The 43,677-nt window shown below is 38.8% G+C and carries 46 protein-coding genes and 1 pseudogene; 6 read left to right on the top strand and 41 right to left on the bottom strand.

Annotation, left to right across the window (positions count from 1 at the left end):
- Positions 1-210: 210 nt before the first annotated feature.
- From AC1UFB_RS14030 to AC1UFB_RS14070, 9 genes are all read right to left on the bottom strand, one after another.
- Positions 211-372, bottom strand: coding sequence for a hypothetical protein (locus AC1UFB_RS14030; protein WP_326046593.1), 162 nt, complete (start codon positions 370-372; stop codon positions 211-213).
- Between the two features lie 119 nt (positions 373-491).
- A complete protein-coding gene (locus AC1UFB_RS14035) occupies positions 492-1,760 on the bottom strand; it encodes a dihydrolipoamide acetyltransferase family protein (protein WP_100346843.1) in 1,269 nt (422 codons plus the stop codon).
- Between the two features lie 14 nt (positions 1,761-1,774).
- Entirely contained in the window at positions 1,775-2,758 is a 984-nt protein-coding gene (locus tag AC1UFB_RS14040; protein ID WP_025909225.1) for an alpha-ketoacid dehydrogenase subunit beta, read from the bottom strand.
- A gap of 13 nt (positions 2,759-2,771) precedes the next feature.
- Positions 2,772-3,764, bottom strand: coding sequence for a thiamine pyrophosphate-dependent dehydrogenase E1 component subunit alpha (locus AC1UFB_RS14045; RefSeq protein WP_482589407.1), 993 nt, complete (start codon positions 3,762-3,764; stop codon positions 2,772-2,774).
- A gap of 21 nt (positions 3,765-3,785) precedes the next feature.
- A complete protein-coding gene (gene lpdA / locus AC1UFB_RS14050) occupies positions 3,786-5,207 on the bottom strand; it encodes a dihydrolipoyl dehydrogenase (protein ID WP_025909227.1) in 1,422 nt (473 codons plus the stop codon).
- 20 nt (positions 5,208-5,227) lie between these two features.
- Positions 5,228-6,328 (bottom strand): butyrate kinase, encoded by a 1,101-nt coding sequence (buk, locus tag AC1UFB_RS14055; RefSeq protein ID WP_035320423.1) that lies wholly within the window; start codon positions 6,326-6,328, stop codon positions 5,228-5,230.
- Positions 6,329-6,569: 241 nt separating this feature from the next.
- The gene (gene bcd / locus AC1UFB_RS14060; protein ID WP_061784657.1) at positions 6,570-7,670 is read right to left on the bottom strand and encodes a branched-chain amino acid dehydrogenase; all 1,101 of its coding nucleotides are present in this window, start codon (positions 7,668-7,670) and stop codon (positions 6,570-6,572) included.
- A gap of 15 nt (positions 7,671-7,685) precedes the next feature.
- Positions 7,686-8,594, bottom strand: coding sequence for a phosphate butyryltransferase (yqiS, locus tag AC1UFB_RS14065; protein WP_061784658.1), 909 nt, complete (start codon positions 8,592-8,594; stop codon positions 7,686-7,688).
- 229 nt (positions 8,595-8,823) lie between these two features.
- A complete protein-coding gene (locus tag AC1UFB_RS14070) occupies positions 8,824-10,893 on the bottom strand; it encodes a sigma 54-interacting transcriptional regulator (protein ID WP_482589408.1) in 2,070 nt (689 codons plus the stop codon).
- Between the two features lie 145 nt (positions 10,894-11,038).
- Between AC1UFB_RS14070 and AC1UFB_RS14075 the strand changes: the two genes are divergently transcribed.
- The gene (locus AC1UFB_RS14075; RefSeq protein WP_061784659.1) at positions 11,039-11,299 is read left to right on the top strand and encodes a DUF2627 domain-containing protein; all 261 of its coding nucleotides are present in this window, start codon (positions 11,039-11,041) and stop codon (positions 11,297-11,299) included.
- Between the two features lie 14 nt (positions 11,300-11,313).
- On the opposite strand, the gene AC1UFB_RS14080 is transcribed toward AC1UFB_RS14075, so the two are convergent.
- Complete coding sequence (locus tag AC1UFB_RS14080; RefSeq protein ID WP_100346840.1) at positions 11,314-12,042, bottom strand: glycerophosphodiester phosphodiesterase; 729 nt, start codon at positions 12,040-12,042, stop codon at positions 11,314-11,316.
- A 101-nt stretch (positions 12,043-12,143) separates the two neighbouring features.
- On the opposite strand from AC1UFB_RS14080, the gene AC1UFB_RS14085 reads away from it, so the two are divergent.
- The 3 genes from AC1UFB_RS14085 (at position 12,144) to AC1UFB_RS14095 (ending at position 15,107) form a co-directional block, all read left to right on the top strand.
- Positions 12,144-12,287 (top strand): YycC family protein, encoded by a 144-nt coding sequence (locus tag AC1UFB_RS14085; RefSeq protein WP_064484024.1) that lies wholly within the window; start codon positions 12,144-12,146, stop codon positions 12,285-12,287.
- A gap of 257 nt (positions 12,288-12,544) precedes the next feature.
- On the top strand, positions 12,545-13,486 hold the full coding sequence (locus tag AC1UFB_RS14090) for an L-lactate dehydrogenase (RefSeq protein WP_025909234.1): 942 nt from the start codon (positions 12,545-12,547) through the stop codon (positions 13,484-13,486).
- 49 nt (positions 13,487-13,535) lie between these two features.
- A complete protein-coding gene (locus AC1UFB_RS14095) occupies positions 13,536-15,107 on the top strand; it encodes an L-lactate permease (RefSeq protein WP_100346839.1) in 1,572 nt (523 codons plus the stop codon).
- Positions 15,108-15,140: 33 nt separating this feature from the next.
- Here the strand turns inward: AC1UFB_RS14095 and AC1UFB_RS14100 are convergent, their stop codons facing one another.
- The 27 genes from AC1UFB_RS14100 to AC1UFB_RS14230 form a co-directional block, all read right to left on the bottom strand.
- Positions 15,141-15,389 (bottom strand): DUF2798 domain-containing protein, encoded by a 249-nt coding sequence (locus AC1UFB_RS14100; protein WP_224839988.1) that lies wholly within the window; start codon positions 15,387-15,389, stop codon positions 15,141-15,143.
- 398 nt (positions 15,390-15,787) lie between these two features.
- A complete protein-coding gene (spo0A, locus tag AC1UFB_RS14105; protein ID WP_025911485.1) occupies positions 15,788-16,579 on the bottom strand; it encodes a sporulation transcription factor Spo0A in 792 nt (263 codons plus the stop codon).
- A 225-nt stretch (positions 16,580-16,804) separates the two neighbouring features.
- Positions 16,805-18,082: a SpoIVB peptidase gene (gene spoIVB / locus AC1UFB_RS14110; protein ID WP_100346838.1), complete on the bottom strand. Its 1,278-nt coding sequence runs from the start codon at positions 18,080-18,082 to the stop codon at positions 16,805-16,807.
- Between the two features lie 186 nt (positions 18,083-18,268).
- Positions 18,269-19,987, bottom strand: coding sequence for a DNA repair protein RecN (recN, locus tag AC1UFB_RS14115; protein ID WP_025911489.1), 1,719 nt, complete (start codon positions 19,985-19,987; stop codon positions 18,269-18,271).
- Between the two features lie 16 nt (positions 19,988-20,003).
- Entirely contained in the window at positions 20,004-20,453 is a 450-nt protein-coding gene (gene ahrC, locus AC1UFB_RS14120; RefSeq protein WP_025911491.1) for a transcriptional regulator AhrC/ArgR, read from the bottom strand.
- Between the two features lie 186 nt (positions 20,454-20,639).
- Positions 20,640-21,470, bottom strand: coding sequence for a TlyA family RNA methyltransferase (locus tag AC1UFB_RS14125; RefSeq protein ID WP_025911493.1), 831 nt, complete (start codon positions 21,468-21,470; stop codon positions 20,640-20,642).
- Positions 21,467-23,365: a 1-deoxy-D-xylulose-5-phosphate synthase gene (gene dxs, locus AC1UFB_RS14130; protein ID WP_025911495.1), complete on the bottom strand. Its 1,899-nt coding sequence runs from the start codon at positions 23,363-23,365 to the stop codon at positions 21,467-21,469. Before dxs ends, AC1UFB_RS14125 begins: the two co-directional genes overlap by 4 nt.
- A gap of 316 nt (positions 23,366-23,681) precedes the next feature.
- Entirely contained in the window at positions 23,682-24,575 is an 894-nt protein-coding gene (locus AC1UFB_RS14135) for a polyprenyl synthetase family protein (RefSeq protein WP_100346836.1), read from the bottom strand.
- Between the two features lie 2 nt (positions 24,576-24,577).
- Positions 24,578-24,811: an exodeoxyribonuclease VII small subunit gene (locus AC1UFB_RS14140; protein WP_482589409.1), complete on the bottom strand. Its 234-nt coding sequence runs from the start codon at positions 24,809-24,811 to the stop codon at positions 24,578-24,580.
- Positions 24,812-24,813: 2 nt separating this feature from the next.
- Positions 24,814-26,157 (bottom strand): exodeoxyribonuclease VII large subunit, encoded by a 1,344-nt coding sequence (xseA, locus tag AC1UFB_RS14145; RefSeq protein ID WP_025911501.1) that lies wholly within the window; start codon positions 26,155-26,157, stop codon positions 24,814-24,816.
- A gap of 83 nt (positions 26,158-26,240) precedes the next feature.
- A complete protein-coding gene (gene nusB / locus AC1UFB_RS14150) occupies positions 26,241-26,633 on the bottom strand; it encodes a transcription antitermination factor NusB (protein ID WP_482589410.1) in 393 nt (130 codons plus the stop codon).
- A 289-nt stretch (positions 26,634-26,922) separates the two neighbouring features.
- Positions 26,923-27,324, bottom strand: coding sequence for an Asp23/Gls24 family envelope stress response protein (locus tag AC1UFB_RS14155; RefSeq protein WP_025911505.1), 402 nt, complete (start codon positions 27,322-27,324; stop codon positions 26,923-26,925).
- 29 nt (positions 27,325-27,353) lie between these two features.
- Positions 27,354-28,706 (bottom strand): acetyl-CoA carboxylase biotin carboxylase subunit, encoded by a 1,353-nt coding sequence (accC, locus tag AC1UFB_RS14160; RefSeq protein ID WP_025911507.1) that lies wholly within the window; start codon positions 28,704-28,706, stop codon positions 27,354-27,356.
- A gap of 13 nt (positions 28,707-28,719) precedes the next feature.
- Entirely contained in the window at positions 28,720-29,223 is a 504-nt protein-coding gene (gene accB, locus AC1UFB_RS14165; protein ID WP_100346833.1) for an acetyl-CoA carboxylase biotin carboxyl carrier protein, read from the bottom strand.
- 330 nt (positions 29,224-29,553) lie between these two features.
- On the bottom strand, positions 29,554-30,147 hold the full coding sequence (locus tag AC1UFB_RS14170; RefSeq protein ID WP_328100647.1) for a SpoIIIAH-like family protein: 594 nt from the start codon (positions 30,145-30,147) through the stop codon (positions 29,554-29,556).
- A gap of 13 nt (positions 30,148-30,160) precedes the next feature.
- A complete protein-coding gene (gene spoIIIAG, locus AC1UFB_RS14175) occupies positions 30,161-30,808 on the bottom strand; it encodes a stage III sporulation protein AG (protein WP_025911511.1) in 648 nt (215 codons plus the stop codon).
- 7 nt (positions 30,809-30,815) lie between these two features.
- Positions 30,816-31,427 carry a stage III sporulation protein AF gene (gene spoIIIAF / locus AC1UFB_RS14180; protein ID WP_025911513.1) on the bottom strand — a complete coding sequence of 204 codons (612 nt, stop codon included), beginning with the start codon at positions 31,425-31,427 and terminating at the stop codon, positions 30,816-30,818.
- An 11-nt stretch (positions 31,428-31,438) separates the two neighbouring features.
- Entirely contained in the window at positions 31,439-32,611 is a 1,173-nt protein-coding gene (gene spoIIIAE / locus AC1UFB_RS14185; RefSeq protein ID WP_090752760.1) for a stage III sporulation protein AE, read from the bottom strand.
- Between the two features lie 37 nt (positions 32,612-32,648).
- Positions 32,649-33,032, bottom strand: a complete 384-nt coding sequence (gene spoIIIAD, locus AC1UFB_RS14190; RefSeq protein ID WP_061784668.1) for a stage III sporulation protein AD — start codon at positions 33,030-33,032, stop codon at positions 32,649-32,651.
- 20 nt (positions 33,033-33,052) lie between these two features.
- Positions 33,053-33,259 (bottom strand): stage III sporulation protein AC, encoded by a 207-nt coding sequence (gene spoIIIAC, locus AC1UFB_RS14195; RefSeq protein ID WP_025911519.1) that lies wholly within the window; start codon positions 33,257-33,259, stop codon positions 33,053-33,055.
- 18 nt (positions 33,260-33,277) lie between these two features.
- Positions 33,278-33,790 carry a stage III sporulation protein SpoIIIAB gene (gene spoIIIAB / locus AC1UFB_RS14200; protein WP_076512148.1) on the bottom strand — a complete coding sequence of 171 codons (513 nt, stop codon included), beginning with the start codon at positions 33,788-33,790 and terminating at the stop codon, positions 33,278-33,280.
- Between the two features lie 16 nt (positions 33,791-33,806).
- Complete coding sequence (spoIIIAA, locus tag AC1UFB_RS14205) at positions 33,807-34,739, bottom strand: stage III sporulation protein AA (protein WP_025911522.1); 933 nt, start codon at positions 34,737-34,739, stop codon at positions 33,807-33,809.
- 66 nt (positions 34,740-34,805) lie between these two features.
- Entirely contained in the window at positions 34,806-35,087 is a 282-nt protein-coding gene (locus AC1UFB_RS14210) for a YqhV family protein (protein ID WP_025911524.1), read from the bottom strand.
- A gap of 123 nt (positions 35,088-35,210) precedes the next feature.
- Positions 35,211-35,768, bottom strand: a complete 558-nt coding sequence (efp, locus tag AC1UFB_RS14215) for an elongation factor P (protein ID WP_076512146.1) — start codon at positions 35,766-35,768, stop codon at positions 35,211-35,213.
- Between the two features lie 19 nt (positions 35,769-35,787).
- Positions 35,788-36,846: a M24 family metallopeptidase gene (locus AC1UFB_RS14220; RefSeq protein ID WP_100346831.1), complete on the bottom strand. Its 1,059-nt coding sequence runs from the start codon at positions 36,844-36,846 to the stop codon at positions 35,788-35,790.
- Between the two features lie 3 nt (positions 36,847-36,849).
- Entirely contained in the window at positions 36,850-37,287 is a 438-nt protein-coding gene (gene aroQ, locus AC1UFB_RS14225; RefSeq protein ID WP_076512145.1) for a type II 3-dehydroquinate dehydratase, read from the bottom strand.
- Between the two features lie 92 nt (positions 37,288-37,379).
- Entirely contained in the window at positions 37,380-37,904 is a 525-nt protein-coding gene (locus tag AC1UFB_RS14230) for a YqhR family membrane protein (RefSeq protein WP_076512144.1), read from the bottom strand.
- A gap of 222 nt (positions 37,905-38,126) precedes the next feature.
- Between AC1UFB_RS14230 and AC1UFB_RS14235 the strand changes: the two genes are divergently transcribed.
- Together AC1UFB_RS14235 and AC1UFB_RS14240 are read left to right on the top strand one after the other, a co-directional pair.
- The gene (locus AC1UFB_RS14235) at positions 38,127-39,074 is read left to right on the top strand and encodes a DUF1385 domain-containing protein (RefSeq protein ID WP_061784674.1); all 948 of its coding nucleotides are present in this window, start codon (positions 38,127-38,129) and stop codon (positions 39,072-39,074) included.
- A gap of 41 nt (positions 39,075-39,115) precedes the next feature.
- Positions 39,116-39,514 (top strand): SA1362 family protein, encoded by a 399-nt coding sequence (locus AC1UFB_RS14240; RefSeq protein ID WP_025911533.1) that lies wholly within the window; start codon positions 39,116-39,118, stop codon positions 39,512-39,514.
- Positions 39,515-39,552: 38 nt separating this feature from the next.
- On the opposite strand, the gene AC1UFB_RS14245 is transcribed toward AC1UFB_RS14240, so the two are convergent.
- The 4 genes and pseudogenes from AC1UFB_RS14245 to AC1UFB_RS14260 form a co-directional block, all read right to left on the bottom strand.
- Positions 39,553-40,434, bottom strand: coding sequence for a patatin-like phospholipase family protein (locus AC1UFB_RS14245; RefSeq protein ID WP_061784675.1), 882 nt, complete (start codon positions 40,432-40,434; stop codon positions 39,553-39,555).
- 117 nt (positions 40,435-40,551) lie between these two features.
- The gene (gene mntR / locus AC1UFB_RS14250) at positions 40,552-40,983 is read right to left on the bottom strand and encodes a transcriptional regulator MntR (RefSeq protein ID WP_025911536.1); all 432 of its coding nucleotides are present in this window, start codon (positions 40,981-40,983) and stop codon (positions 40,552-40,554) included.
- A gap of 255 nt (positions 40,984-41,238) precedes the next feature.
- Positions 41,239-41,367: a hypothetical protein gene (locus tag AC1UFB_RS14255; RefSeq protein ID WP_258954131.1), complete on the bottom strand. Its 129-nt coding sequence runs from the start codon at positions 41,365-41,367 to the stop codon at positions 41,239-41,241.
- Positions 41,368-41,493: 126 nt separating this feature from the next.
- Positions 41,494-43,233: pseudogene (locus AC1UFB_RS14260) on the bottom strand (vitamin B12-dependent ribonucleotide reductase); the annotation flags it as partial.
- Positions 43,234-43,677: the final 444 nt, after the last annotated feature.

Genomic DNA, 43,677 nt, shown 5'->3' on the forward strand with positions numbered 1-43,677 from the left:
CTTTTTTGGCTCTAAACAGGAAAAAACATTAAACTGAAAATTGCGTCAACATTTATGCAACACTAGTGACATTCTATAAACGAAATATATATACCTTCTCAAAATACCGTATGCCAAATCGGCATGACGAGCAAAACCTTTTCGAATTAAATATTAAACAAATAAAAGAGTTTGGGACATAACAAAATGATTGGTTCTAAAAGACGAACACTAGCTGTTCTCATCTCTTTGATTTGTCTCAACACGTTCGTTCCATTGCGCTACGGTCACTCGCTTTCCGCGGGGAGGAACCTGAGCTTCCTCGCTGCGCTGCGGGATCTCGGTTTTCCCTCTCTTTCCCGCAGGAGTCGAGTGTCCTACGCTCCATTCCACCCTGTTTCCAACATTGTTTTCACAATCAATAAAAAAACCTGAACGATTAAAAGTTATGAATTCTCAATCGTTCAGGTATAGTAGAGGCTGACCTACTTATGTCTCAGTCTCTTTCACTTTTAGTAAATAGATGTATGTTCCTTGGACATCGATTCTAAAATTTCTTTAATGCGTTTTAAGAATCGACCACATACGAGTCCATCAAGCACACGGTGGTCAAGAGATAAGCATAGATTGACCATATCTCGAATGGCAATCATATTATTAATAACAACCGGACGCTTAACAATAGATTCCACCTGTAAAATTGCTGCTTGTGGATAATTAATGATTCCCATCGATTGAACGGAACCAAATGATCCCGTGTTATTAACAGTAAACGTTCCACCCTGCATGTCTGCCGCTTTCAATGAACCTGCTCGTACTTTTTGCGCTAATTCATTAATTTCGCGTGCAATTCCTTTAATTGTTTTTTCATCGGCATTTTTTATGACAGGTACAAACAATGCATCGTCTGTTGCAACAGCAATAGAAATATTAATGTCTTTCTTTTGAATAATTTCATCGCCTGCCCACATTGAATTGATTTCTGGGAATTCTGTTAAGGCTTGTGCAATCGCTTTGACAAAGAAAGCAAAGTACGTTAAGTTAAATCCTTCTTTTTGTTTAAATTCCGTTTTAATAGAATCACGATATGCTACGAGGCTTGTTACATCCACTTCAACCATTGTCCATGCATGAGGAATTTCGTGCTTGCTTCGTAACATGTTGCTGGCAATCGCTTTACGTACACCAGATACAGGAATGGCTTTATCACCAGAAGCCGTTGGAATAGGTTCCGGCTTTTTCATCTCTGCTTTTGGTAAAGGCGCTGCTGATGAAGCCGGTGCTGTTTTTGGCGCCTCCTGATGAACAGCTGAATCCCTTTGCGGACCTTTTTCAATTGCAGCCAGTACGTCTTTTCTTGTAATTCGACCACCTCCACCTGACCCTGTAAGTGTTTCAAGGTTAATTCCATGTTCTTGGGATAAACGCAGAACGGCTGGTGAATAGCGCTTTTTATTAGAGTGGTCAGCTGTATCTGGTAAAGAAACTTTTTCATTCGTTTCTTTTGGTGCATTTTGAGCTGTATCTGCTGAAGAAGCTCCTTCTACTTCAATCAAACACAGCGTTTCTCCAACTGGCAGCGTCTCGTCTTCAGCTGCAATAATTTCTTTAATCACACCCGTAAATGAAGATGGCACTTCTGCATTCACTTTATCGGTCATCACTTCTGCTAATGGATCATATTTATTAACCTGGTCTCCCACAGCTACTAGCCATTTGCTAATCGTGCCTTCCGTTACGCTTTCTCCAAGCTGAGGCATTTTGATTTTTTCAATTGCCACTGGAAACAACTCCTTTAAAATTCAGCTAATTCTCTCATTGCTTTTTCTACTTTATCTGGATTTACCATAAAATACTTCTCCATCGTTGGAGCATATGGCATAGCTGGAATATCTGGCCCAGCCAAACGTTGAATCGGTGCATCCAAATCAAATAAACAATGTTCTGCAATAATAGCCGCTACTTCACTCATGATGCTTCCTTCTTTGTTATCTTCTGTTACAAGAAGCACCTTACCTGTTTTAGATGCAGCTTCAATAATCGCTTCTTTATCTAATGGATAAACTGTTCGTAAATCTAATACATGAGCTGAAATTCCATCAGCCGCAAGTTTTTCAGCTGCTTGGAGTGCAAAATGGACGCAAAGACCATATGTAATAACAGTAATATCATCACCTTCGCGCTTCACATCTGCTTTTCCGATTGGAAGTACATAATCATCTTCTGGCACTTCACCTTTAATTAAGCGATACGCGCGCTTATGTTCAAAGAATAGCACTGGGTCATCATCGCGGATGGCTGCTTTTAATAACCCCTTCACATCATAAGGCGTAGATGGCATCACGATTTTTAAACCTGGCTGATTGGCAAACAACGCTTCAACTGATTGCGAATGATAAAGAGCACCGTGCACGCCTCCACCGTAAGGCGCACGAATTGTAATTGGACAGTTCCAATCATTGTTCGAGCGATAGCGAATTTTTGCAGCCTCTGAAACGATTTGGTTCACAGCAGGCATGATAAAATCAGCAAACTGCATTTCAGCAATTGGGCGCATTCCGTACATTGCTGCTCCAATTCCAACTCCAGCAATCGCTGATTCTGCCAGCGGTGTATCAATTACGCGCTCTTCGCCAAACTGCTCATATAAGCCGTTCGTTGCCTTGAATACGCCGCCTTTTCTTCCCACATCTTCTCCTAACACAAATACACGTGGGTCTCTCTCCATTTCTTCACGCATAGCCATTGTTACGGCATCGATATATGACATTACTGGCATTTTAGTTTCCTCCTCACTCACCGTATACGTATTTTAAAGCTAATTCTGGGTCTGCATATGCAGCATTTTCTGCATAGTCTGTTGCTTCATTCACAATTTTCATGATTTCTTCAAGCATTTCAGCTTCTTTCGCATCTGTTAGAGTCCCAGTTTCTTTTAAATACGCACCAAAGCGAATAATTGGATCATTTTTCTTCGCTTCTGAAATTTCGTCTGCTTCGCGATAAGCGCAATCATCATCATCACTTGAGTGAGCAGTCAAGCGGCTAGAAACCGTTTCAATAAGCGTTGGTCCTTCACCTTTTACTGCTCTTTCTCTTGCTTCTTTTACAACTTTATACACTTCTAAAGGATCATTTCCGTCTACTGTGTATCCAGGCATACCATAGCCAATTGCACGGTCTGATACCTTTTCACAACCAAGTTGCTTTTCTACCGGCACCGAAATGGCATACTTATTGTTTTCACACATGAAAATAACCGGTAATTTGTGAACGCCTGCAAAATTAGCACCTTCGTGAAAATCACCTTGGTTTGATGAACCTTCACCGAACGTTACAAATGTCACCAACTCTTTTTTCTCCATTTTCCCGGCCAAAGCAATTCCAACGGCATGAGGAACCTGCGTTGTCACCGGAGAAGACCCCGTTACAATGCGCTTCTCTTTATAGCCGAAGTGACCAGGCATTTGACGACCACCTGAGTTTGGATCTTCCGCTTTTGCAAATCCTGATAGCATTAAATCACGAGCCGTCATCCCAAATGTAAGGACTACTCCCATGTCTCGGTAATACGGCAACGCGTAGTCTTTCTCACGGTTTAACGCAAATGCTGCACCGACCTGCGCTGCCTCTTGTCCTTGACACGAAATAACAAAAGGTACCTTCCCAGCACGATTTAATAACCACATACGCTCGTCAATTTTACGAGCCAGAAGCATTGTACGATACATTTCAACTACTTGTTCATCTGTTAAACCTAGTGCTTCATGACGATTTTCTGTCATCAGTTAAAACCTCCTTAATAATTAAAAATGAATGGCTTTTCCATCAACAGCAAGGGCTGCTTCACCGATTGCTTCGGATAAGCTTGGGTGTGGATGAATAGTATGAGCAACTTCCCATGGCGTCGCATCTAACACTTTTGCAAGACCTGCTTCTGAAATCATGTCTGTTACGTGAGGACCAATCATGTGAACTCCTAGTAGGTCATTTGTTTCATCGTCTTTAATAATTTTTACAAATCCTTCTGCTTCACCATATACAAGTGCTTTACCGATTGCTTTAAACGGCATTTTGCCAACTTTCACAGCACGACCTTTTTCTTTTGCTTCTTGTTCTGTTAAACCCACGCTTGCCACTTCTGGGCTACTATATACGCACTTTGAAATATTTTCATATTGAATTGGGAGCGGCTTTTTATCTCCTATATGTTCGACTGCTACAATTCCTTCACGAGAAGCCACGTGAGCCAGCTGAAGACCACCAATGACGTCACCAATTGCATAGATATGCGACTCTTTTGTTTGATAAAATTCATTTGTTTTAATAAAACCGCTCTCAACAACAATGTCTGTATTTTCTAATCCAATGCCTTCAACGTTGGCTTGTCTTCCAACAGATACAAGCATCTTTTCAGCTTCGTATGTACTTGTTTCACCATTCACTTCAGCTTTCACTTTGACACTTTTATCTACTTCAACGGTATCCGCTAACACTTTAGCAGAAGTAACTACCTTAATTCCTTTTCGCTGTAGCTGTTTTTTCATTTCAGTTGATATATCGTGATCTTCGGTTGGTAGAATACGATCACTGTATTCAATAATCGTTACCTCAACTCCAAAGTCAGCAAGCATTGAAGCCCATTCAACACCGATTACACCGCCACCAACAATCATAATAGATTGAGGAAGATTTTTCATTTGTAATGCTTCATCCGATGTAATGATAAACTCACCGTCAATCGTTAGCCCTGGTAATGTTCTTGGGCGCGAGCCTGTTGAAATGATTACGTTATTTGGTATAAGCATTTCATTTTCTTCACCGCTCTTTAGCTCAACTGAAATGGTTCCTGGCATCGGTGAAAAGATGGATGGCCCTAATATACGGCCAAAGCCTTCATACACATCAATTTTGCCTTTTTTCATCAGTCCTTTGACGCCGTTATACAGCTGTGTAACAACCAAATCTTTTCGCTCTTGTACACGCTCATAATCGAGTTTTACATCAGATGCTAAAACGCCAAAAGAGTCTGCTTTTTTTGCTGTTTGATACACTTCTGCACTTCGTAATAAAGCTTTGCTTGGGATACAACCTGCATGAAGGCATGTACCACCCAGCTTTTCTTTTTCTACAATTGCAACACTTAGGCCAAGCTGGGAAGCACGAATTGCCGCTACGTATCCGCCGGTGCCTCCCCCTAGAACTACTACATCATATTCCCTTGCCATATATTGTCACACCTTTCCTTTTAAAGTGTAGAAGAGTGAATATGCTCACCAGGATATTGCTTCGCTTTCTCTTCTTGTTTTAAGACGCGCAGTGCTCCTTCAGCCAGTGCTTGAAGTTCGTTTTCTCCTGGAAACACCGTAACATCTGCAATCCACTTTACGCGTTCAATAATTAAACTCACGAACATTTTTGAATAAGCAATTCCACCTGTTAAAATAATTGCATCGACTTTCCCCGCTAACACAGCACTTGCTGCACCAATCTCCTTTGCAATCTGGTAAGCCATCGCTTCATACACTAATTTTGCTTTTTTATTTCCATGTTCAATAAGCTTTTCAACTTTTTGAACATCAGACGTCCCTAAATACCCAACTAATCCACCTTTACCAACAAGCATCTTCATAATATCTTCGCGATAATACTCACCCGAAAAGCATAAGCGGACAAGTTCTCCTACCGGAACGCTTCCCGCTCTCTCTGGACTAAAAGGACCGTCACCGTGTAAACCGTTATTCACGTCAATAACTCTTCCATAGTTATGAACACCAACAGTAATACCGCCACCCATATGCGTCACAATTAAATTCAACTCTTCGTACTTTTTATCGAGCTGAGCTGCAACTTTACGGGCTACAGCTTTTTGATTTAATGCATGAAAAATACTTTTACGCGCCATATGCGGGCTGCCTGACACCCTTGCCACATCTAATAGTTCATCAACAACCACAGGGTCGACAATAAATGATGAAATATTCAAGCCAGAACCAATTTCATACGCTAAGATTCCACCAAGGTTTGATGCATGATGACCTGCATATCCTTCTTTTAAATCTTTAAGCATTAACTCATTCACTTCATACGTACCACCTTCAATCGGACGCAATAATCCCCCACGTCCGCAGACGGCATTAAGCTTTGATAAATTAATCCCTTCTTCATCAAGCGCTTCTAAAATGGATTTTTTTCGAAATTCATATTGATTATAAATGGTTTCAAATACACTCAGTTCTTTTGCTTCATAGCGAATCGTGCGATCAAAAATCATTTGGTCATTGTGGAATACACCGATTTTCGTTGATGTCGATCCTGGATTAATGGTGAGTATTCGATAATCTTGCATAGTTAACACAGAGCCTCCTAGCTGTATAAAATTTAACTTCCATCAGTGAAAATTTTCTTCATCTCCACTGGTGATTAGTTAAACTTATCGGACCTTTACAGACAGCTGACTTCCCACTTCTTTTCTTTCTGGCCTCATCATCTTAAAAGGAAGGATTACTGTCCGTTAAGAGTGGGATAAAATATTGTTTGCTTAAATGAAGCTAGGGAGCATATTCCTACAAGTCCCTAGCTGTTGACTGTTAGCGAGAGCGTCTACTTAAAAGGTGATGTCCGTTTTGTAAAAATTGACTACGAGAGCGTCTTAGCTTCTCAATACGCTCTTCTGCTAGGCGATCTGCTGCTACATATGTTGGAATTCCGTCTCGCTTTGAAATTTCAATTACTTTTTCAATATTATCATAAATCGTTTCAACCTTTTTCAATGCGCGTTCGCGGTTATAACCAATTAATTCGTCCGCTACGTTAATTACTCCTCCAGCATTGATTACATAATCCGGAGCATAAATGATTCCCATCTCATGAATCATATCGCCATGACGCGCTTCTTTTAGCTGATTGTTTGCTGCTCCAGCAATTACCTTTGCTTTTAATTGTGGAATTGTTTCATCGTTAATTGTTGCGCCTAGCGCACAAGGTGCATAGATATCACATTCTACTCCATAAATATCCTGTGGGTCTACTGCTTTTGCACCGAATTCTTCAACTGCACGCTGTACAGATTCTTTGTTGATGTCTGTCACAATGAGCTGTGCGCCTTCTTCATGAAGATGACGGCACAGGTTATATGCAACGTTTCCGATTCCCTGAACTGCGATTATTTTCCCTTCTAAAATATCCGTACCAAAAGCTTCTTTTGCTGCTGCTTTAATCCCGCGATAAACTCCATAAGCCGTAACTGGTGAAGGATTTCCTGATGAACCAAATGCAGGTGAAACTCCTGTTACGTAATCAGTTTCTTGGTATACAAGGTCCATATCTTCAACTGTTGTCCCTACATCTTCAGCCGTAATATAGCGTCCGTTTAGCCCTTGAATATAGCGTCCAAATGCACGGAACATTTCTTCGTTTTTATCCTTCTTAGGATCACCGATAATAACTGTTTTACCGCCTCCCAAGTTAAGCCCTGCTGCTGCGTTCTTGTACGTCATGCCTTTTGCAAGACGCAGCGCATCTTCAATCGCTGCTTCCTCAGACTCATACGTCCACATTCTCGTTCCACCTAAAGCCGGCCCAATTGTTGTATCATGAATTGCAATAATTGCTTTTAACCCCGATTGCTCATCTTGGCAAAAAACTAATTGTTCGTAATCATACTGTTCCATATAGCTAAAAATTTTCATTGTTGTTTCCTCCTATCAATTATGTGTCGCTACGTTGATTGCTAACGCTAACGAATAAAGTTTACTTTCAGCAGAATCTGCTCTTGACGTAAGTACGATTGGCGCTTTCGCTCCGGCAATAACAGCTCCAACCTTTGCTTGTGCAAAATAAATAAGTGATTTATATAAAATGTTTCCTGATTCAATCGTAGGTACTACTAAAATATCAGCTGCTCCAGCAACTTCACTTTGGATTCCTTTTTGCTCAGCAGCTACGTGACTGATGGCATTATCCAAAGCAAGAGGTCCATCGACAACACAGCCTTTTATTTGACCACGCTTGTTCATCTGTGTTAATAATGCAGCATCTGTGGTAGCTTCCATTGCTGGATTGACCACTTCAACAGCTGCGATTGGCGCTACTTTTGGTGTTGTTATCCCCATTGCTTTTGCAACACCAACCGCATTTTCAATAATTTGAACTTTCTCTTGAATACTTGGTGCAATATTCATTGCTGCATCAGTGACAATAATAGGTCTGTCATACCCCGGAACTTCAAAAGCAGCTACGTGTGATAGGACGTTTCCAGTTCGCAAACCGTTCTCTTTATGTAAAACAGCTTTAAGAATGGTTGAAGTTGAGAGGTGACCTTTCATAACAATATGCGCTTCATTCATTGCTACGGCATGCACTGCTTCTTGCGCAGATTGTTGAGGTGAATTAGTATGCACAATCGTAACTTCGCCCGTTTCCAAGCGTTTTTCAGTCTCTCGCTCTAAAATTGATTTAATTTTAGCTTCGTTTCCATATAAAACAAAACGTGCTAGTTGGTGCTCACATGCCTGGTTAACCGCTTCGAGAGTTTCTGCATCCTCAGCAGCAGCAACGGCAACTGTAACCTGTTTATTTGTTACACTTTTACGCATTAACTGTTTAAGTATCATGAAATGCTCGACCTTTCATGTTAGAGTTTGGTAAGAAAGAAGCTAGTAGCTTCACCACTTTTTATATTTGCAAGAACCATGCCAAATGTTGAGAACATTGAAGAATTCCTCGTTTTCTAACAAGTTCCCTTGATTAAGGCTGAAAACAATACGCTTTATTATTTTTTAGGATATACAATCGATTAATGAGCTCATTAAATCACGTGCAACATTTTGCATGTTGTGCATATTATTGCATGCCTATATTTGCAATTCCGTATTTTTCAAGCTTGTAGTAAAGAGCGCGAATTGATATATTTAGACGTTTTGCAGTTTTGGTTTTATTATAATCATGTTCTTTTAAAACGTGCAGTATAACATCTTTTTCATATTGTTCCACTAACATTGAAAGGGTCTCACCGCTTTGTATAGTAAAATCAACAGATGTTGGTTCAGTGTGTTCACTTACATCATTTAGAGTTGGAAGATGTTTTGCAGTAATGATTACCTCACTATAATGCATATAAATAACAGCTCTTCCTAAAATGTTCTCAAGCTCTCTGACGTTTCCTGGCCAGTCATAGTGGACAAGCAATTTTAATGCATCCTCTGATAGACCTTCTACACTTCTGCCATAGTCTTGGTTAATTTTCGTAATTAAGTGTAGCGCCAAGGTCTCGATGTCTTCTTTTCGCTGTCGAAGAGGTGGAATTTGAATTGGAATTTTATTCAATCGATAGTAGAGATCTTGTCTAATTGTTCCGTCGGCAATCCCTTGTTCCAAATTCACATTCGTTGCCGCAATCACTCGCACGTTTACAGGAATAGAGCTGGTCCCCCCCACTCGTACTAGCTCCTTTTCTTGTAGCACTCGTAATAGTTTTGCTTGCATATGTGCTGATAATTCACCGATTTCATCTAAGAAAATACTTCCGTTATTCGCTTCTTCAAACAACCCGCGCTTGCCACCCCGCTTAGCACCTGAAAACGCTCCTTCTTCATAACCAAAGAGCTCGCTTTCTAAAAGAGATTCCGATAACGCAGCGCAGTTTACGCGTACAAATTTGTTATACTTTCGTTCACTTGCATTATGAATAGCATGGGCAAACAGCTCTTTTCCAGTTCCAGACTCTCCGCGCAGCAAAACCGTTGCAGGCGTTTTAGCTGCTAGTTTTGCTTGTTCAATGGCTAACAAAAATTCTTCAGATTCACCAATAATGTCAGCAAATGAATACTTCGCTTCTAGCGTACGAATAATTTGGCGCGCTCTGTTTAATTCCGTCGTAAGCTGCTGTATCTCTGAGATATCGTGAATAACGCCTACGCTCCCTTTTAACTTACCATCCACGATAACCGGAGCAACGTTTACAACAACATCTTTTTTGTTCGGTCCCACTTTCATGCTGACACCGCGCACAGCTCTTCTTGTTTTTAACACCTGCATGTGCATGCTTTCTCCTTCAGAAATATCTGTGGTTGCCGGCTTCCCAATAGTATCTGAGCGCTGAAGTCCCGTGATTTTTGTATAAGCAGGGTTTATTAATAACCCAACACCTTCTTCATCCACAACTGAAATGGCTTCTTCTGATGACTGAATGATTGCTTCAAGCATTGTTTGAATATCCTTTAAATTAGTTACTTCCTCAGCTAAATTCACCACTTCTGTAATATCTTTAAAAACAGAAAACGCTCCAAATAATTCTCCTTTTTCATTAATCATAGGAATGCGTGACGTAATTACTTTATGACTGTTCGTAATGGTAAACTCTTGATTATAATCCGTCCGTTTTGTCAGTAAAGTCGTTGGTAACTCACTCGCTGGAATGGATTCATGAATATGCTTTCCAATGACGTTTTCACTTTTTAAGTTTGTAATTCGTTCAGCACTTTTATTAAAGAGGGTTATTTTTGCCTCTTTATCTACAACAATCATTGCATCATGCGTAGAGTTAAAGATCAGGTTATATTTATCTGATTCATGCGTTAACCGCTCAATTAATTCTTCTTTTTGCTCCATTAAGCTAGCCATCATTTTAGCAACTGATCCTGGAATCAACAGCGTATTACTTTGTTTTTGCTTATGTAATTCCTGAAAGACACGTTCACTTCCAGTCGCATCTACAATCACATCCACACCTTGGTGAAGAAAAGATGACCAGCTTGTGGACACTTTTATCCCTAATTGCTCTGCATACTTCATCGCTGGCGCCTCAGAGTTAACATCTACTACTCCAGCTACCTTTACGCCTTCCGCTTCTTCAATCATCTTTAATACGGCCAACCCACCCGTGTTAGCACCAATAATCAACACAGTTTGCATATTTTTTCACCTTTTTCATTTAAAACGGAAAAATACTCTGCAACTTCTTGCACCACTTTATCATATAAAACTTTAAACAGTCTTGACAATTTTTTTTGCTGTTTTATCATTTAAGTAAGACAAACCAGGAAAGGATTTCCTAACTATGATGAGGATTATTGCATTGCTCATTTTATTAATTCCCGGAGTTTTAGCAGGTTATGGCATTAAATTAATGAGGGATATGGTGTTTGGCATTTTACAGCCGCCTTTTTCATCCTTAATGCTTCAGTTCACTGTAGGGTTACTATTTTTTGTAATTGGTTTAGGATTTGTAGCAGGTTTTATTCTTCATCGAGATCGAAAGCGTCAAAAAGTTCAACCTCGCTTTCAGCAAAAAAAAGAAGCATCTCTATCAAAAAAATAGAGATGCTTCTTTTTTTACATACGTTTATTAGCAAATTCATTAACCATCTTCTCAGGATAATCAGTGATGATGGATTCACAGCCATATCCGTATAGCTGTTTCGCTAGCTTCACATCATTCACCGTATATGGACGCACAGGGATACGATAGTCTTTGGAAGCAGCTACGTTTACTTGATTAACCGTACGATAATTTGGATGAAGTGCTCTAGCACCAAGGTGTTGAGCATAAATCCAAGGCTCAAACATTGGGTATGAGTATAAAATAGCGGTTTCAATAGCTGAATCAAAAGATGTTACTCTCGCTAAGCTATTATGATTGAATGAAGATATAATGATACGGTCTTTCATTTTATAATAGTAAATAAGGTCCAGTACTTTCATTTCTAAATAAGGATAGTCAAACAAGTTGTTTTTCAATTCAATATTAACAGAAAACTGTTGATTAGAAGCCCAAGCTAGTACTTCTTTTAACGTAGGTATTTGACACGCGCCGTATTTCTTTTTAAATTTATAGCTCGCATCAAGGCTTCTTAATTCTTTATAATTAAAGTCCCTTATATACCCTTTACCATTTGTTGTACGATCAACTTTTTCATCATGAATAACCATGAGCTCATCGTCTTTGGACATATGAACATCAAGCTCAATTCCATCTGCTCCTACTCTGATTGCTTCTTCAAACGAAATCATTGTATTTTCAGGAAACGTCCCTGCTGCTCCTCTGTGACCCATAATACGCATACTTGCTCAATCCCTTCATTATGACTTATGATTAACAAGGTAGTTGCAATTTATCATAATGCTTACACATATATTTTACAAGAGAATAGGAGTTGATATGTATGAGACCATTACAAATCTCACCTGATACGGCTGTCAAACTAGCTGAAAAACTAAACGTTCCTTTAGAACAACTTATGCACATGCCCCAGCATATCCTATTGCAAAAGCTTGCTCAGCTGGATAAAGAAGACGACAAGAGCTAATGATAGATCACTGGTATTATGGAGCGATCCAAGATAAGAAAGGCCTTTTAAGAAGGTCTTTTTTTATTTAATTAACTTTTAACAAAAATGATATTTTATTATTGCAAAATGAAAAAGCGAGTGTTATTATCTAATTGTGAAATACTTCACAATATCTAATTCGCCGAAATGATTACAAAAAATTAAAGATGATTTGTTTTTTATTTATCTAACTATGTGAAATATTTCACATACTATTTGCTTGAGGAGGCATTCTTATGGAAATGACATTAGGAAACAAAGTTGTGTTAGTAGGTACAGGTGCAGTTGGAGCAAGCTATGCCTATTCATTAATGAACCAAGGTATTTGCGATGAGTTAGTGTTAGTTGACTTAAACGAAGAAAAAGCACGCGGTGATGTAATGGATTTAGCTCACGGTATCGTATATGCTCCAAGCTCTATGCGCATTTCTTTTGGAACGTACGATGATTGCAAAGATGCTGCTATTGTCGTAATTTGTGCAGGAGCAGCTCAAAAGCCAGGAGAAACAAGACTTGACCTTGTTCATAAAAATGTCAAAATCTTTGAACACATCGTGAATGGAGTCATGTCCTCTGGATTTAATGGTATTTTTTTAGTAGCGACAAACCCAGTTGATATCCTTACTTATGCCACATGGAAATTTTCAGGACTTCCAAAGGAACGCGTGATTGGTTCAGGCACCATCCTTGACTCAGCTCGTTTCCGTCATCTCCTCAGTGAAGAGCTTGGCGCAGCTCCAACGAGCGTCCACGGTTATATCATTGGAGAACACGGAGATTCTCAGCTTGCCGTTTGGAGTGGCGCTAACATTTCTGGAACACCAATCGCAGATCAGCTATCATCAGAACGAAAAGAAGAAATTGCTGTTCAAGTACGAAATGCGGCTTATGAAATTATCAAATCAAAAGGTGCTACTTATTATGGTATCGCAATGGGATTAGCTAGAATTACGAGAGCCATCTTGAGAAATGAGCAGGTTGTCCTTCCAGTAGGAGCCTATCTAGACGGAGAATATGGTGAACATGATATTTATGTAGGTGTTCCAAGTATCATTCACCGTGGAGGTGTAAAGAAAGTCTTAGAACTTCCGTTAGATAAGTCCGAACATGAAAAATTCTCAAAATCTATTCAAACGTTAAAAGAAATTCAGCAGCCATTTTTCTCTTTACCAAACTAAGCAGGAAGCGAGAAAGTTCGCTTTCTCGCTTTCTAAAGGAGCCATTCATATGCTTGTTGATACGTATAATCCATTTCAAAACCTTACGCTTTCAGCACTTATTGCAGCTATTCCCATTATCTCATTTTTAATATGTTTGACCCTTTTTAAAATGAAAGGAATTTATGCAGCACTGTTAAACTTGGGTATTACGCTCTTTCTTGTTATTTACTTTTTTGACCTTTCACCTACGCATGCATTCGGCAGCGTTATTCAAGGGTTCGTTCAAGGTATCTGGCCTATTGGCTATATTATTATTATGGCTGTGTGGCTTTATAAAATTGCCGTTGAAACTGGAAAATTTGATGTTTTAAGAGGTAGTATTATTAACATTTCCAGCGATCAGCGACTTCAGCTATTGCTCATCGGCTTTTGCTTTAATGCCTTTTTAGAAGGAGCTGCAGGCTTTGGTGTGCCAATTGCAATTTGCGCCGTACTACTTGTTTCACTCGGTTTTAAGCCACTTCAAGCAGCTATGCTTTGCCTAATCGCGAACGGAGCATCTGGTGCATTTGGCGCCATTGGGATTCCAGTAGCGATTGTTGATACTTTTCAGTTAGAGAACGTAAGTGCCATGGATGTATCGGTGCAAACGGCTTTAACTCTCCCTTTCATTAACTTTACGATTCCTTTTTTACTTATCTTTTTAATTGATGGATGGCGAGGAGTTAAAGAAACGCTCCCTGCTATTTTGGTCACATCTTTTATTTATACTAGTGCACAAGCCGCTATGACCATCCTAATTGGGCCAGAGCTTGCTGATATTATTCCTGCGCTTTTAGCAATGGGGGCACTTGCTCTTTTCTTACGTAAATGGCAGCCAAAGCGTATTTTCTTGCTAAATGGACAAGCCCCTACTGTGAGAAAATATCCAGTAAAAGAAGTTATTCTTTCTTGGTCACCTTTTTATTTGTTAACAGGATTTGTACTAATCTGGAGCCTTCCTGTTTTCAAATCTCTTTTCCAACCAGGAAACCTGTTATCACCTTTTGTTTTCACTTTTAATGCTCCTGGAACACCTATTGTACTTTCAATTGATTTCATTGGAGCAACAGGAACGGCCATCCTTTTTGCTGCTATAACGACTGTTTTAACAACGAAAAACATTAACCGTTCTCGGAGCATAGCACTTCTAGGAAAGACAATCAAAGAATTTATCATTCCTATTGGGATGATCTGTGCTGTTATCAGCATCGCTAAACTAATGACATATGGTGGCTTAACAATGGCACTTGGGAATGCCGTAGCCGAAGCAGGTCAAATTTTCCCTTTGTTCTCCCCTGTTCTCGGCTGGATTGGTGTTTTTATGACGGGATCTGTTGTGAATAACAACACGCTGTTTGCTCCAATCCAAACAACGGCCGCATCTTTAATTGGAACAAACCCTTCTATGCTAGTTGCTAGCAACACAGCTGGAGGAGTCATGGCAAAGCTCGTATCCCCGCAGTCAATTGCTATTGCAACAGCAGCAGTTGGTCAAACAGGAAAAGAAGCTGAGTTAACCAAGATGACGCTTCGCTACAGCCTCGCTTTACTTTTATTTGTTTGTATTTGGACTTTTATCTTATCCCTTCTTCAATAAAAAGATCCTCGGCTTTTCAAGCCGAGGATCTTTTTACATTTCTTTTCCACTACGATTCAGAGACTCTTCCACAAACTGAATTTTGCTCATTAGTTTATTGATTCCAATTGGAAAGAAATACGAACCAAAAAAAGCACATACAAAAGCTTCAGACCAGATTTTTAACCACGTTGACATAAATGTATCATTGTAACCAAAGTTAATGGATACCAAGGTAAATGAAACAAAACAAGAAATACTTAATGCCATACAAAATGCAAAAATAATACGCTTATATTTCATATGAATCCTCAATTTTAAATGTCACCTTCTTTTTTAACAAATAAATTAAAAGTGGGAGTGGATGTTATGTTACTTATTCAATATGTGAAAACCATAACAAGTATGCATAGCAGTTCGTTCCGCTTATTTACAAATCAACACTTTTACAAGTATATATATGGTATCATCTATATTTATTTTAATAAATTAACTATTTTCAAATCTAACCGTACAGATATTTATCATCTTTATTGTACTTAGTGCCTAAAGTTATGAATAGCTTTTGAAAAAACTAGTACAATAAAAAACATCATTCTTTGTAGGATCAACGTCCTCGTAAAGAATGATGTTTTTTCATTTATCTAAATATATCTTACTATTCAAGGGCACTAATAAGCATTCGTTTACTTCTTTCCCTCTCAAGAAGCTTTATGTTCAAGGCGTAATTTATCCGCAACCATTGCAATAAACTCCGAATTTGTAGGCTTTGCTTTTGTCATGCTGACAGTATAGCCAAATAAAGACGAAATTGAATCAATGTTTCCTCTGCTCCAGGCTACTTCGATTGCGTGGCGAATGGCACGTTCCACACGACTTGCTGTGGTATTATACTTTTTTGCAATATCCGGATAAAGAACCTTTGTAATCGAACCAAGTAATTCAATATCTTTATAAACCATGGAGATCGCTTCACGTAAATATAAGTAACCTTTAATATGGGCAGGCACACCAATTTCATGAATAATGCTTGTAATGCTCGCATCTAAGTTTGCAGGTTTATTATCACGCTGTAAGCGCATTGCTGATGAAGATGAACGGTTTGTAAAAGATGATGCTTGACCACTTACCTGGCGAATATGATTTACTAAGTTTTCCATATCAAATGGCTTTAATATAAAATAAGCAGCACCTAAATCGACTGCCTTTTTCGTCACATCTTCTTGACCAAAAGCGGTTAACATAATTACATTAGGATAGTTTTCTTTTTTCATTTCTTTTAATTGACTCAATACTGCAAGCCCGTCTAAATGAGGCATGATGATATCTAGTACAAGCACGTCCGGGTCTTTATCTTTTAAAATAGACAAACATTCCTGCCCGTTATACGCAACCCCGATTACTTCCATATCACCTTGTTCAGAAATGTAATCCTCAAGCAGTCCAATTAATTCTCTATTATCATCGACTAAACATACTTTAATTTTTTTCAAAGTATCTTCCTCCTCATTCCCTTAACTTATACGCCAGTCCCGCATGTCTCTACTCTTTATTCTAAAGGACAAATTCGACAATGCAACATTATTTCCTTTATTTTTTTATAAAAAAGTCTTTTTTATCATTATCCCATAAATTCCTTTTGTTTTCTGGTTTTTTCGACGTTTTTCTAACAAAAATACGACAGTCTTTTCATAACAAAAAGAGCGAACTATTTATCATTAGCTCGCTCTTTTTGATTCTTTTTTATAAATATTAATGCCCGCTTCATTTAACATCCATTCGATATGAACACCATATCCTGAAGTTGGGTCATTCACAAACACATGAGTAACGGCTCCAATTACTTTGCCATCTTGAATAATTGGACTTCCGCTCATTCCTTGCACAATACCGCCTGTTTTTTCTAATAACTTTTTGTCTGTAATTTTAATGACCATTCCTTTAGTAGCAGGAAACTTTTGCGGAACACTACTAACAACTTCCACATCAAATTCTTCCACTTTATCGTTTTCGACCACCGTTAAGATTTTAGCTGGTCCTTCTTTTACTTGATGAGATAGTGAAATCGGCATCGGCTTATCTAAAATGCCATTTTCCATCGTTTCAGATAGCTTTCCAAAGATACCAAATGGGCTATTTTTTTTAATATTACCGATAATTTCTTTATTTTCTGAGAAACGCGCTAGCTTCTCGCCTGGAACACCGTTTTCACCTTTTTCAATTGATGTGACGGTAGAGCGTACGATTTGCCCATTTTCTACAACAATTGGCTTTTTGGTATCCATATCGGAAATTACGTGACCTAACGCTCCATATTTTTTTGATTTGGGATCATAGAAAGTCATCGTACCAATGCCCGCAGCAGAATCTCTAATATATAGACCAATTCGATACGCGTAATCTTCTTTGTCTTTTAAGGGATATAACTTTGTTTGTAATTGTTCTTTTTCTCTCATTACTTGTAATTTTAAAGGCTCTCCAGTTTTTCCTGCTTGCTGAATAAATGGCGTAATATCACTCATTTTTTCAATTGTTTTGCCATTGATTTTTGTAATCATGTCGCCTACTTGGATGCCTGCAATTTCACCAGGAGATTTCTTTCCATCTTTCGTATCAACTTGATGGTAACCAACAACCAAAACACCTTTAGAGTTCAACTTGACGCCAATTGATTGACCTCCAGGAATGACTTTAAAATCAGATAATACTTGAACATCTACTCTTTTGACCGGTACTCCTGCAAGATGAAGCATCATTTCTTCTTTGCCTACTTCTTTGCCAGCTATGCTAAGCTTAGCATCTTGTTTCATCGTTTCAATAACATCATTACTATGAGTGCTAACTGCTAACGATGTGGAAAAATTTACTTCATCACTTTTAAACAGTGTCATTTGTTTTGGGATAGTAAGGTATTGCTGCACAACAGGGATAAAGCCTACAAAAATAAACGAAACAAGGAGAATTGCACCAATTATATATCTAAGTCGACTGTTCATCTTTTCACTCTCCTCGCTTCTTCGCCTAAATGGCTACACTTTTACTTTTGCCTTCTTATAGCCCATTTATAACCGAAGTTCAAAGAAAAATAAAAAGAACCGCAGGAAAGATTTTTAACCGATGTTTACTACATAAAAAAAGCGCTTTTGGCACATAACGATCCACCAGAAGCGCTTTTTAAATAATTATTGTTTAATTTTTGCTGCTAGACCTAACAGTTCTTGGGCATGCTGCTGCGTTAAATCGGTTATTTCAGCTCCTGCAATCATGCGAGCAATTTCTTTTGTTTTCTCTTCTTCGTTTAACGGTAAAACAGATGTTGTAGTGCGATCATCTTTGATTTGCTTTGAAATAAACAAATGTGTATCCGCCATAGCAGCGACCTGTGGAAGATGCGAAATACAAAGCACCTGGGAATCTACAGAGATGGCGTGAATTTTTTCACCAATGGATTGTGCGACACGACCGCTCACTCCTGTATCTACTTCATCAAAAATAATGGACGTAACACCTTGATGCTTAGAGAAAATACTTTTTAGTGCAAGCATAATACGAGATAACTCTCCACCAGAAGCTACTTTAGCAAGTGGCTTTAGCGGCTCTCCTGGGTTTGTCGAAATATAAAACTCCACTGAATCAATACCATCCTTAGTAAACTTAACAGAACCACCGCTCAGTTCGCTATCAGCTTGGTTTGGCGGTAGCTTTTCAAATACGATATTAAAGATAGTTTTAGCCATATAAAGCTCCTGTAGCTCTTGATGAATACTATCCGTTAATTCCGCAGCTAACTGCTTTCTAACCTCAGAAACATTTTTCGCTTCAACAAGCAAGTCCTCTGCTACGCTCGACAGTTTTTGTTTAATTTTTTCAACATGAGTATCCCGGTTCTCAATTCGATCAATTTCATCTTCAATTTGAGCTGCATACTCTAGAATTTCATCAACGCTTTGACCATATTTACGCTTTAAATGACTAATTTCATTTAGCCGTGATTCAATAAAATTGAGACGCTTTGGATCATACTCTAATAAATCGAGCTGCTGGCGAATACGATAAGACACATCTTCAATTTGATAAAAGCTTGATGATATGACTTCTGAAATTTCGCCATAGGTGTCTTCTAAATTCGAAATTTCTTCTGCATGGTTCATAGCTACACCTAGCCAATCTAGTCCTCTTTGCTCACCATGAAGAGCGTTATATGCATCCGTTAAGGACGTATAAATCTTTTCAAAGTTAGAAATTTTAAGGCGCTCATCCATCAGTTGCTCATCTTCATTTGGTTGAAGGTCGGCTGCTTTTATTTCATCAAGCTGAAATTGAATTAAATCTAAACGGTGGGCCATTTGCTGTTCGTTTTCTGTTAATTGTTCTAATTGTTTCTTTAACGTTGTATATGTAGCAAACACTTCTCGATATTCTGATAGTGCTTCTTCAACCTTCTGACCTCCATACTGGTCAAGAAGAATTAGATGTCGATCTTGGTTCATTAAGTCCTGATGCTCATGCTGACCATGAATATCCATCAGTGTTTGACCCACTTCACGTAAAATGCCAAGCGTGACTAGCTTTCCATTAATACGACAAATACTCTTACCATTCATGGTAATATCTCGTCTGAGTACCACCATGCCATCTTCAACTTCAACTCCCACCTGCTTCGCTTTTTCATAGCAAGGGTGCTCGTCTTCAATTAGAAATAACCCTTCGATTTCCGCTCGATTTGTTCCATGCCTTACAAACTCGGATGAACCGCGTCCACCAACAAGCAGATGAATGGCATCAATAATAATTGACTTACCAGCTCCTGTTTCACCTGTTAAAACTGTTAAGCCTTTTTCAAACGATACTGAAAGCTCATCAATGATGGCAAAGTTTTTGATTGATAGTTCTGCTAACAATCTGTTTCACACACCTTTACAACATTTCTAAGAATCGATCCGAAATCTTTTGGGTGTCTTCAGGCGTTCGACAAATAATCAAACACGTATCATCACCACAAATTGTACCTAAAATTTCTTCCCAATCTAAATGATCAATCAATGCTCCAATGGCGTTGGCATTACCCGGCAAGGTCTTCATTACCAGCATATGTCCAGCTGAATCAATTTTCACAAAAGCATCCATTAATGAACGCTTTAGCTTTTGTAAAGGGTTAAAGCGCTGATCTGCAGGGAGACTGTATTTGTAGCGACCATCCATTAACGGAACTTTTACTAAGTGAAGCTCTTTAATGTCGCGAGAGATGGTTGCTTGCGTTACGTTAAATCCTTGATTTTTTAAAATATCTACTAACTCATCTTGCGTTTCAATATCATTGTTTGTAATAATATCACGAATTTTAATATGTCTTTGCCCTTTGTTCATACTGGCACCTCACACTAATATGTATTATCTTATCTCTTATAGTATAGACGAAATGTTATGATTCTCTTCCACATCATGCTGACATTCAATTTGATTATACACCTTTGCGTATAAAGGTGTATAATCAAATTGCCAATGCTAGAATTACTAGCATTGGCTTTTGATGCTTGAAAAGAGACAAGAGCGTTAAGACTTTTTCTCTTTAAGTACAGAATGCGCTTGTTCAACAACTTCTTGAGCTGTCAGACCAGCAAGGTTCTCTCCTTGTTCTCTTTGCCCTTTCCAATGTAGGTGAAGTAAAAATTCAATGTTTCCATCTCCACCCGTAATCGGTGAGTACGATACGTTTCGTACATCATACCCTTCCTTGAGTGCAAAGTTCATCATGTTTTCAACAACTTCTTCATGAACCTTTGCATCTCGTACAATCCCTTTTTTTCCAACTTGCTCACGACCGGCTTCAAACTGCGGCTTCACAAGTGCTACCACATCACTACCTGATACAAGGAGCTGTTTTAACACGGGTAGAATTAGCTTTAAGGAAATGAATGAAACATCAATTGACGCAAATTCAGGTAATCCTGCTGCTAGGTCAGCTGGCGTAACATAACGAAAGTTCGTACGTTCCATTACAACCACTCGCTCATCCTGTCGTAGCTTCCAAGCTAGTTGGTTGTACCCAACATCTAATGCATATGACATTTTTGCTCCGTTTTGCAAAGCACAGTCAGTAAACCCACCCGTTGATGAGCCGATGTCAATCATAATACGATCTTTTACTTGTACATCAAACTCTTTCAGTGCTTTTTCAAGCTTAAAGCCACCTCTACTCACATACGGCATTACTGCTCCCTTTACAGTCAACGGTGTATCTCGGTCAATCTTTTCCCCGGGCTTATCTAACCGCTGTTCGTTCGCGTATACAAGACCAGCCATAACTGTTCGCTTCGCTTTCTCTCTCGTTTCTACCAAGCCTCTTTCGACTAGTAAAACGTCTACTCGTTCTTTTTTCGTCACTTCACTTCAAGCCTCTTTTGTATTGGTCTTACGAGTTTATTTACTCGATTAATTACTTCTTCGGTTGTTAAGTTGATTTCTTCTAATAACTTTGTTACGCTTCCATGCTCAATAAATTTATCTGGAATCCCCATACGATCGATGGCGGAATAATAGCCATGCTCTGAAGAAAACTCTAGTACTGCACTTCCAAACCCACCTTGCAATACCGCTTCTTCAACTGTTAAAACAGGACGATTTGATTTTAAAATGTTATGCAGCATCTGTTCGTCCATTGGCTTAATAAAACGTGCATTTACAACCTCAACTTGAATACCTTTTTTACTTAACGCTTCCGCCGCTTCCATAGCCATTGGAATGGTTGTACCAAACGTTAAGATCGTTGCATCTGTACCTTCTTTTAGCACTTCCCATGTCCCAATATCAATCGATTTTAGCTCGTCATCTAATGGTATGCCTAAACCATTCCCTCTAGGGTAACGCATAGCAATCGGTCCTGCTTCATATGTTAAGGCTGTATGAACCATGTGCTGACCTTCGTTTTCATCTTTCGGCATCATCAACACCAAGTTTGGTAAATGACGTAAAAACGCAATATCGAATACACCTTGATGTGTTTCACCATCTGCTCCTACTAAACCAGCTCGATCAATTCCGATAAATACATTTAGCTTTTGACGACAAATATCATGCACAACTTGATCGTAAGCGCGCTGCAAGAACGTTGAATAAATAGCTAAAAATGGCTTCATATTTTGAGTAGCTAAGCCAGCTGCCATCGTTGTCGCATGCTGCTCTGCAATTCCAACATCAAACATACGATCAGGAAATTCTTGTTGAAATGCTTCTAGCTTCGAACCAACCGGCATAGCAGGAGTCACTGCTACAATACGGTCGTCTTTACGAGCCATCTTTAAAACAGTATTACTCACTAATGCGCTCCATCCTACCGGTACATTCTTATCTTTAATAAAGTCACCAGACTCAATTTTATAAGGGCCTGGACCGTGCCACGCACCGCTAGTATCACTTTCTGCTGGCAAGTAACCTTTACCTTTTTTCGTAATAACATGAACGACAACTGGACCTTTTGTTTTCTTGGCATACTGAAGAGTTTCTAAAAGCTCTTCGTAATTATGACCATCCACCGGACCTAGATATGTAAACCCAAGGTCTTCAAAAAACATACCGGACACAACCATATACTTCAGGCCATCTTTAACTCGCTCCGCTGTGGCTGCTAACTTCCCTCCAACGGCTGGCACTTTTTTCAGAAATACTTCTAGCTCATCTTTTACCCAGTTGTATTTCCCTGCTGTACGAAGTCGTCCTAGTACGCTGTGAAGAGCACCTACATTTGGGGCAATTGACATTTCGTTATCGTTTAAAATAACCGTCATATCTGTTTTTTCATGTCCGATATGGTTTAGCGCTTCCAAGGCCATTCCGCCTGTTAATGCTCCGTCACCAATAATTGGGACAACATAAGATTTTGTTTTTTGCAAATCACGCGCAATTGCCATTCCCATTGCAGCAGATAATGACGTAGAGCTGTGTCCTGTTTCCCACACATCATGTTCACTTTCATCCCGCTTAGGAAAGCCACAAAGACCTTTGTACTGGCGAATCGTATCGAATTCGCATGCTCGCCCCGTTAAAATTTTATGAACATAGGACTGATGTCCAACATCCCATAAAAATTTATCCTTTGGGCTGTTAAATACTTTATGAAGCGCAACCGTCAGCTCAACTACTCCTAGGTTTGGCCCAATGTGGCCTCCTGTTGCAGAGAGCTTTGTAATTAAAAAGCGACGAATGTCTTCACTCAATGCTTCTAATTCTGTTATTGACATCTTTTTTAAAAAATCAGGACTTTTTATCGTTGTAAGATCCAATCTGGATCACTCACTTTCGTACTTGTTATAAAGTTACCTTAATACATTTTGTATGGTTTTATACTAATAGTCAATTATTAACACAGTTACTACTTATAATACCTTTGTCAGGTTATAAGTAAACATACCTCTCTTTAAAAGAAAACCGTGAAAAAATAGCCGCTAACACAAATGTGATAACGGCCACCAAAATATTGTATATGTCTTGCAAACCTATGCACTACGTCTTTGACATAGTAGTAAGGCTATTATAGCATAGGCAATATTGGGACTCAATCTTATTTTATCTCATTTATATAAAAAACAGGGCCATTACTTAACGATCACGCTTCGCCACGTATAGACAAATTTCTTCAAGCAACCCTGTATCCAACTTGGTTGTTTTAAGCGCATCTAAGCTGGATTGAATATGATGATGAAGCTTTTGCTTTGCTGCTTCCATCCCAAGTAGAAGAGGATACGTCGTCTTTTCATTCTCCGTATCGCTTCCAACAGGTTTACCAATTGCTTCTTCGGACCCTTCAATATCTAAAATGTCATCTTGAATTTGAAAAGCAAGCCCTAAGTTAAAGCTGAACTTCTCTAGAAGCTCTAATTGTTCCTCAGTCGCTTCGCCTAAGATTGCACCTGCTTTCACACAAAAACTTAAAAGCTTTCCTGTTTTATGTATATGAATATCTTCTAGCTGCTGAAGAGTTAAATGTTCATGCTGCTGTTCTCCTTGCATATCAGCAACCTGTCCTTTAATCATACCTTCTGCTCCAGCTGCTTTCACAAGCTCACTTAGAAGCTTCACTTTTACTTCATCTTTTATTTCTAAGTCGTTTATAATTACCTGAAAACTGTTGGTTAATAGCGCATCACCAGCTAAAATCGCCGTCGCTTCGCCATACACCCTATGATTTGTTGGCTTACCTCTTCGTAAATCATCGTCATCCATGCTTGGTAAGTCATCGTGAATGAGTGAATATGTATGAATCATTTCAACTGCGCTTGCAGCTGCGAGCCCTTTTTCTTCATCATGCCCTAATGCTTTTAGCGTCGCAAAGACCAGCATTGGTCGCAGACGCTTTCCTCCAGCCGTTAATGAATACAACATCGATTCTTTTAATAGCGAAGGCGCTTGCAGATTCGTTACATATCCATATAGAAATGTCTCTACTTTACCTTTTGTAAACTGAATGTACTCCTGTAGCTGCTGTTCGCTCACGTCTATTCTTCCTCCTGAACAGTAAAATGTGCTAACGTGCCGTCTTCTTGCAAAATGCTCTCCATTTGTTTTTCAATTTGCTGAAGGCGATCATGACAGAATTTTGATAAAGACATCCCTTGCTGAAATTTTTCAATCGCTTCTTCTAACGGAATGTCGCCTTCTTCTAACTTATTCACAATTTTCTCTAGCTGATCCATTGCGTCTTCAAACGTCTGCTCTGTTTTGTTCGCCATTTTTATCGCTCCTTTATATCTGACACTTCACACTGTAATTGTCCATCTGTTAATCGAACTTGAATGGTATCACCTTTTGCCAATTGTTTTGTGGACTTTATTAGCGTCTGATCATCATCGTACACCAGGCTATAACCTCGCTCCATTGTTTTTAACGGGCTCAATGCATGTAGCTTAGAAGCTGTAGTTGCAAATAAAAGGTGTTGCTGTTTCATAATCTGTTGCATTTCTCTTTGCAATACTTTTGCTAGCTGCATGTGCTGTTCACGTGCTTGCTTAACTTTTTGCTGAGGGTGGTTACGCTGCAAGTTCATAGCAAGTTGTTCATACTGATTTTGCTTTCTTTCAAAAAATCTCTTGCTTTCACGATATAATGTATCGATAACGCGGTCAAGTTGTTGCTCTTTTTGTTCGATTAGTTTTTGTGGATAACGAAACGCATACGATTTTTGAGACTTTTCTAATCTTCTTTTACTGTGCTGAATTTTTTCATTCATCGCGCGAAGTAAACGAATATTCCGCTGTGAAATACGCTCTGAAATCTCAGCAATACTTGGTACCGCCAGTTCTGCAGCTCCTGTTGGAGTAGGTGCTCTTAAATCTGCTACAAAATCTGCGATTGTAAAGTCCGTCTCATGGCCAACAGCTGAAATAATAGGCAGCGCGGAATGATAAATCGCGCGTGCAACCACTTCTTCATTAAATGCCCATAGCTCTTCAATTGACCCTCCTCCTCGCCCAACAATTAGCACATCAGCTTCGTCTCGCTTGTTTGCTTCGTTAATTGCTTTTACGATTGAAGGAGCAGCGTTCACACCTTGAACGAGAGCTGGTATAACAATGATTTTAGCGATTGGATAACGCCTCTTTAGCGTTGTAATAATGTCGCGCACTGCGGCTCCTGTCGGGGATGTAATTACACCGATTGTACTCGGGTATTTAGGGAGATTTTGTTTGTGGGAAGCATGAAATAACCCTTCTTTTTCAAGCTTTTTCTTTAACTGTTCATAAGCTAAGTAGAGATTACCAACGCCATCAGGCTGCATTTCCTTTACATACATTTGGTAGTTTCCACTCGGCTCGTATACAGATATTTCGCTGCGAATTAACACTTTCATTCCTTCTTCAGGCTGAAAGGCTAATTTGCTGTTATGACCAGCAAACATGACCGCTGCAATGCGAGCATTTTCATCTTTTAAAGTAAAATACATATGACCTCTACTATGCTTTTTAAAGTTAGATATTTCACCTTTAATCCAAATATCTTGTAGATGAGGATCGACATCAAATTTCCGCTTAATATAGCGTGTTAATGCTGACACAGTTAAATAACGAACTTCACTCATAATATAACCTCCTTGTTTCTAAAAGGTTCTTCCCCTCTCCTTTTTAGATAAAGGAGAGAGGTACCCTATTAGATTGTACTCGGTTAACGAGATAGAGTAACAGCTACCTTCGATAATACGCCATTAATAAAGCGACCAGATTGATCATCACCAAATACTTTTGCTAACTCAATTGCTTCATTTATTGTAACATTTCCGGGAATTTCTTCTTCGTATTTCATTTCATATACCGCCATACGTAAAATAGTACGGTCTACCGTTGCAACTCGATCTAACGTCCATTTTTCTAAGTGGTCGCGTAGAATGCCATCAATCTCTTTCTGATTGTTTGCCACGCCTAACACTAATTTTTCTAAGAAATCGTCACCTTCTCCCTCTTGCAACACATTTTCCATCGCTTCTAATGGCTCAGTTTGCCCAAGATCGTGTTGAAATAAGGCCTGTAATGCTTTTTGTCTTGCTGTATGTCTTTTCATTATTTTGACTCCTTTATTTATCTACTTTCACTAGTATACCTAGATAATAGCACAATTTATTGTAAATCAAAGAAGGAATTTCACCCGTCATTACTATCTCATTTTTACGCGGCTTTTAATCATCCAACACTAGAAAGCGTAACATGGCGTCCTTCTTCATTAAGTGCTTTTCCGCCATGTTACACCTTCTAGACCAACTCATAAACACGAAAAAGACCGTCTATGTGACGAGACAGTCTTTTTCACTTTACCATAGCTTGTCTGGAAAAGAAATAACTAAAATTAGGAGTTACTCTTCTTCTTCAACTTCTTGCTTTTGCGTATCAAATTGAACGCCTACAATATGAATATTTACTTCATCTATTTCAATTGCTGTCATATTTTTTAACGCTTGGCGGATATTATCTTGTACCTTTTGCGCCACAACCGGAATAGATACACCAAACTTCATCATGCAGAATACATCAACTTTAATACCATTTTCAGTTAAATCAACTTTAACGCCTTTTCCATGGTTTTTCTTCCCTAACTTTTCAACGACACCTGCTGCAAAATTGCCACGCATAGCCGTAACGCCATCTACTTCTGAAGCCGCAATCCCTGCAATTACTTCAATGACTTCAGGAGCAATTTCAACTTTACCTAAGGAATTTGGATGTTCTTCCATTTCTAATACATGATTTTCGTTCATGTACAGCACCTCCTATTATTTATACTATACTACGAATTCATTACATCATGTAGCTCAAGAAATTTTGTATTGAATTCTCCACCTACAAACTGTTCGTGATTTAATAATTTCAAGTGGAACGGAATCGTTGTTGCAACTCCTTCAATAACAAACTCACTTAAAGCACGCTTCATTCGCTCGATTGCCTCTTCGCGAGTTGGTGCATGAACAATTAACTTCGCAATCATAGAATCATAATATGGCGGGATTGTATAGCCTGGGTATGCGGCTGAATCAACGCGTACTCCGTAGCCCCCTGGTGGTAAATACATTTCGATTGTTCCAGCAGATGGCATGAAGTTTTTCTCAGGGTTTTCTGCGTTAATACGACATTCAATTGCCCACCCATTAAATGTTACTTCCTCTTGTTTTAAAGGAAGATGTTCGCCATTTGCTACTTTAATTTGTTCCTGAATCAAGTCAACACCTGTTACCATTTCTGTTACAGGATGCTCTACTTGAATCCGCGTATTCATTTCCATAAAATAGAATTTATTTTCGCGATAATCAAAGATAAACTCTACTGTACCAGCCCCTGTATAGCCAACTGCTTGAGCCGCTTTTACAGCTGCGTCTCCCATTTTAGTACGTGTTTCTTCATTTAATGCTGGAGAAGGCGTTTCTTCAATTAATTTTTGAAGTCGGCGCTGAATACTACAGTCACGCTCTCCTAAATGAATCACGTTACCATGTGTATCTGCTAATACTTGAATTTCAACATGACGGAAGTCCTCGATGTACTTTTCAATATATACACCAGGGTTACCAAATGCCGTAGCAGCTTCTTGTTGCGTAATCGTAATTCCTTTTACGAGCTCTTGCTCCGTTCTCGCAACGCGAATTCCTTTTCCTCCACCGCCGGCTGTTGCTTTAATAATAACAGGGTACCCAATATCTTTAGCAATTGACATGCCATCTTCAACAGACTCTACGATACCCGTTGAGCCTGGAACAATTGGCACACCTGCTTCACGCATTGTTTCTCGCGCAATGTCTTTTGTTCCCATTTTTGTAATAGCTTCAGGAGTAGGTCCCACAAATGTAATATTGCATTCGCGACAAAGCTCTGCAAAATCAGAGTTCTCCGCTAAGAATCCATATCCAGGATGGATTGCATCACAACCTGTCGATGTTGCAACGCTCATGATATTTGTAAAGTTTAAATAACTATCTTTTGATGCCGTAGGTCCGATGCAATAAGCTTCATCTGCAAGCTGTACATGAAGAGCGTTGCGATCGGCTTGGGAATAAACTGCAACTGACTCTACGCCTAATTCTTTGCAGGCACGAATAATACGAACTGCAATTTCTCCTCTATTTGCAACTAAAAGCTTTTTAATCATGTTTTACCGCTCCTTATTCAGGCTTCACTAAGAACAGAGGTTGACCATATTCTACAAGCTGACCATTCTCAGCTAAAATTTCCACAATCTCACCTTTAACCTCTGCTTCAATTTCATTAAATAATTTCATTGCTTCAACGATGCACACAATGGAATCTTTTTGAACTTTGTCACCCACTGCAACATACGCATCGTCGTCTGGAGAAGATGATGCATAAAACGTTCCAACCATTGGAGACGTAATTTTATGTAGATTCTCATCTTTTGCTGGTGCTGCTTCTACTGGCTCAGCTGTTTTTGTTTCACTTACGGCTGCCGCTTGTGTCTGAGCAGCAGGTTGTGGTGCTACTACTTCAGGAGTTGATGAAACAACTTGTACAGGTGCAGCGTTCTTTGAAACAATTGCACCTTTCTTTTTCATTTTTACTTTTGCCCCTTCATGCTCATATACAAATTCTTCAATGGATGATTGATCAACTAATTTAATTAATTCACGGATTTCTTGAATTTTCAACATATTAAACACTCCTACTTCATGAAATAGAAATCTTTCTACTACTTTGCTATGATACGACAAATTGCAATCTTCATTCAAATTGCTTTGTGCGCATGTAAAAGAATAATCTACTCAAAATGGGTTTTAGAACTTACTACTATTTCCAATTATAATTGTATCGATAGAGAAATTACAATTGCAGAAAAACATTATAACCTAGTACTAATATAAGGCTATAATGATAATTATAACCCAATCACCTGGATAAATCCACGTTAAAATTCAGCTATCAGCCTAGTAAGAATCATAAAAAAAGCGATGACAATAGGCTTCATCGCTTTTTGAATTGATTTATTTTGTTGGTTGAAACTCAACTGCTACCTCTTTTTGCCCAAGCTCTTTTTTCACTAATTGAATAATTTCATTTGCTTTTGCTTTAGAATGCTTTTCAGTTTTCACAGTAATGTTAACCTCGCTACCATCAGCTCTTACCAGTGCATCTTCATAACCTTTAGACTTAATTAAAGTTTCAATGACAGCCTCTTTCTCTGCTAGCTCCGATAGCTGGTCGATTTTATCCATTGCTTTACTTACTTCAGTAGCTGATACGTTTTTAGAAGCAGCTACTTCCTGTAACTCTCCTTTCAGCTTGCTTCTCTCATCAATTAGCTCTAAGCGAAGCGCCGTAAATAATTCATCACTTTCTACATTTGATACAGTCGTTTTGCTCTCTGTAGTAGACTTAGCATTTTCCTTTTTTGTATCTTCTTTTGCTGGCTCTTTAGCATCTTCTTTTACAGCTTCTTTGTTCGTATTTTCTTCTTGTTGATCCACAACCGCTACGTTTGACTGAGGGCTTTCTGGCGTTGTCATATAATACACTGATAAAACCACTACTAAACTTAACATTGTTAATAACCAAACTGTTTGCTTTTTTAATAACATTTGGATTTCCCCCTTAACCTTTTTTAGGTAATACAGCAACTCTATGACTAGGCACATCTAAGGAGCGCGTGACTGCTTCAATAATCCATTTTTTCACTTCGATATTATCAGCCCCTTTCGCAACGACGAGGATACCTCGTATTTTCGGCTTTTCTGTTTTCACTACAACAGGCTTTTCCTGGTCACCACTTCTGACGATAACTAACTTTTCATCCGTAGAGATGTCTTCTACTTTTCGTTTTCCACCCTCACGATCTGTTTCGTCTGTCGACTGCTTTTGGGTCACCGTGTTTTTTTCATAAACTTTTGCCTCTGTTGCATCGAGGTTTACGATTACTTCCACCTTGCTTACACCATCAATCTGTTCTAATACGTCTTGTAACTGTTCTTCATATTTTTTTTCATAATCAGTAATCGCTGTGTTTTTTTTTGAACCAAATGCCGGAACATCCTCTTGGTCCTGTACAGTAGAAGAAGCTGGTTTTGCTTCATCTACTGTTGATTGCAACATACCCTTTGAACCGTTCATGAGCATAAACACCATGCCTGCTGCTAATAAAATACCCATGTAGACAAGCTTAGACGGCTTCTTATCATCTGATTTTTTTGTCAAGGAGAAAAGTCTTTTTAAAAATGATGATCCTTCTTTTTTATCATTCATGTCACGTTCACTCCTCCTCCAAGTTTACAATCATTTGTTTTTCATCTATGCCCCATTTAGCTGCTAGATACGTAGTAATATCCGTCGCTTCTTTTGAAGGTTCCTTTTCAATTGGTGTGGAGGTGTCAATGGAGATTTCTTTCACAACTGCCACGGCCTGTTCATCCTCAGGCTCTTCTGCACTCATCACAACTGTAATCGTTTTTATATTGTCGGCTTCGGGATCTGCTTCTTCGTTTTTCGTTTCAATGTGCATCTGATCAATTGCTACACCATACTGTTCCATCAGCTCCTCTTTTACCTCTGTCTCCATTTGGACAGCCATTTGTTCTAAAATATATGCACGTTGTGAAGCTTGTATTTCTTTTTTCTTACTTTCTATTAAATTTTCTACTCCTGCATCGTCACTAGCCGCTGACAATCGAATAGAATTAAACATTTTGTTCACGTCTACTTTTAAAATTTGAAAGACTGGCGTAACAATAATTAACATTAAAAGCAAGCCAATGACGAGCTTCGTATACTTTTGAAAGCCTGAACTAGGAAGCAGTAAATTTATAACGGTTGCTAGTAAAATAAATAGAATAATATTCGTAATCCAACTTGTTAGTGCTTGCATTTCTTCCCCTCCTATCTCACCATCATCGTAACGTTGCTGGCCGTAATGATGACTGTTAAACATAGGAAAAACATCAGTGAGACAATTGCCAATGCAGCAAAAATGTAAACAACACTTTTACTAATAATGCTTAAACACGAAATAACAGGACCACCGCCAATCGGCTGTAAAAGTGCTGCTGCTAGCTTATAAATAAGTGCTAGGGCTAATACTTTAATAGCTGGAAAAGCAACAATTAGAAGTAAAACCACCACTCCTGCTATTCCAACTGTATTCTTTAAAAGAAGTGAAGCTGTGATAACGGTATCTGCCGCGTCCGTAAACACTCGTCCCACAACTGGAATAAAGTTTCCAGTAACAAATTTAGCGGTCCGAATAGTAATTCCATCCGCCACAGCAGAAGTAGCACCTTGTACTGAAATGACTCCTAAAAAGACTGTTAAAAAGATTCCTAGAATACCAATGCTGACGTTTCGAAGTAGCTGAGCTAACTGTGTAACCTTGTACTGATCTGAAATAGTGCTCACAATGCTTAATAGTGCTGATAAAAATAATAGTGGCATGACTATATACTGGATGAGCATCCCGCTAATGTTCATTAAAAATAAAATGACTGGATGAAAGAAAGCAGCCGATATTACCCCGCCTGATGAAGCCATTAACGCCAATAATAATGGCACTAAGGCTAAAATGAACTTAGACATTGTTTCAATTGCGCCGGTTGCGTATGCAATGGCTACTTGAAAACTATTTAAAGCAATGATAATTAACACCATATAAACAAGTGCATATGCCACTTTACTAACAGCTTGCTGATTGAATGCACTTTGTAACGTTTGTAAAAAGACGCTGAATACGGTTAACATAATGAGCGTTCCCAGCAGTTTTCCATTTGAAATAATTTCATGAAGTAAAAACTTCACCAACCCGTTCAGCCATTCTTGAAGTGAAAACTCTTTGTCACCTTTTAAGAAGTCAACTAAACTACCTTTTTGACTTTCTGGTAAAAAGCCGCCATACTGAGTCAAGATATCATCCCAAAATTGCTTCACTTCGTCGATATCGAGCTGGTCTATTTGTTCATCTACTATTTCTTCTTGAGGCGCAGACTGAGAGGCTTGTACATTATTTGGAAAGAAAAAGAAGAGGAGCAAAAGGAATGCGAGCAATTTTCGTTTACTCATACACCACTTCATCTCGTCACCTCATAAGCTTAATAATTTAGGACGGTAGCATGGAAATAATTGTTTCAATAATTACTGTTAAAATTGGAATAGCCATTGATAAAATTAAAATTTTACCGCCCAGTTCAATTTTAGAAGCAATCGCACCTTGCCCAGCGTCCTTCGTAATCTGAGCACCAAACTCCGCAATGTAAGCAATCCCTATAATCTTTAAGATTGTTTCCACATAAATCATATTCACATGTGCATTCACAGAAAGTTTTTCAATCATTTTAATAATCTCGTATATCTGATCGATTAAAAATAAAAAGATCACGCAGCCTACAAAAACAACAAGTAAAAAGGCAATGGGCGATTTATGTTCTTTTAAAATGAGTGCTAAAAAGGTAGCCACTAAGCCTAAGCCCACAATTTGTATCATTTCAATGGCTAATCACTCCCTTAGCTTTGAAATAAAAAAACGGCTTTAATTTTTTGAAATAAATCTTCAACAATCGATGCAACCATAAACAAGATATAAATAAACCCTATAAGCGTTACCCAGTTCGCGTAATCTTTCTTCCCCATTTGCTCTAACACCGTAACGAGAAATGCTACAACAATACCGATTCCTGCTATTTGAAAAATTGTATTCATATCAATGTTCATCCCTAATTCCCCCAATCACTACATCAATAAAATGACGAGTAGCAATCCTGATAAAAAGCCCAGACTTTTTATCATTTTTTCATACCGATTTTGCTGTTCAAGTGCGTCCTGTTCTTCCCGATCCAAATGGTTAATAGCTAATAATATATGTTTTTGTTGGGAATACCGATCATGTTGTCCTAACGTTTCACCAAACTGCTTCAACACTTCAAGTTCTCCCTCTTTAAAGGCAAGCGCTTTTTTATGAGTTTGAAGAGCGTGCTCCCACGCTTCTTTGGCAGTGGTCATTCCTTGTGTTAAACGCTGTTCAAACTCCTTAAAAAAAAGCGATAACGGATTAGGAAATTGTTTTGAAAGCATATGTGAAATTTCATGAAGTGGGCGATTACTGTACATAATTTCTGACTCTAACGATCGTAGCGCTGTTTTCAATTGCCGAAGTTGCCTCGGCCTTTCGCTAAGCTGCTTGGCAACTTCAAAACCCGTGAACGTAGAAGCAAGCAAAATAAAAATAGCTCCTAAAATTTTCATTTCTTCGTCACCCTTTTTATTTCAAAGAATAATTCGACTTCAACGAAAGTGGCTTTCTTCCTCGGTCATAGATGGTTTTTACAGTTCCTGGACCATTCTCATTGGTTAATACGATATAGCGTTCGAATACTTCAAGTTCTATTAATTGTTTCAAGGAGGGACGTTTATTTAAATCAAATAGATCATAACCATGCACCGTCATAAACACTTGTACACCCGCATTGACAGCCTCTAACACAGCTTGACAATCTTCTTCACTTCCTACCTCATCCACAATTAATACGTTTGGACTCATCGATCGAATCATCATCATCATTCCTTCAGCTTTCGGACAGCTATCTAAAACATCTATTCGTGTTCCAAAAGTATGTTGTGGAACACCTTTGACACAGCCTGCGATTTCCGAGCGTTCATCTACGATACCCACTTTAACCGCTTCAATCTTTCGTTGCCTATTCCCTGTGCTCATCATTCTTGCTAAGTCTCTTATCATTGTTGTTTTTCCCGTTTGTGGGGGACCAATCAAAATGGTGCTAAGCCATCGGGATTGGTAGAGAAGAGGAATTAGTGGTTCCGCTATGCCAATCTGTTCTTTTGCCACTCGAATGTTGAACGACGTCACATCACGGATTACACGAACATGTCCATTTTCAGTAATAACTTTACCTGCAAGTCCTACTCGATGACCCCCTTCAATCGTGACATACCCTTTTTTCAATTCTTCTTCAATCATATAAATAGAGAAATGACTGAGCTTGTTTAAAATAAATAGCGTATCTTCTGCCGTTACCACATAGGACAAAAAGACTGGCTGACTGTCAATTGTTAGCTCAATTGGCCTTCCAATTCGAATGCGCACTTCCTCTAAAGTATCTATATAGCGCTGTATATATGGCTGTACATTGCGCTTAATGCCTTCTGGAAAAATAGCCACAATTTCATCTAGCATTGAAATCCCCTCACCTTTATACTCATTTCAATGTATGGCAAGCTTTTACTTGTTATGTCAGAAACTTCACTTAAATACCCCAATTAAAATTAAAAGGACGCCTGTACCGATGAGCACAAGCTTGCCAAAAGATAGTTGGTCAGCAACTGATACTAATCCAAGGCTAAATGACGTGATCATCACAATTGGCCCTACCAGCGCCAGCATTCCATTAATCATTAATGCTTTTTTGACATCATTATTCGTAAAAATTAAAATGGCTGCGATGAATTCAATAAAAGATGAGACAAACCGTAAGCAAGCCATCGTCAAAACAGTTCCGTTTATGTGATCAAACCAATGCTTCATAACTTCCTCCCACGTATTACATCATTTAGTACAACCTATGCAATCCGTAGACAACTTATCACTTACGAAAAAGAAAAGCATAAAAAAAGAAGAGATAATCATCTCTTCTTTTTTTATGCTTTATTATGCACGTGATACATAGCTGCTATCTGTTGTGTTGATAATTAATACATCGCCTTCATTCACGAAGAATGGAACTTGTACAATTAGGCCTGTTTCAACCGTAGCTGGCTTCGTACCACCTGATGCTGTATCACCTTTAATACCTGGTTCTGTTTCAGTAACTTTTAATTCAACTGTATTTGGAAGCTCAACACCTAGCGTTTCACCTTGATACATCATGATAGCTACTTCCATGTTTTCTTTTAAGAACTTTAGCTCATATTCAATTGCTGATGCTGGAAGTTCTAATTGCTCATATGATTGGTTATCCATAAATACGTGCTGATCACCACTTGCATATAAATACTGCATTTTACGGTTATCAATTTGTGCTTTTGCTACCTTTTCACCCGCACGGAATGTTTTCTCTTGAACAGCTCCAGTACGTAAGTTACGAAGCTTTGAGCGAACAAACGCTGCTCCTTTACCTGGCTTTACGTGTTGAAAGTCCATTACGCGCCAAATACCTCCGTCTACTTCTACTGTTAGACCTGTGCGAAAATCGTTTACTGAAATCATGAAAAAATCCTCCTACATCTTATAAAATAATAAGTTCTTTCGGTGAGTATGTTAATGACTCATTTCCTTCTTCTGTTACCACGGTATCGTCTTCAATACGAACGCCACCAAGGTTTGGTATGTAAATACCTGGTTCAACCGTTACAACCATTCCTGGCTGCAGCGTATCCTGAGACTTCACAGAAAGCGACGGGCCTTCATGAACCTCTAACCCCAAACCATGACCTGTAGAATGACCAAAATACTGTCCATATCCTTTTTCTACAATATAGTCTCTTGTTAAGGCATCGGCTTCCTTACCCGTAATACCCGCTTTAATTCCTTTCATGCCTCTTAACTGCGCCTCTAATACTGTATCATAAATTCCCTTTAGTCCTTCACTGACTTTCCCTACCGCAAATGTACGGGTAATGTCAGAACAATAGCCTTTATAATACGCACCAAAATCAAGCGTAACAAATTCTCCTGCTTCAATGACTTTTTCAGAAGCAACGCCGTGCGGTAATGCCGAACGATGACCTGACGCCACAATTGTATCAAACGAGGACGAAATTGCACCTTGCTTTCGCATAAAGAACTCCAGCTCATTAGACACTTGAAGCTCTGTTACACCAGGCTTAACGAAGGTCAAAATATGCTCATATGCTGCATCTGCAATTTTTGCAGCTTCCTTTAATATCTTAATCTCTGAGTCACTCTTTATCAAGCGTAAGTTTTCAACGGCAGTGGAAACTGGAATAAGCTCTGCTTTGACGTGCTTTTCAAGCTGTTGAAACTGAGCATATGAAACATGATTCTCTTCAAAGCCAACGCTTTTCATTCCAAGCTTCGTAATAACCTGCCCTACTTCTTCTAAGATTGGGCCTTTATGTTGCACAATTTCAAATCCCTCTGTTTGTTCAGCGGCCTGCTTTACATAACGAAAATCTGTGATAAATACAGCTTTATCGTTAGAGATTACTGCTATACCTGCCGAACCAGTAAAGTTAGTCATATAGCGACGGTTATATTCACTTGTAATAACCATACCGTCAACATTTAACGTATGAAACTGTTTGCGTAATTTCTCTATTTTCATCCTTCATTCCCCTTTCTTTTGCAACAGAGCAAGAATCGCTAACTCATATCCATAAATACCCAAACCTACAATTTGTCCTGCTGTGACAGGCGCCGTCACTGATTCGTGACGAAATGCTTCTCGCTTATGTACGTTTGAAATATGAACTTCAAGCACAGGAACTGAAATGCTTGCAATCGCATCGCGGATTGCGTAGCTATAGTGGGTGAATGCCCCTGGGTTAATGACAATTCCATCAAAGTTCTCGTCTGCTCCATGAATCCAATCAATAATAACTCCTTCATGATTAGACTGAACACATTCAATATGCACACCCTGTTGCTCAGCAAGCTGCTGGAGGTTGTGCTCTAACGTTTTTAAATTCTCTCTCCCATAAACTGCTGGTTCTCGAACACCGAGCCTATTTAAGTTCGGACCATTAATTACCAAAAACTTTCTCATGGACACTCTCCCTTGCTTACACAGCTATTTTTATCATTAAAATAAACCTTACGTTTTCTCTTTTTAGTTTATCATAAATCAAAACATTCACACTACTCATTCACAAGTTCTGGGTTATGTCTAGAACTGCTGTTTAGCTCTGCTGCCTCAAAGGAAATGGAATATCCGACAAATATCCCGTATAAGATGTATAAACAAATGGTTGTAATAATGGTATTAGACGTTAATTCTCCTATCATTTTCATGCTTGGAAACAACGGGTTGAGTAAAAGGAAAACGAGCGCCCAAAGCACTGCCCCATATGCAATACCAAACCATATTGATTTAAACTTTTTTAAGAGCACATAGTAAAGAAGCGCTACACCAATTGATATAATACCAATTATCAAAACGCTAACAATAAGCCCTGGCCAGCGATCTTTCCAGCTACCAAAAGCCCACGGCTGTAAAATCGTATTGGGATGAATTTCACTAAAGCTAAATAAATACGTAATGTATCCCATTAAGCTCCAAAACACTCCTCCTACAAAACCAATAACTACCACTTTAGCTAAGAATGAGCCTTCCTTTGATTGTATTTGTTGATGTGTCGACTTATTATCTTGTTTAGCTGTCATCTTCATCACCTCTACTGAATAGTATGAGCTGATCTTTACTGTTCTATTATAAAGTTGAACGTTTCTTAATGAGAACAACAGGAAAATTTTATCATTTCATGTGTGATATAGAAAAGTTTTGTCTAAACTAGATAACATACATCGACCTAGAGGTTTATTCGAAATTGCTGTAGAATATAAATTATTAAGGGGCAATTAGTCTGAGTTAGGTTGGTGTCTGAAATGTCTAAATTACAAAAAACCGCATACGGTGGGCAGGCTGTCATTGAAGGAGTCATGTTTGGCGGCAAGAAAATGATGGTCACTGCCATTCGTCGCAAAGATCAATCTATTGAGTATTTTCAATCTTCTCGGAGATCGAATCGTGTACTAACAGCGCTGAAAAAAATTCCGTTTTTAAGAGGAATTGCAGCGATTATTGAAGCAAGTGCAAACGGTACACAACATTTAAATTTTTCATCTGAACGTTACGATGTACATCCTAACGAAGACGATGTAATTAAAGAAGAAAAAAAAGAATCAAAACTATCCTTAATATTGGGTGTTGCAACAATTGGTGTACTTTCTTTTCTATTTGGAAAAGTGCTTTTCACTCTAATCCCAGTGTTTTTAGCAAATTTGACTCGTCCTATTTTCGCTTCCGATTTAGCACAAGTAGTGATTGAAAGCTTCTTTAAGCTTTTATTATTGCTCGGTTATATTTACGCGATTTCACAAACTCCGCTTATTAAACGCGTCTTTCAATATCACGGAGCAGAACATAAAGTCATTAATGCGTATGAAAACAATCAGGAACTTACGGTAGAATCAGTTCAAGCTCAGTCTCGGCTACACTATCGCTGCGGAAGTAGCTTCATTCTATTTACAGTTGTCGTTGGAATGTTTGTCTATCTCCTTGTCCCTACGGACCCGCTTTGGCTTAGAGTCGTAAACCGACTTGCTTTGATTCCCGTCGTGTTGGGTTTATCTTTTGAAGTACTACAATTGACCAATAAAGTTCGCCATGTACCTGTTTTACGATTCTTAGGTTACCCTGGGCTATGGCTACAGCTTCTTACTACAAAGGAACCTAAGGATGACCAAGTCGAAGTTGCAATCGCTTCGTTTCAAGAGCTTTTACGCATTGAAAATGAGGGAAAATCTGTAACCGGTGGCGAACAAGTAAGTTAAGACTGTTTTGCTTTCTTTTATCATTTTAGGAGGTGAACAAAATGAGGCGTCCATTCGTTAAACCACTTGTTAATTCATTAATTGCTTTAGGAATCATTGGGTTTATTTACACACTTGCAACAAATCCAACAAGCCTATTGCGCCAAGCAGGCTATATCTTTTTATTTATCATTTTGTTTTACTTAGTTTATCGGTTTATTATCCGTCCTGCCCAAACCAAAGGACAAGATAAAGGCTATCATCGAGCTGTAAAACAATCAAAAATACGCCAAAAAGAAAAAGAACGCAGCGGTAATAAAGTGGATATGAACGCTTATCGAAACGTCCAAAAACGTCCATCTGCTAAAGTTAACAAACCGTTAAAGAAGAAGAAAAGCAATACACATTTAACAGTCATTGAAGGCAAAAAAGGAAAAAAGAAAAACCGTGCCTTCTTTTAATGAAAAACTGCGCCTTACAAAGACGCAGTTTTTTCTATTTAATAGCACCATCTTTTTAAGAATAGCTCCGCTTTATTCTTGCCATAGTGAAAAAGCTGATGTTTCTGTTCGTCTGGTAAGGAAAATTCCGTAGCGAACACTTCACTAACTGGTAAAAAGATAATATTTCGCTCGTGACGTTTTGATATATGCCTTGCATCATGAGCGTCTTTCATTGTATCAAATAAAGCTGAAAACATCGCGATTGCATTTTTAATATTTTTTTTATCTTCTTCTTTTTCACGAGGGCTAAGCTTAATACCTAAAACAGGCCTTTGTTTACGCTTTTGATCATCGTCAAATAAAAAAATAGGAAAGTTACTTAATACCCCACCGTCCACAATGAGGCTTACGGGATTTGTCCGCAGCCTAACTGGCTCAAAAAAGTAGGGAATGCTACAGCTCATCCGCACAGCTTTTGCCACGGGAAATTTCTTTGGATCTATTCCATACCTAGGCAAATCATCGGGTAGTATAACGAGCTTACTATTTGTTAAATCAGAAGCAATGATGCGCAGCGATCCCGCTGGCAAATCACCAAATGTAACAATGCCTCTTGCTTTTAATTTACTTGCTATCCATTTTTCTAATTTTTCACCTTTATATAATCCTAAGTTCCAATAGAGAAGAAGCCACTTTGTTAAGGCGGATGGAAGAAAAGAAACGCGTTGATCTAGCAAAGACTTCACATTCATTTCATCCATCATCTCCATCATTTCGTCACTTGTATAACCTGCCACAATAAGAGCGCATACAATTGAGCCAGCACTTGTACCTGCTAGACGCCTGAAAATAAAGTCTCGCTCCTCTAAAGCTTGTAAGGCCCCAATTAATGCAAAGCCTTTAAGGCCACCACCTGAAAAAACGCCATCAATATACAGAAGTTCTCAACTCCTTCAGTCTGCCTCCTATCTACACTTTAGTACCTCTTTTATTAAATTATGCTAAAAATAAAAAGAGCCGTTCTAATCTAAATTAGACGGCTTTTCCAATATGCGTTATAGCTGTTGCTCTTCTTCATTTTTCTTTTGGACACTTCGCAAACCTTGCACACGCTCTGGATCTTCCTCAAAATATTGTACTAAATCACCGATTCTGTCAATTGAGTTCCAGCTTAGATGATGCTCAATACCTTCAACATCTTCATAAATATTTTCTTCATCTACACCGATAATACGCAGCAGTTGCTCCAATAGTTCATGGCGATAAACAAGACGCTTACCAATCTTTTGTCCTTTCGGAGTTAAAACAAGACCGCGGTATTTTTCATAGATTAAATATTCATCTTTATCAAGCTTCTGCACCATTTTTGTGACTGATGAGGGATGAACTGTTAAAGCATCAGCGATATCCGAAACCCTAGCATATCCTTTATCTTCAATCAGCATATATATTTGTTCAATATAATCTTCCATACTTGGCGTAGGCATGAAATCTCCCCCAATAAAATAATTATTATGTATAAACTAACGAAACACGCTTCTGTAAACTTTTAGTAATATACTGCTCAAAAAGACGAAAACTAACGATATACCAAAAGACATTCATGTAAAATCATACTATATAGTATAAGCAAATACAAGGAAATGTAGCAGCCATTTATTTCAACAGATAGAGTTTGGGACATAACAAAATGATTGCTTCTAAAACACGAACACTAGCTGTTCCCATCTCTTTGATTTGTCTCAACATGTTCGTTCCATTGCGCTACGGCCACTCGCTTTCCGCGGGGAGGAACCTGAGCTTCCTCGCTGCGCTGCGGGATCTCCGTTTTCCCTCTCTTTCCCGCAGGAGTCGAGTGTCCTACGCTTCATTCCACCCTTTTTCCAACATTGTTTTCACAATCAACCAAAAAACCTGAACGATTAAAAGTTATGAACTCTCAATCGTTCAGGTATAGTAAGGACTGAACTACTTATGTCTCAGTCTCTATCACTTTCTTATAAACCACACTTTAACTGAGCACCACAATTTGTACATGTGTTGCAGCCACCCATTTCTTCAACAGTTCCTTGGCGACAAACCGGACACGTATTTCCAATTTCAGAACCAATCGTTACATCGGTTGATCCTACTTCGTTGATTGTATCGACTAATACAACGTGTGGTTTTTCTGCTTTTGTTTCTTTTACTTCTTCATCAAATGTATTTTCTTCTGCTTTTAGCGTTAATACCTGAGCATCACGGCTACCGTCTACATAAACCGTACCGCCTTTTGCACCGCCTTTATATAAACGCTCGTACACTTTTTGAACTTGTTCAACTGTATAGCCACGAGGTGCATTTACCGTTTTACTAATTGAACTATCAATCCAACGTTGAATGACACACTGAACATCAGCATGAGCTTCTGGAGCCAATTCCATTGCTGAGATAAACCATTCAGGAAGGTTGTTTGGATCCGCTTCTGGATGTTGGTCTAAATATTCTTGAACGATATCTGCCTTTACTTCAATAAATTTCCCTAACCGACCGCTTCTGAAGTAAGAGAATGAGAAGTATGGCTCAAGACCTGTTGACACACCAACCATTGTTCCTGTACTACCAGTAGGTGCTACTGTTAGTAAGTGTGAATTACGAATACCGTGCTCTTTGATGCTTTCGCGAATGTCTTCAGGCATCTTTTTCATAAACCCTGTATTTGTGAAAGCTTCACGTAAACGATCCGTTTCTTCCTTAGTATCACCAATTAAGAATGGGAAGCTTCCTTTTTCTTTCCCAAGCTCTACAGACGCACGATATGCTGTTGTTGCAATTGTTTCAAATACTTGATCAACAAGTTCGTTTCCTTTTTCAGAACCGTACTCTGTTTCACAGTAGATAAGCAAATCATGAAGACCCATTACACCAAGACCTACACGACGCTCACCAAGAGCTTGCTTTTGATTTTCTTCTAAGAAGTAAGGCGTTGCATCAATAACGTTATCCTGCATGCGCACACCCGTTTCAACCGTTTGACGAAGTTTTTCAAAGTCTACTGTTTTCTTTTCTTTATCTGCCATTTGCGCTAAATTTACAGCTGCTAAATTACAAACTGAAAACGGTGCAAGTGGTTGTTCTCCACATGGATTTGTTGCCACAACATGCTGACCGTATGCTTGTGCATTTGTCATGTCGTTTGCATTATCAAAGAAGAAGATACCGGGCTCTGCTGAGTACGTTGCGCAAATATTAACTAAGTTCCAAAGCTCTTTTGCACGAATTTTACGATACGTACGAACCTTATTACCTTGTTTTTCCCACTCGCGAACATCTCCTACCTCATGCCAGTTTTCGTTGTAGTGTGCCATTTCTTCTTTCGAATAGCTTTCTACATCCGGGAAGCGAAGCTCGTATTCACCGTCGTTTTCAACTGCATCCATAAACTCTTTTGTTAAACAAACAGAAATGTTTGCTCCTGTTAAAAATTCAGAATTATGAACGCTGTACGTTCCACCAGTTTGTAGCTTTTCTTCAGCATCTGCAATAATTTTCTCGCTGAATCCACCAAGACCTGGAATTTGCTTATAATTGATAATTCCTTGGTACATGTCTTTTTCAGATTCCGTAAGCGGCGTAAATTTCAGCTTATCTTGGGCATGTTTTTTAATCATTTCATCATTTGTGTTTTCAATTAAGAATCGTAAAATGCGTGGATTTTGCATTTTAGAGATAATAAACTCAACAATATCTGGATGCCACGTAAATACCGTCCCTTTCGAGATACTTAAACTCTGCTTATAGCAGACGGACTAGACTATATCATCACCCTCAGCATATCCTGTTAGGGGTTGGGCACTTCGGGAGTTATCCCTACTCTACTTCTTTGCACTAGCAAATTTTCGATAGTCGTTGAACCTTCACCTTAAACGGTGCTTGGCTGCGGATTGTCCAATTCAATCAATTTTTAAGCATTCACGCTCATCGTTTCCAATCACGTTGTAGCTTGATTGACTCTAAGGATTTCCCCGCAATTCACCCAATTTTCTAGTTATTCATTTCTGAATAACGCGGACTAACATATCTATAAACTGTTGTTCTTTTCCATAAGTTTTTTCATGACATTGACGACAAAGGTAACTACTCAGATCCCTATCCAAAACCAATACAAATAGAGGTAATTGATCACGAATTACCTCGTAAAC

The organism is Priestia sp. KCTC 13724, from assembly GCF_056820425.1.

Coding starts and splice junctions, on each gene's coding strand:
- lpdA (WP_025909227.1), bottom strand. CDS start 5,207: ATGGCAAGGGAATATGATGTAGTAGTTCTAGGGGGAGGCACCGGCGGA.
- AC1UFB_RS14075 (WP_061784659.1), top strand. CDS start 11,039: ATGATGAGGATTATTGCATTGCTCATTTTATTAATTCCCGGAGTTTTA.
- spoIIIAG (WP_025911511.1), bottom strand. CDS start 30,808: ATGAATGATAAAAAAGAAGGATCATCATTTTTAAAAAGACTTTTCTCC.
- AC1UFB_RS14230 (WP_076512144.1), bottom strand. CDS start 37,904: ATGACAGCTAAACAAGATAATAAGTCGACACATCAACAAATACAATCA.
- spoIIIAB (WP_076512148.1), bottom strand. CDS start 33,790: ATGAAAATTTTAGGAGCTATTTTTATTTTGCTTGCTTCTACGTTCACG.
- accB (WP_100346833.1), bottom strand. CDS start 29,223: ATGTTGAAAATTCAAGAAATCCGTGAATTAATTAAATTAGTTGATCAA.
- aroQ (WP_076512145.1), bottom strand. CDS start 37,287: ATGAGAAAGTTTTTGGTAATTAATGGTCCGAACTTAAATAGGCTCGGT.
- AC1UFB_RS14140 (WP_482589409.1), bottom strand. CDS start 24,811: ATGGCGAACAAAACAGAGCAGACGTTTGAAGACGCAATGGATCAGCTA.
- spoIIIAC (WP_025911519.1), bottom strand. CDS start 33,259: ATGAACATTGATATGAATACAATTTTTCAAATAGCAGGAATCGGTATT.
- ahrC (WP_025911491.1), bottom strand. CDS start 20,453: ATGAACAAAGGGCAAAGACATATTAAAATTCGTGATATTATTACAAAC.
- efp (WP_076512146.1), bottom strand. CDS start 35,768: ATGATTTCAGTAAACGATTTTCGCACAGGTCTAACAGTAGAAGTAGAC.
- mntR (WP_025911536.1), bottom strand. CDS start 40,983: ATGCCTACGCCAAGTATGGAAGATTATATTGAACAAATATATATGCTG.
- spoIIIAD (WP_061784668.1), bottom strand. CDS start 33,032: ATGATACAAATTGTGGGCTTAGGCTTAGTGGCTACCTTTTTAGCACTC.
- AC1UFB_RS14255 (WP_258954131.1), bottom strand. CDS start 41,367: ATGAAGCGTAGGACACTCGACTCCTGCGGGAAAGAGAGGGAAAACGGA.
- spoIIIAE (WP_090752760.1), bottom strand. CDS start 32,611: ATGAGTAAACGAAAATTGCTCGCATTCCTTTTGCTCCTCTTCTTTTTC.
- AC1UFB_RS14080 (WP_100346840.1), bottom strand. CDS start 12,042: ATGCGTATTATGGGTCACAGAGGAGCAGCAGGGACGTTTCCTGAAAAT.
- bcd (WP_061784657.1), bottom strand. CDS start 7,670: ATGAAAATTTTTAGCTATATGGAACAGTATGATTACGAACAATTAGTT.
- AC1UFB_RS14040 (WP_025909225.1), bottom strand. CDS start 2,758: ATGCCAGTAATGTCATATATCGATGCCGTAACAATGGCTATGCGTGAA.
- xseA (WP_025911501.1), bottom strand. CDS start 26,157: ATGAGTGAAGTTCGTTATTTAACTGTGTCAGCATTAACACGCTATATT.
- nusB (WP_482589410.1), bottom strand. CDS start 26,633: ATGAAAAGACATACAGCAAGACAAAAAGCATTACAGGCCTTATTTCAA.
- yqiS (WP_061784658.1), bottom strand. CDS start 8,594: ATGATACTTAAACAGTTAATGCGTAAAAGTGTAACAAATAAACAGGTT.
- AC1UFB_RS14170 (WP_328100647.1), bottom strand. CDS start 30,147: ATGTTATTAAAAAAGCAAACAGTTTGGTTATTAACAATGTTAAGTTTA.
- AC1UFB_RS14240 (WP_025911533.1), top strand. CDS start 39,116: ATGAGGCGTCCATTCGTTAAACCACTTGTTAATTCATTAATTGCTTTA.
- spoIIIAA (WP_025911522.1), bottom strand. CDS start 34,739: ATGCTAGATGAAATTGTGGCTATTTTTCCAGAAGGCATTAAGCGCAAT.
- AC1UFB_RS14220 (WP_100346831.1), bottom strand. CDS start 36,846: ATGAAAATAGAGAAATTACGCAAACAGTTTCATACGTTAAATGTTGAC.
- AC1UFB_RS14095 (WP_100346839.1), top strand. CDS start 13,536: ATGCTTGTTGATACGTATAATCCATTTCAAAACCTTACGCTTTCAGCA.
- AC1UFB_RS14210 (WP_025911524.1), bottom strand. CDS start 35,087: ATGAAGCATTGGTTTGATCACATAAACGGAACTGTTTTGACGATGGCT.
- AC1UFB_RS14100 (WP_224839988.1), bottom strand. CDS start 15,389: ATGAAATATAAGCGTATTATTTTTGCATTTTGTATGGCATTAAGTATT.
- spoIVB (WP_100346838.1), bottom strand. CDS start 18,082: ATGAACAGTCGACTTAGATATATAATTGGTGCAATTCTCCTTGTTTCG.
- buk (WP_035320423.1), bottom strand. CDS start 6,328: ATGCAAGATTATCGAATACTCACCATTAATCCAGGATCGACATCAACG.
- AC1UFB_RS14070 (WP_482589408.1), bottom strand. CDS start 10,893: ATGCAAACTGTGTTGATTATTGGTGCTAACACGGGTGGGTTGGCCGTA.
- accC (WP_025911507.1), bottom strand. CDS start 28,706: ATGATTAAAAAGCTTTTAGTTGCAAATAGAGGAGAAATTGCAGTTCGT.
- spoIIIAF (WP_025911513.1), bottom strand. CDS start 31,427: ATGCAAGCACTAACAAGTTGGATTACGAATATTATTCTATTTATTTTA.
- AC1UFB_RS14155 (WP_025911505.1), bottom strand. CDS start 27,324: ATGAACGAAAATCATGTATTAGAAATGGAAGAACATCCAAATTCCTTA.
- AC1UFB_RS14090 (WP_025909234.1), top strand. CDS start 12,545: ATGGAAATGACATTAGGAAACAAAGTTGTGTTAGTAGGTACAGGTGCA.
- AC1UFB_RS14045 (WP_482589407.1), bottom strand. CDS start 3,764: ATGACAGAAAATCGTCATGAAGCACTAGGTTTAACAGATGAACAAGTA.
- AC1UFB_RS14085 (WP_064484024.1), top strand. CDS start 12,144: ATGAGACCATTACAAATCTCACCTGATACGGCTGTCAAACTAGCTGAA.
- AC1UFB_RS14235 (WP_061784674.1), top strand. CDS start 38,127: ATGTCTAAATTACAAAAAACCGCATACGGTGGGCAGGCTGTCATTGAA.